Origin of the sequence: Nocardioides marmoriginsengisoli (assembly GCF_003725695.1) — a bacterium.
Lineage (GTDB): Bacteria > Actinomycetota > Actinomycetes > Propionibacteriales > Nocardioidaceae > Marmoricola > Marmoricola marmoriginsengisoli.
Genome location: NZ_RJSE01000007.1, coordinates 922,691 through 979,715, shown reverse-complemented (window position 1 = coordinate 979,715; position 57,025 = coordinate 922,691). Strand labels below are relative to the sequence as shown.

General features: G+C 64.6%; 53 protein-coding genes (2 of these 53 cut by a window edge). 15 read left to right on the top strand and 38 right to left on the bottom strand.

The features are described 5' to 3' along the window. Positions 1-725, bottom strand: the 5' portion of a protein-coding gene (locus EFK50_RS13295; protein ID WP_183407808.1) for a PucR family transcriptional regulator. It extends 592 nt beyond the left edge of the window; only the first 725 of its 1,317 coding nucleotides appear in the window; its start codon is at positions 723-725; the stop codon falls past the left edge of the window. Positions 726-1,243: 518 nt separating this feature from the next. Between EFK50_RS13295 and EFK50_RS13290 the strand changes: the two genes are divergently transcribed. The 5 genes from EFK50_RS13290 (at position 1,244) to EFK50_RS22970 (ending at position 6,174) form a co-directional block, all read left to right on the top strand. Continuing rightward, positions 1,244-2,755 carry a flavin-containing monooxygenase gene (locus tag EFK50_RS13290; RefSeq protein ID WP_123228013.1) on the top strand — a complete coding sequence of 504 codons (1,512 nt, stop codon included), beginning with the start codon at positions 1,244-1,246 and terminating at the stop codon, positions 2,753-2,755. Further along, on the top strand, positions 2,752-3,651 hold the full coding sequence (locus EFK50_RS13285) for an alpha/beta fold hydrolase (protein ID WP_123228012.1): 900 nt from the start codon (positions 2,752-2,754) through the stop codon (positions 3,649-3,651). Before EFK50_RS13290 ends, EFK50_RS13285 begins: the two co-directional genes overlap by 4 nt. A gap of 19 nt (positions 3,652-3,670) precedes the next feature. Next, positions 3,671-4,705, top strand: coding sequence for a zinc-dependent alcohol dehydrogenase family protein (locus tag EFK50_RS13280; protein ID WP_123228011.1), 1,035 nt, complete (start codon positions 3,671-3,673; stop codon positions 4,703-4,705). Between the two features lie 307 nt (positions 4,706-5,012). Next, a complete protein-coding gene (locus tag EFK50_RS13275; RefSeq protein ID WP_123228010.1) occupies positions 5,013-5,843 on the top strand; it encodes an oxidoreductase in 831 nt (276 codons plus the stop codon). A 163-nt stretch (positions 5,844-6,006) separates the two neighbouring features. After that, positions 6,007-6,174 carry a TetR family transcriptional regulator gene (locus EFK50_RS22970; protein WP_123228009.1) on the top strand — a complete coding sequence of 56 codons (168 nt, stop codon included), beginning with the start codon at positions 6,007-6,009 and terminating at the stop codon, positions 6,172-6,174. Positions 6,175-6,711: 537 nt separating this feature from the next. Here the strand turns inward: EFK50_RS22970 and EFK50_RS13265 are convergent. The 5 genes from EFK50_RS13265 to EFK50_RS13245 form a co-directional block, all read right to left on the bottom strand. Beyond that, positions 6,712-7,899: an integrase core domain-containing protein gene (locus tag EFK50_RS13265; RefSeq protein ID WP_123228008.1), complete on the bottom strand. Its 1,188-nt coding sequence runs from the start codon at positions 7,897-7,899 to the stop codon at positions 6,712-6,714. A gap of 115 nt (positions 7,900-8,014) precedes the next feature. After that, positions 8,015-8,848, bottom strand: coding sequence for an alpha/beta fold hydrolase (locus tag EFK50_RS13260; protein WP_123228663.1), 834 nt, complete (start codon positions 8,846-8,848; stop codon positions 8,015-8,017). A 45-nt stretch (positions 8,849-8,893) separates the two neighbouring features. Then, positions 8,894-9,616: an SDR family oxidoreductase gene (locus EFK50_RS13255; protein ID WP_123228007.1), complete on the bottom strand. Its 723-nt coding sequence runs from the start codon at positions 9,614-9,616 to the stop codon at positions 8,894-8,896. Positions 9,617-9,618: 2 nt separating this feature from the next. Further along, positions 9,619-9,969, bottom strand: a complete 351-nt coding sequence (locus EFK50_RS13250; protein ID WP_183407807.1) for a winged helix-turn-helix transcriptional regulator — start codon at positions 9,967-9,969, stop codon at positions 9,619-9,621. Positions 9,970-9,974: 5 nt separating this feature from the next. After that, on the bottom strand, positions 9,975-10,304 hold the full coding sequence (locus EFK50_RS13245) for a hypothetical protein (protein ID WP_123228005.1): 330 nt from the start codon (positions 10,302-10,304) through the stop codon (positions 9,975-9,977). A 201-nt stretch (positions 10,305-10,505) separates the two neighbouring features. On the opposite strand from EFK50_RS13245, the gene EFK50_RS13240 reads away from it, so the two are divergent. After that, positions 10,506-11,090 carry a TetR/AcrR family transcriptional regulator gene (locus EFK50_RS13240; RefSeq protein WP_123228004.1) on the top strand — a complete coding sequence of 195 codons (585 nt, stop codon included), beginning with the start codon at positions 10,506-10,508 and terminating at the stop codon, positions 11,088-11,090. A 127-nt stretch (positions 11,091-11,217) separates the two neighbouring features. Beyond that, a complete protein-coding gene (locus EFK50_RS13235; RefSeq protein WP_123228003.1) occupies positions 11,218-12,231 on the top strand; it encodes an NADP-dependent oxidoreductase in 1,014 nt (337 codons plus the stop codon). Between the two features lie 786 nt (positions 12,232-13,017). Here the strand turns inward: EFK50_RS13235 and EFK50_RS13230 are convergent. From EFK50_RS13230 to EFK50_RS21875, 4 genes are all read right to left on the bottom strand, one after another. Further along, positions 13,018-13,950 (bottom strand): alpha/beta fold hydrolase, encoded by a 933-nt coding sequence (locus tag EFK50_RS13230; RefSeq protein WP_246004147.1) that lies wholly within the window; start codon positions 13,948-13,950, stop codon positions 13,018-13,020. 334 nt (positions 13,951-14,284) lie between these two features. Continuing rightward, on the bottom strand, positions 14,285-15,592 hold the full coding sequence (locus EFK50_RS13225) for a hypothetical protein (RefSeq protein ID WP_148046157.1): 1,308 nt from the start codon (positions 15,590-15,592) through the stop codon (positions 14,285-14,287). Then, positions 15,589-15,888: a hypothetical protein gene (locus EFK50_RS13220; RefSeq protein WP_123228001.1), complete on the bottom strand. Its 300-nt coding sequence runs from the start codon at positions 15,886-15,888 to the stop codon at positions 15,589-15,591. The genes EFK50_RS13225 and EFK50_RS13220 overlap by 4 nt, the downstream gene beginning before the upstream one ends. Then, complete coding sequence (locus tag EFK50_RS21875; protein WP_148046156.1) at positions 15,888-16,325, bottom strand: hypothetical protein; 438 nt, start codon at positions 16,323-16,325, stop codon at positions 15,888-15,890. The genes EFK50_RS13220 and EFK50_RS21875 overlap by 1 nt, the downstream gene beginning before the upstream one ends. 203 nt (positions 16,326-16,528) lie before the next feature. On the opposite strand from EFK50_RS21875, the gene mobF reads away from it, so the two are divergent. After that, positions 16,529-21,886, top strand: coding sequence for a MobF family relaxase (gene mobF, locus EFK50_RS13215; RefSeq protein ID WP_148046155.1), 5,358 nt, complete (start codon positions 16,529-16,531; stop codon positions 21,884-21,886). 186 nt (positions 21,887-22,072) lie between these two features. Beyond that, the gene (locus EFK50_RS13210; protein ID WP_123227999.1) at positions 22,073-23,275 is read left to right on the top strand and encodes a hypothetical protein; all 1,203 of its coding nucleotides are present in this window, start codon (positions 22,073-22,075) and stop codon (positions 23,273-23,275) included. A 42-nt stretch (positions 23,276-23,317) separates the two neighbouring features. On the opposite strand, the gene EFK50_RS13205 is transcribed toward EFK50_RS13210, so the two are convergent. From EFK50_RS13205 to EFK50_RS13180, 7 genes are all read right to left on the bottom strand, one after another. Continuing rightward, positions 23,318-23,941, bottom strand: coding sequence for a Cap15 family cyclic dinucleotide receptor domain-containing protein (locus EFK50_RS13205; RefSeq protein ID WP_148046154.1), 624 nt, complete (start codon positions 23,939-23,941; stop codon positions 23,318-23,320). Then, the gene (locus EFK50_RS13200; protein WP_221177376.1) at positions 23,938-24,741 is read right to left on the bottom strand and encodes a nucleotidyltransferase domain-containing protein; all 804 of its coding nucleotides are present in this window, start codon (positions 24,739-24,741) and stop codon (positions 23,938-23,940) included. Before EFK50_RS13200 ends, EFK50_RS13205 begins: the two co-directional genes overlap by 4 nt. 317 nt (positions 24,742-25,058) lie before the next feature. Beyond that, entirely contained in the window at positions 25,059-25,190 is a 132-nt protein-coding gene (locus EFK50_RS22825; RefSeq protein ID WP_281274027.1) for a hypothetical protein, read from the bottom strand. 160 nt (positions 25,191-25,350) lie between these two features. Then, entirely contained in the window at positions 25,351-26,139 is a 789-nt protein-coding gene (locus EFK50_RS13195; RefSeq protein ID WP_123227996.1) for an ImmA/IrrE family metallo-endopeptidase, read from the bottom strand. Beyond that, the gene (locus EFK50_RS13190; protein ID WP_123227995.1) at positions 26,136-27,686 is read right to left on the bottom strand and encodes a TIR domain-containing protein; all 1,551 of its coding nucleotides are present in this window, start codon (positions 27,684-27,686) and stop codon (positions 26,136-26,138) included. The genes EFK50_RS13195 and EFK50_RS13190 overlap by 4 nt, the downstream gene beginning before the upstream one ends. 72 nt (positions 27,687-27,758) lie before the next feature. Further along, the gene (locus EFK50_RS13185) at positions 27,759-28,001 is read right to left on the bottom strand and encodes a hypothetical protein (RefSeq protein WP_123227994.1); all 243 of its coding nucleotides are present in this window, start codon (positions 27,999-28,001) and stop codon (positions 27,759-27,761) included. 113 nt (positions 28,002-28,114) lie between these two features. Further along, entirely contained in the window at positions 28,115-29,128 is a 1,014-nt protein-coding gene (locus tag EFK50_RS13180; RefSeq protein WP_123227993.1) for a helix-turn-helix domain-containing protein, read from the bottom strand. A 63-nt stretch (positions 29,129-29,191) separates the two neighbouring features. On the opposite strand from EFK50_RS13180, the gene EFK50_RS13175 reads away from it, so the two are divergent. From EFK50_RS13175 to EFK50_RS13155, 5 genes are all read left to right on the top strand, one after another. Beyond that, positions 29,192-30,601 carry a carbon-nitrogen hydrolase family protein gene (locus EFK50_RS13175; RefSeq protein ID WP_123227992.1) on the top strand — a complete coding sequence of 470 codons (1,410 nt, stop codon included), beginning with the start codon at positions 29,192-29,194 and terminating at the stop codon, positions 30,599-30,601. Between the two features lie 254 nt (positions 30,602-30,855). Continuing rightward, positions 30,856-31,392, top strand: a complete 537-nt coding sequence (locus EFK50_RS13170; protein WP_123227991.1) for a hypothetical protein — start codon at positions 30,856-30,858, stop codon at positions 31,390-31,392. A 141-nt stretch (positions 31,393-31,533) separates the two neighbouring features. Then, the gene (locus tag EFK50_RS13165) at positions 31,534-32,994 is read left to right on the top strand and encodes a hypothetical protein (protein WP_123227990.1); all 1,461 of its coding nucleotides are present in this window, start codon (positions 31,534-31,536) and stop codon (positions 32,992-32,994) included. A 100-nt stretch (positions 32,995-33,094) separates the two neighbouring features. Beyond that, complete coding sequence (locus tag EFK50_RS13160) at positions 33,095-34,897, top strand: SIR2 family protein (protein WP_123227989.1); 1,803 nt, start codon at positions 33,095-33,097, stop codon at positions 34,895-34,897. Beyond that, positions 34,894-36,312 (top strand): argonaute/piwi family protein, encoded by a 1,419-nt coding sequence (locus EFK50_RS13155; RefSeq protein ID WP_123227988.1) that lies wholly within the window; start codon positions 34,894-34,896, stop codon positions 36,310-36,312. The genes EFK50_RS13160 and EFK50_RS13155 overlap by 4 nt, the downstream gene beginning before the upstream one ends. A 116-nt stretch (positions 36,313-36,428) precedes the next feature. Here EFK50_RS13155 and EFK50_RS21870 read toward each other — a convergent pair whose 3' ends face one another. From EFK50_RS21870 to EFK50_RS13100, 11 genes are all read right to left on the bottom strand, one after another. After that, positions 36,429-36,875: a hypothetical protein gene (locus tag EFK50_RS21870; protein WP_148046153.1), complete on the bottom strand. Its 447-nt coding sequence runs from the start codon at positions 36,873-36,875 to the stop codon at positions 36,429-36,431. Between the two features lie 137 nt (positions 36,876-37,012). Beyond that, on the bottom strand, positions 37,013-38,443 hold the full coding sequence (locus EFK50_RS13150; protein WP_123227987.1) for a type IV secretory system conjugative DNA transfer family protein: 1,431 nt from the start codon (positions 38,441-38,443) through the stop codon (positions 37,013-37,015). Positions 38,444-39,033: 590 nt separating this feature from the next. Beyond that, on the bottom strand, positions 39,034-40,095 hold the full coding sequence (locus EFK50_RS13140; RefSeq protein WP_123227985.1) for a M23 family metallopeptidase: 1,062 nt from the start codon (positions 40,093-40,095) through the stop codon (positions 39,034-39,036). Positions 40,096-40,098: 3 nt separating this feature from the next. Then, complete coding sequence (locus EFK50_RS13135) at positions 40,099-41,604, bottom strand: ATP-binding protein (RefSeq protein ID WP_123228661.1); 1,506 nt, start codon at positions 41,602-41,604, stop codon at positions 40,099-40,101. 5 nt (positions 41,605-41,609) lie between these two features. After that, positions 41,610-43,121 carry an SCO6880 family protein gene (locus tag EFK50_RS13130; RefSeq protein WP_123227984.1) on the bottom strand — a complete coding sequence of 504 codons (1,512 nt, stop codon included), beginning with the start codon at positions 43,119-43,121 and terminating at the stop codon, positions 41,610-41,612. Beyond that, entirely contained in the window at positions 43,118-44,560 is a 1,443-nt protein-coding gene (locus tag EFK50_RS13125) for a TrbL/VirB6 family protein (RefSeq protein ID WP_183407806.1), read from the bottom strand. Before EFK50_RS13125 ends, EFK50_RS13130 begins: the two co-directional genes overlap by 4 nt. Then, positions 44,557-45,357, bottom strand: a complete 801-nt coding sequence (locus EFK50_RS13120; RefSeq protein ID WP_246004146.1) for a hypothetical protein — start codon at positions 45,355-45,357, stop codon at positions 44,557-44,559. Before EFK50_RS13120 ends, EFK50_RS13125 begins: the two co-directional genes overlap by 4 nt. Next, a complete protein-coding gene (locus tag EFK50_RS13115) occupies positions 45,357-45,632 on the bottom strand; it encodes a hypothetical protein (RefSeq protein ID WP_123227983.1) in 276 nt (91 codons plus the stop codon). Before EFK50_RS13115 ends, EFK50_RS13120 begins: the two co-directional genes overlap by 1 nt. Then, a complete protein-coding gene (locus tag EFK50_RS13110) occupies positions 45,629-46,486 on the bottom strand; it encodes a hypothetical protein (RefSeq protein WP_221177375.1) in 858 nt (285 codons plus the stop codon). Before EFK50_RS13110 ends, EFK50_RS13115 begins: the two co-directional genes overlap by 4 nt. Continuing rightward, positions 46,483-46,767, bottom strand: coding sequence for a hypothetical protein (locus tag EFK50_RS13105; RefSeq protein ID WP_123227981.1), 285 nt, complete (start codon positions 46,765-46,767; stop codon positions 46,483-46,485). The genes EFK50_RS13110 and EFK50_RS13105 overlap by 4 nt, the downstream gene beginning before the upstream one ends. Beyond that, positions 46,767-47,570 carry a hypothetical protein gene (locus EFK50_RS13100; RefSeq protein WP_123227980.1) on the bottom strand — a complete coding sequence of 268 codons (804 nt, stop codon included), beginning with the start codon at positions 47,568-47,570 and terminating at the stop codon, positions 46,767-46,769. The genes EFK50_RS13105 and EFK50_RS13100 overlap by 1 nt, the downstream gene beginning before the upstream one ends. A 193-nt stretch (positions 47,571-47,763) precedes the next feature. On the opposite strand from EFK50_RS13100, the gene EFK50_RS13095 reads away from it, so the two are divergent. Further along, positions 47,764-48,177: a helix-turn-helix transcriptional regulator gene (locus EFK50_RS13095; protein WP_123227979.1), complete on the top strand. Its 414-nt coding sequence runs from the start codon at positions 47,764-47,766 to the stop codon at positions 48,175-48,177. A gap of 4 nt (positions 48,178-48,181) precedes the next feature. On the opposite strand, the gene EFK50_RS13090 is transcribed toward EFK50_RS13095, so the two are convergent. The 10 genes in view from EFK50_RS13090 to EFK50_RS21865 are tightly spaced (at most 56 nt apart) and all read right to left on the bottom strand, a layout consistent with a single transcriptional unit that may run on beyond the window. Continuing rightward, positions 48,182-48,685, bottom strand: coding sequence for a hypothetical protein (locus tag EFK50_RS13090; RefSeq protein ID WP_221177374.1), 504 nt, complete (start codon positions 48,683-48,685; stop codon positions 48,182-48,184). Between the two features lie 12 nt (positions 48,686-48,697). Next, positions 48,698-51,910, bottom strand: a complete 3,213-nt coding sequence (locus EFK50_RS13085; protein WP_123227978.1) for a LysM peptidoglycan-binding domain-containing protein — start codon at positions 51,908-51,910, stop codon at positions 48,698-48,700. Then, positions 51,907-52,269, bottom strand: a complete 363-nt coding sequence (locus EFK50_RS13080; protein WP_148046151.1) for a hypothetical protein — start codon at positions 52,267-52,269, stop codon at positions 51,907-51,909. Before EFK50_RS13080 ends, EFK50_RS13085 begins: the two co-directional genes overlap by 4 nt. 50 nt (positions 52,270-52,319) lie before the next feature. Beyond that, entirely contained in the window at positions 52,320-52,706 is a 387-nt protein-coding gene (locus EFK50_RS13075) for a TadE/TadG family type IV pilus assembly protein (RefSeq protein WP_183407805.1), read from the bottom strand. A gap of 56 nt (positions 52,707-52,762) precedes the next feature. After that, positions 52,763-53,164, bottom strand: coding sequence for a TadE/TadG family type IV pilus assembly protein (locus EFK50_RS13070; protein WP_123227975.1), 402 nt, complete (start codon positions 53,162-53,164; stop codon positions 52,763-52,765). An 18-nt stretch (positions 53,165-53,182) separates the two neighbouring features. Continuing rightward, positions 53,183-53,371 (bottom strand): hypothetical protein, encoded by a 189-nt coding sequence (locus tag EFK50_RS13065; protein WP_123227974.1) that lies wholly within the window; start codon positions 53,369-53,371, stop codon positions 53,183-53,185. A 52-nt stretch (positions 53,372-53,423) separates the two neighbouring features. Then, positions 53,424-54,326 carry a type II secretion system F family protein gene (locus tag EFK50_RS13060; protein ID WP_123227973.1) on the bottom strand — a complete coding sequence of 301 codons (903 nt, stop codon included), beginning with the start codon at positions 54,324-54,326 and terminating at the stop codon, positions 53,424-53,426. Beyond that, on the bottom strand, positions 54,323-55,210 hold the full coding sequence (locus EFK50_RS13055) for a type II secretion system F family protein (protein WP_148046150.1): 888 nt from the start codon (positions 55,208-55,210) through the stop codon (positions 54,323-54,325). Before EFK50_RS13055 ends, EFK50_RS13060 begins: the two co-directional genes overlap by 4 nt. Before the next feature lie 20 nt (positions 55,211-55,230). Then, the gene (locus EFK50_RS13050) at positions 55,231-56,538 is read right to left on the bottom strand and encodes a TadA family conjugal transfer-associated ATPase (RefSeq protein WP_183407804.1); all 1,308 of its coding nucleotides are present in this window, start codon (positions 56,536-56,538) and stop codon (positions 55,231-55,233) included. Then, positions 56,535-57,025 carry the 3' portion of a hypothetical protein gene (locus EFK50_RS21865; RefSeq protein ID WP_148046149.1) on the bottom strand. The gene runs 322 nt beyond the window's last position, so only the last 491 of its 813 coding nucleotides appear in the window; its start codon lies beyond the right edge, outside the window; it ends in the stop codon at positions 56,535-56,537. Before EFK50_RS21865 ends, EFK50_RS13050 begins: the two co-directional genes overlap by 4 nt.

Sequence of the window (57,025 nt, the reverse complement as noted above, 5' to 3'; positions counted from 1 at the left end):
CGAGCAATTTCTGCGACCGCGTCGCTGAGTGCCAAAAGCGATCCTGGCGCACTTGAGCCGTTCAACCACACGATGATCCCGACGTGGTGTCGGTTCAGGTCATACCTAAGTCTGGCTGACAAGGCCCGCGCATCGTTGTCGCGGCCGGCCAGGACGTCGTCGACAGCGGCTGCGCGCGAAGCTGCGGCGCCTTGCAACCACGTATCTCTCTCGACCTCGTAAGCGTCGTCAGCGCGCGTCATCGCCCGATCCACAAATTGCAGGAGCATCGTCGTTGCGAGATCCACGGCCAGCGCTCGCTCGGGCCCGTCCAACGTCTCCTCAAGAATATGTTTGTGTAGCCAGCGCCATACATGCTCGTGCGCGAGTCGATAGAATCGCGAGTGCCACGACAGCGGAATCTGTCTCCAGACTGCCGAGCGCATGATGGCAAGCGTCGACGGCGGCAGGTCGCTGTGGGCTGGATTGCCGCCAACCTCGAGAAGTTGAGCGAAGAGTCGCACACTTTCCTCCGTGCTCGACGTCGCCTCATCGACGGTCTGGGCGTCAACGAATAGCTCGGGGACTTCATCGCGCACCAAAGACACGGTGTCAGCCGCCACTGCTGCGGCAGCTTGCCGAAGGGTCCCGGCGATCGGTTGGAGAACGTTGCGCCACACACGTTCGGCCATGACCTCCCGCAGAGGTGGCCATTCAGGTTCCGCGCCTTCGATTGCCCTCTTCATTCTCGCCACCCTCATAGTTCGCTCTGCAACTTCGCGAGCGCTCTTTAAGTCAGCGACAATCACTGAACGCACGTGCGAGCCAGTTGAGTACATCGTTCATCCACTGCGGATCGGTCGCCATCCCAAACTGCGGACGTTGAATCCAGGCGGAATCTCTCGAGACTGTTGGCCGAGAGATGCACTCTCCCTTCGGAATCTCGGGTCATGGCGCAACTGGGTCTCGCACACCCATTGTCGCCAGACGACAATCGTCCGCCAGAGATCTGGCATGCCGTGACGAGCGCTACCCCCAAAAGAGTCATACGTTGCTGCATAGATCGAAACCGCAGAATTTCCGGATCAGAAGCGTGACGTCTTACCCCGCGAGGGCACGGAGACCGTCGGGAGAGATGGCGACGGACACGAAGTGAGCCAAGAAGAACCGCGGAAGAGCGTCCAGCTCGTTCGCTCCTGATGCCGCACTGGTCCTTGGATCCTTCCCCAACCTTTACACGCACTCTCTCGAAAGAAGCACGACGATGAACGAATACCTTTCAACCGCCGCAATCCCCTCACACGTCGATGTCCTCGTAGTGGGTGCTGGGTTGACCGGCATTGGCATGGGCCATCACCTCCGCAAGCTACAGCCGGGCAAGACGTTCGCCATCATCGAGGCCCGCGACGCGATCGGCGGCACTTGGGACCTGTTCCGCTACCCGGGTATCCGATCGGACGCGGACCTCTACGCCTTCGGCTTCAGCTTCAAGACCTGGAACAGGGACAACGCGATTGCCGATGGCCACGAGATCCTGGACTATCTGCAGGAGACGATCGACGAGAACGACCTCGCGTCTCGTATCCACCTCGGCCACAAGGTTGTGAACGCCGACTTCTCTACTGCCAACGCGACCTGGACCGTCACGATCGAACGAACAAGCGACCGCGAACGCTTTGACGTTACCTGCAGCTTCTTGACATCAGCTGCTGGCTACTACGACGGCGACGAAGGTTATTCACCTCATTTCGAGGGTCGCGAGAACTTCCGCGGCGAGATCATCCATCCACAGCACTGGCCAGTGGACCTGGACTACGCCGGGAAGAGGGTCGTCATCATTGGCAGCGGCGCAACCGCAGTAACGGTTGTCCCCGTCATGGCGGAGACGGCGGAGCACGTCACGATGTTGCAACGCTCGCCGTCATATGTGTTGCCTCTTCCACGAAGGGACCCCCTTCCAATTTTTCTGCGTCAGGTGCTGCCCGACGCGCTCGTCTACAAGATCACTCGTTACATCAACATCAACAAGGCGACGCTGCTCTACAACGCGAGCCGCAGGTTCCCAAAGCAAATGCGCGCGTTGGTTCGGAAGGTCAACGTCAAGGCCTTGCCCGTGGGATACGACGTGGACAAACACTTCAATCCTGACTACGCACCTTGGGATCAGCGCATGTGCATTGTCACAGACGGCGACATGTTCGAGGCTATCGCGGACGGAAGGGCATCGGTCGTGACCGATCGCATCGTCAGATTCACCGAGTCCGGCATCCTGCTTGAATCCGGCAACGAACTTGAAGCTGATGTGATCGTGACTGCCACAGGCCTGAACATGGTTCCGTTTGGCAAGATCCCACTACACGTCGATGGCAAGGAGTCGATCCTTCCTGACCACCTGATCTACAAAACGCTGATGGTCAGCGACATCCCGAACTTCACGTTCACGATCGGCTACGTGAATCACGCGTGGACATTGAAGGCTGACCTCGTCGCACAATGGACCTGCCGGCTGCTCGCCCATATGGACCGGCACGGCTACTCGACGGCGACTCCCACGATTGACGACGATCCCTCGATGACTCGCAGCCCTTTCATCGATATGGGCACCGGCTACGTAAACCGCGCGATGCACTTGTTCCCGCAACAGGGGTCGAGGGGTCCTTGGGTCGTCGCACAGGACTACAAAGGCGACCGGCAAATGCTGGGCACGGAGCCGATCGAGGATTCAGCTCTGTCCTTTAAGTCGGCGGCGGCCCCGGTACTCGCTGAAGCTCGATGACCAGTTCAACTGCTTTCATCCGCGTCGACGGGCGGCGAACGCGGGTGCGCGTAGACGGGGACCCGGCCAACCCCCCAGTGTTGCTCCTTCACGGCATCGGCCGCAGCCTTGAGGACTGGGCTCCACAGTTCCCGAGGCTGTCAGGGAGTTACCGACTGATCTCGATCGATCTGCCAGGCTCAGGATTTTCTGAACGATCAACATCGCGGGCATCGCTCTCCGTGCTGGCAAACGGTGCCCTGGCAACACTCGATGCGATAGGTCAGCACGAACCGGTCCACGTGATCGGCGTTTCGCTCGGCGGCGCGGTTGCACAACAGTTGTTTACCCTTGCCCCCGATCGTGTGGCAAGCCTGGTGCTCGTCACCAGCGCGGGCTTCGGCAAGGAAGTTGCGCTACCTCTACGGCTCCTGTCAACCTTGTCGGTCGGTCGATTCTTGGCATCGCGCACTACCCCATTCAGCGCTCGACTTGCCGAGCGCATGCTGTTCGTAAATCCCGAACTCGTGACGGAGGCCCGCATCGATCACGCGCTGGCCATAGCCCGCCAGCCGGATACGGGCGAGGTTACCTGGGAAACCGCTAATGCGCTGGCTACACTGCGCGGATTGCGCCCCGAGTGGCAAGAAGCGCTTTCGAATCGCATTGCTGCAGAACGCAAACCGACCTTGGTCATCTGGGGTGACCGCGACCGCATCCTGCCTGCGCGGCATCTTGACGAGGCCCAGCGGAGACTCCCCCACGCATCAAGCCACCTTTTCACGGGGGTGGGCCACATGCCCCAGATCGAGTGTCCCGATGAATTCGCCTCGGTAGTCATGACGTTTCTCGACAACGTCGAGCCCACAAGCCTGCCGCGAAAGCGACGCCTGTGCGTCGAACCAGCAGAACTCTAACTTCAACCGAAAGGCCTTCATGCGCGCCACAGTCCTACATGGTGCCGGTGACGTTCGCGTCGACGACGTTCCCGACCCCCGCATCACCGCACCAACCGACGCGATTGTGCGGGTTACAGCTGCCTGCATTTGCGGCACTGATCTACACCCATATGGAAACATGAACCCTGCCGAGCAACCCGTTCGCATTGGGCATGAGTTCATGGGCACGGTGGAGGAGATTGGATCGCAGGTTACGACGATCAAGCGTGGAGACCTCGTCGTGGCACCATTCGTCTACTCCGACGGCACCTGCGAGTTCTGCCAAATGGGTCTACAGACATCGTGCGATCACGGCGGGTTCTGGGGTGCCCAAGGCGTCGATGGAGGCCAGGGCGAAGCGGTACGTGTTCCATGGGCTGATGGAACTCTCGTCACGCTTCCGCGCACTGAGGATCCCAGACTGATCCAATCACTGCTGACACTGTCCGACGTCATGGGAACCGGGCACCACGCCGCGACCACTGCGGGCGTGCGCCGCGGTGACACCGTCACCGTCATCGGCGACGGCGCAGTGGGCCTCCTCTCGGTCCTGGCAGCTCGTCGACTGGGTGCCGACCGCATCATCCTCATGGGGCGCCACGGGTCGCGCACCTCTCTGGGTCAGGAGTTCGGCGCTACAGACGTCGTGGCAGAACGAGGCGAACAAGGCATCGAACAGGTGAGAGACCTGACGGCCGGCCAAGGTACTCGCGTCGTCATCGACGCCGTTGGCTTCATGAGCGCCTACGAACAGGCTATTGGCGTTGTGCGTGCGGGTGGCGTCATTAGCCGCGTTGGCCTCCCGCAGTACGAACAGGCGCCCCTTGGCGTACCCACGTGGTTCCACAACGTCACGATTACCGGCGGGATCGCACCAACGCGCGCGTACATCGACGAGCTGCTCCCGGAGGTGCTCGACGGCACGATCGAGCCCGGCAAGGTCTTCGACCGCACTGTGGGCCTGGATGGAATACCCGACGGCTACCGCGCTATGGCTCAGCGCGAAGCACTCAAGGTGCTGGTCACGCCGTGAGCCGAGCGGGTCGTCGTCCTCAGCGTACCGGCCTTGCGCGGCGCGCTGCGCCATATACAGGTCTAACTGCCTACGCCGATCCCGCCCCGTCCCAGCAGCCCGATCCCGACTGACCCTCCGTTTTGCGGGGACTTTCCCAACCCAGCGGCTCGCGACTCGACGGGGCGACCCGGCTATGCCCTCTCCCGGCGTAGCGCGGACGGACGATGGCGGCCCAACAAGAGGTTCGCGGACTTGCGGGATGCGGCGTTCCGCACTATTGTCGGTCATTCATAATACTAAACGATCAGTTGGGAGTGCTTGTCTGATGGCTGAGAGCCGCTTAGAAACTGCGCCCGTAGCTGTAGTGACCGGTGCATCCACGGGCATAGGCCGCGCAGCCGCGCGAGCTCTGGCTCATGCCGGCTTCCAGGTCATCGGCACGAGCCGAAAGGCCGCCAAGTCGAATGCCCTCGACGGAGTCACGTTCCTCGATCTTGACGTCACCCAAGACGAGTCGGTCGGGGCGCTGGTAAAGCAGGTAATCGACCGATTCGGTCGAATCGACGTCTTGGTGAACAACGCTGGGACGGGCATGACTGGCGCGGCCGAAGAAAGCACGATCAGCCAGACTCGAGACATTTTCGACACGAACGTTTTTGGCACGATCCGCATGACGAACGAAGTGCTGCCACACATGCGCGCTCAGCGTTCCGGCCGCATCGTCAACATTTCTTCAATAGTCGGACTGATTCCGGCGCCATACATGGCGGTCTACGCATCGACTAAGCATGCCGTCGAGGGATACTCCGAATCCCTCGATCACGAAGTCCGAGAGCATGGCATTCGAGTAATACTCGTCGAACCGGGATACACCAGCACGACGTTCGATGCGAATTCGTTGCGGCCAGACAAGCCGCTCAGCGTGTACGAGAACCAGCGGGAAGTCGTCCGCGAAGTCTTAAGCGCGACGATCCGGCGCGACGGCGACGATCCTGCGACGGTCGCGCAGGTAATCGTTTCGGCCGTTGTTGACGCCAGGCCCCGGCCACGATATCCGGCCGGGCCAATGGCCACTCGCGTGAGCGCGCTGCGACGCTACGCCCCGAGGGGCGCCTTCGAGAAGCAGATCCGGAAGAAGAACCGGTTGGCGGGATGAAACACTAAAGCTGCGGGGCACCCGCGCCGGAAGTCTAGCGACCCGTTGAACGCGGGTGTATCGCCAACTTGGCAGGAGGGCCTGGATCTCGCCGCACAGCGACGCACCCTCGCCGCGGAAACAGTTACCAGCACCCCCATCTTTCTGAACCTCTCGGACCACAATGGCCAGCCGTAGCCGTTCCAGCCATCGAGCTAGGCCGACGGACAACGCACTGCTCGACGGCGCCCGCGACGCATTCGCCACCCACGGCTTTTACGGGGCGAGCATGGAGACGATCGCAGATGCACCGGCTGCACCAAACCCCACTCTCTACAGCCACTTCGCCTGAAAACACGCGATATACCTCGCCGCAGCCGAGCGCGAGGCGACCCGGCTCCAGCAACGGTTGTTCAAGACCTACGAGCTGCATTCGACCTACTCCGCACACCGCCAGGTCGAAGCCGGCGTCCTAACGCTCCTTGACGATGCCCGAGAGTCTCCGGACGGCTTCGGTCTCCTGTTCGGCGCTGAAGCCGAAAACCACCACGCAATCTTGGGCCGTCTGACAAATCAGCGTGACGGCGCGAGTAGGAAAGACCATTGGGCACAACCTGCAACGCCACGCGGTCCGCGAACCCGAAGACCCCGAAGCGCTTGCTGCCATGGTCACCGGCACGACTGTCTTCGCTGTGCGATACGCATACCGGACTCATCCGGCCGCGCCTGAGCGGATGCCTCCCATCGTTACCAAGTACGTCGAAGGCGCTCTTCAACACATCGCGGATGCTCCACATCAAGTCGCACGTTCGGTTGGGCGCCAGGTGCGCAGTGTGATGTCTCAGGACATCGGAAACCGCCGGACCTGCAACTGTGGGTCCGGCGGTGGTCATTTTCGGGCGGGTCCTTTGGGTGCTCCGGTCGGCTGGTAGTCGATGTGGGGGTTCAGGGTCAGTTCGCGGAGGAGTTCTCCGGTGACTGTTTTCACGACGCGGATGTCGAGGTCCTGGACGAGCAGGATGACGAAGGTTCCCTCGTAGGTTCGGCCGATCCCGATGTGGTGGAGCCGGCCGTTGTGGCGAAGGGTCACGGATCCGGTTTTGTTGACGCGGTCGTGTCGGATCCGGTCGTGGGTCTCGGGGTCGCGGGACTCTCCTGGGAGTGCTTTGGGCATGGTGTTGTAGCGGGCTGCCGGGGTTGCTCGGTGCGGTAGCGACTTGTGTCCTCGGCGGTGGTTGTAGTCCTCGACGAAGGCGTCGATCAGGCTCTGGAGTTCAGCGATCGTGGCCGGTTGGTCGGGTTGTCTGCGGAGCCACTTCTTCATCGTCTGCTGGAATCGTTCGACCTTCCCGCAGGTGGTCGGATGGCTGGGCCGGGAGTTCTTCTGGATCACGTGCAGGCGTCGGAGTTCGGTCTCGAAGCGGTTGCGTCCGCCTTGGCCGCCGGCGAAGCGTGCGGTGTAGACCATGCCGTTGTCGGTCCGGGTGGAGGCCGGGATCCCGTGCTGGGTCAGGGTTTGCCGGAACGTCGTGGTCACGATGGGTCCGGTGATCCGCTGGTGGGCGGTGACGTGGAGGGCGTAGCGGGTGCAGTCGTCGAGCCAGCTGATGATCTCGACGTCGGACCCGTCAGCGAGGCGGTAGTGGGTGAAGTCGGATTGCCAGGTTTCGTTGGGCATGGCTGCTTCGAACCGGATGTAGGAGGACTTCGGGCGCTTCTTTGGCTCGGGGATCACGAGTCCGGCGCGGGTCAGGTAGCGGCTGATGCTCGACCTGGAGACAACGTTGCCGTGATGGTGCTCGAGGTGCCAGGCGATGGTCCCCGAGCCTGCGTCGAGACCTGCCGCGCTCAGCTCGGTGCGGAGCACGCTGATCAACTCCACGATGCTCGGGGCCAAGGCGCCAGGTGAGGTCTTGGGTCGTTTGGATCGAGGCTCGAAAGCTGCCTCGCCCTCAGCCCGGTAGCGAGCGATGAGTTTGGAGACCCAGCCCTTCGAAACGCCGTAGGACTTCGCGACCTCGGCCTGGGTTCGGCCTTCGATGACGACGGCAGTGATGACCAGCCTGGCTTTCGACATGCCCGAGCATCGAACCCACGACCGGGTTTCCTATGTCTTGAGACATGGGTTTCCTATGTCCTGAACCAGGACAGGCGCCAGGTGCGCAGCGCCAGGTCCCACTGACGACGATCGCTCAGCCGGCGAGGAACCGCAGCACCTCGGGAACGAATTCCCTGTGGTGCTGGAAAACACCCCCGTGGCCCGAGTTGGGGTAGATCCTCAACGTTGCGTTGGGGAGTCGCCGTGCCATGTCCTTCGAGTGCTCGCTCGCCACCATGATGTCGTTGTCGCCGTTCGCGACCAGAACCGGGACCTTGATGGCCGACAGGTCGTCTGGAGCGTGCAGGCCGCCCGCTGTGATTGCTCGCAGCTGAGCGTTGCGCGCCTGCCTAGAGATGGACCTGTCGCGGTCCTGCGTCCGCTCGGCCAACCGTTCGAAGTACTCGGCGGCCGCCTTCCGTCCTTCAGGGTTGGACGGGAAGAAGAGGTAGTGGCGAGGATCCTTGCGGGTGACGAACGCCTTGAAGTAAGCGCTGCCGACAATGAATGGCATCTTCCAGATCCCGCCGCCTCCGCGAGGACCGCTGCCTGCGACGACCATCCGCCTCACCAGGTCTGGGGCCTCCAGGGCGACCATCTGAGCCACGGCTCCCCCGACGGAGAACCCGAAGAGATCGACCCTGTCGTGGCCGAGAGCCCGGATAAACGCGATAGCATCCGCCGCCATCGCCTCCAGGTCGCCAGGAACATCGGATCCAGTGGCACCGACACCTCGGTTGTCGAACGTGATGACTCGATGCGACGCTGCGATCCCGTCAATGACACGCGGATCCCAGTCATCGAGAACAGCAGCGAAGTGGTGGAGAAAGACGACAGGGACCTCTGATTTCGCCCCAAGTTCACGATAGGCAAACGGGACTCCGTCCACGTCGACCGTGTGTGTAGGAACGTTGTTCCAAGTGATCATGAGCATGCCTTTCGGTGGATTGAAACTGTGGATTGGAAGGGCGATTCAGCCCGCTGCAGGGCCTCGACGACCAAGCTGCGGATAGAGAGCTTCGACGGGGCCGCTCAACGCCGCCTTCACCTGGGCACTGACGTCATCGGCGACAACCTCATACTCGCCGGCCTCAACTGCGTCCAAGATCTTGGTAGCCAGCGCACCAGGATCCATCTTCGGACCCTCAGCCTGGGCCGCCATCGCAGTGTCGACGTATCCCACATGCACACCAACGACGTGCACACCGAGCGGGTCCAGCTCAAGACGAAGGGAGTTCGTCGCTGACCAGAGCGCCGCCTTCGAGGCGCTGTAGATGCCGCCGAACGCGTACCAGCTCGCAACCGAGTGCACGTTCACCAGAGCGGACGTGTCATGCGCCGTGAGCATCGGTGCGAATGACCTGGCGAGCAGCACCGGAGCAAAGAAGTTTGTCTCCATTCCGTCCCTGAGCTGCTCGGGCGTCAGCTCGAGCAGGCTGGCCGACGCCGGAAGTGCTCCTGCGTTATTGATCAGGACGGTGACGTCAGATGCAACCTCGACCGCAGCGACAACGGAAGCCCGGTCGTTCACATCCAGGCTGAGAGGAACGACTCGGTCGTCGTCCCAGTCCCGAGGTGTGCGAGCGGACGCGTAAACCTTGGAGGCGCCGCGGGCTAGCGCGGCTCTCACGAGCTCGGAACCGATTCCGCCGTTGGCTCCGGTGACGAGCACGACTGCTTCGTTCAGCGATGGCATGCTCACTCCTCGATAGGTCTGGCTTGATATGTGGTCGCGGCGCGTTGGGTAGATACATCTGCCATGTGCCAGTCGGTGCTCCACTCGGTGATCGCGCGCAAGATCGGCAGTAGCGCGAGGCCCTTCGCAGTCAGTTGGTACTCGAAACGAGGCGGCCCGACCTGGTACTGGCGACGCTCCATGATTTCGTCGCCGACGAGGACCACCAGGCGCGCGGCAAGAATGCGCCTCGAGATCCCGAGCGCCTGCTGAAGCTGCTCAAAGCGCCGCGCCCCCCGACCACATTCGTAGACCAGCGCGGCACTCCACCGAGTGCTGAACAGGTCCGGTATCGCATGACGGTCCGAAATCACGTGACTCAGATGCCCCGTTTGCGCCGAACGGACGTACGCCCGTACTTCCGAATCATGGAGATCGTCGCTGCCAGCGTTCCCCGGTTCAGGTCCGGTTCGAGGCCCTGCCCGAGCCGGTTTAACTGGTAGTTGTGCCGATCCGGGCCGATCCCGCCGTCGATCATCTTCAGGTCAGCGACCCTGCCGAGCACACTGCGCATCCCGGCGCCGATCTGGTGCGCGGCGATCACTTCGGACTCGCCGGCGAGGATCTTGCTCGCAGCAGCTGGAGTTGTGATCGTCGGACGGCCGATGCCTACGACATTGCAGTCCCCCGAACCCACGCCCTGTTCCATGCCGACGCGTGACCGGAAGCCTCCAGTCACGGCCAACGGGACGTTGCCTAGGGGAAAGGCGCCCAGAGCAACAGGTGTGTGCCGGATCATGACAGCCCTCGGAGTTTTTGGCATACGCTCATACTATTACAGTTAAAAGGCAATAGGCTAGGATTTGATTCCCGGCAAGCGCCAAAACTCTTGGGAAGGCGGGAACGACCAGTGGTTCGGTATGCCAAGGAACACAAGGAAGAAACGCGGAAGCGGATCCTCGAATCGGCCGGCCACCGATTCAAGCAGGACGGATTGGACGGCTCCGGCATTGCGACACTGATGAGCGATGCCGGCCTGACCAACGGCGCCTTCTACGCGCACTTCAAGTCCAAGGACGACCTGGTGGCCGCCGTCCTTGTCGAACAACAGGCCACGCAGGTCGCCAGCTTCGATCAGTTGTCCCCCGGGCACGCCGGGATTGCCGAGCTGATTGGGATGTATCTCTCCCCGACCCATCGCGACCAGCCCCAGTTCGGCTGTCCGTCAGCGGCCTTGCTCGACGAGGTCGCGCGCAGTTCCTCCGATACCAGGCAGGCGTACACCTCCGGCGCTTCAGCGATCTTCGACGCGATCGCACTGCGGCTTGCGCCTGAAGATCCGAACTCCATCCGCACCCAGGCCGCGAGCGCGTTCGCGATGATGATCGGGACGATCCAGCTTTCCCGCGCTCTGACTGATGCCACGCTGGCGGACGCGCTTCTCGAGACCACCGCAACGAACGTTCTCGACCTTCTCGGCCTCGACCCAGCCTGAGTCCTCCACCGACCAGCTGTGGCTTAAGAGACGCCAGACCAAGCAGGCTGTGGGGAATGCAAAAACAAAGTTACACCGTGGTTCACGCATCCGCCTGAACCGAAAGGCCTCGAGAAAGCAGACCGACATGAAGGCATTCGTCGTCACGACGTACGGTCCGGACGGCCTCCGCGCCGCAGACCTCCCCGATCCGAAGGTCGGTCCGAACGACGTCCTGGTGAAGATCAGTGCGGCGAGCATCAACCCGCTCGACAAGATGGTCCGCAACGGCGAGTTCAAGCAGCTAATCAAGTACAAGCGCCCGTTCGTACTCGGCCACGACCTCTCTGGTGTCGTCACCGGCGTCGGCCCTGCCGTGCGAGGCTTCGCAGTCGGCGACGAGATCTACGCCCGCCCCCGAGACCTACGGATCGGCACCTTCGCCGAGTACATCGCGATCAATCAGGACGACGTCGCCCACAAGCCTGCCTCGCTGTCACTCGAGGAAGCCGCTGCCGTCCCGCTCGTCGCACTCGCCGCCTGGCAGTCGCTCGTCGAGCTGGCCAAGGTCCAGCCGGGCCAGCGGGTTCTGGTGCACGCCGGCGCCGGCGGACTCGGATCGACAGTCATCCAGGTGGCCAAGTACCTAGGCGCCTACGTCGCGACGACCGCCCACACCGACGACGTCGCCCGCGCCCAGGAACTCGGTGCTGACGAGGTCATCGACTTCACCCAAACCGACTTCGCGACCGTGCTGTCCGGGTTCGACGTCGTGCTCGACTCGCTGGGCAGTGCCAGCCTGGAGAAGTCCCTCACCGTCCTCAAGCCGCACGGCCTCGCTATCAGCGTCGTCGGCCCGCCCGATCCGTCCTTCGCCGAGCAGCTCGGTCAGCCGGTGCTTCGCCCGGTGATGAAGCTGCTCAGCAGGAAGATCCGCAAGCAGGCACGCAAGCTGGGAGTGCGGTACTCGTTCTTCTTCATGCGCGCCGACGGCGCGCATCTCCGCAAACTCGCCGAGCTGTACGACGGCGGACACCTCCGACCTGTTCTCGACTCGCGCACGTTCCCCTTCGACCAGACACCCGAGGCACTCGCCTACGTGGAGCAGGGCAAGGCCCGCGGGAAGGTCGTCATCACCATGAGCGGAGCTGAGCAGCGATGAGCGCGGACCTCGCAACGAGGACGGCGAACACCTCCCCGAGAGTGCACATCGACGTAAACGGAACCTTGTTCGCCTGACCCGAGTTCGGTCCGACAGGCGGTTCCAGTCGCGCTCCTCCACCACTTCACGGCGCCATACACGAATGAGATCCGCGCGCGATCGACGGCATCGCCTCCAGGCGACGGGTCATTACCTTCGACGACCGCGACACCGGGGAAGTAAGGCACGGGAGTCGGCGACGGTCGAAGCTGTGGCGGACGACACCGTCGCATTCTTCAAGGGCCTTGGCCGATCCAAGTGGGACTGCTTGGATTCTCCCTCGAACCTTCATCGCTCAGGCGATCGCGCTTAAGGTGCCGGGCCTGGAGCGCTGCAAGATCCTCGCTGGAACCGGCAGAGCTTGGGGCGAAGGCGTGGGCACGTTCTTTCGGCGTCTGGTGACTGACCCTCCGGGGAGTGCTGACCCACCAGCGATCCGAAGCCCTCGATCGGCTTGGTTCACGCGGTCGCCATGACACAAACGAGGACGTCTCGACGGCCGGGAACCGGCTCAGGCACATCGGCGGCGCGGAGACCGCCCCTTTCGCACCGACCGACGGCGAACGCCTGCAGTGCACGAAGCCTTCTGCCATCCGAAGCTGCGAATAGAGCGTGATGTAACAACGTTGTTGGATCGGTCGCCAACAGTCAACCGAGTGTAACGCGGGCGACTTTGGTCCGAGCCTTTGGATTGACTGGGTTCGGCGAGGTCCGAGGAGTTCGGGCCGTCTGTCGGCAAGCGCGAAATCATTCAGCTCCTGACGCCGACGCAAGGAAAGAGCGCAAGATCTCTGTCGTTTCCTCCGGGAATTGGTCAACGAAGAAGTGCCCACTTGGCAGCGACGCCGTCTGCATGCGCGAGAACCGCGTAGCCCAAAGCTGCTCCATGTCGAACAGGCGGGCGATTCCGCGTTCACCCCAGATCACCAACGCCGGGCAGTCCACGGTGCGGTGAAGGTCGGCCTCATCCAGAGCCACGTCGACCTCGGCGGCGGCTCGATAGTCGGCACAGCCTCCGAAGATCGCATCGCGCGTGCGCCAACTTCGCCGGTATGCCGCAAGCTGCTCGGGATCGAACTCCGAAATATCCATCGCACCCCAGCCGGTGAGGCAACCCTCGAAGAAGTGGTCCGGGTTCGCGGCTATGACCTCCTCGGGGAAGGGTGCCGGCTGCTGAAGGAAGTACCAATGCCAATAGGCGCGAGCTGTCAAAGCATCCACTGTCTTGAACATGTCGTAGGTCGGCACGATGTCCAGCACGGCAATCGATCGCACAGCATCTTCGTGGTCCAGTGCCATCCGATGAGCTGTCCGTGCGCCGCGGTCGTGGCCCACGACATGGAAGCGATCGAAGCCAAGCGAGCGCATCACGTCCACCTGGTCTTGCGCCATCTGACGGAAGCTGTAGTTGGCCAGGTCACCGTCCTGTGCGGGCTTGTCCGAGTCGCCGTAGCCGCGAAGATCGGCGCAAACCACGGTGTACTCGCTCGCGAGCACCGGAGCAACGTGCGCCCACATCGCCAAGGTCTGTGGATAGCCATGCAGTAGCAGCACCGGAGCACCGCTACCGCCTACGACCGCGTTGATCCCGATATCGACGTTAACCATCAGCCGGTCGAATCTGTCAAACATCTTTGCCTCACCTCGGTCAATCTTGCGCGTGCCGTCCAAAAACGTCATTGCCCTTACAAACGCACCCGCGGCGCGCGGACCATGCGGCCAAGAGAAATAACGCGTTCAACTCGACCTTCATATTACATCCATACTTTCTCCAAGTCTGAGTGTGCGGCTCGCGTAGGCTCAATCCCGGCACTGGACTGCATTAGAGCCGCAGTCGCCTTTGGACTGTGACTGCTGAATCCATTCTCCGCCAACCAGAAAAGTTGAACGGATCTCGCTGCTGGCCCCTCAGAGCGTCACTGGCTTCGCGCCCGTGCCGCTCGGCAGCAGACTCCTCACCCAGGTTAAGGGCCGAGCGACTGCGGCGGATCTCCGCCGGAATTGGATCCGAGTCCTACCGCCTAGGAGCGCGCTCTGAGTCGCACCCAGGCTGTTGCGCCAAGACAGTCTCGTACGAGAGACGACTCTCGAGGTTCTCGGATGAAATCGCACCTACAAGCGCGACCGACCGCAGCCGTTCTCGGACGAGCGGGATCAGGTCGGTTTGGACGGGTGAGGTTACAGGAACCCAACGCTGGCGCTGCTGGACAACACCAGCCAACGTTTGGTCACCGAGGCGGGGATATTTGACTGATACGAAGTACAAGTTTTCCGCGAACCCGCGTTCGAGGGTCGATGCGACTCGTGCGTCAGTTCTGGCGAAGTGTCTGGCGAGTTGGTGGAGCGAGGGCGCATCCTTGGGCTCGCTCATCGGGAGGCTTTTCAGTCGCGCGTGTGCGTTCTCACTTTCGGAGCAGGCCAGTCCCCCATCGCCGACGAGGCCGCCGAGATTGCGACTGGATCGCTGCAACAGCTTGTAGGTGTATTCACGATCGCGGAACCGGTCGACGAGACCCGGCGCTGCCGATTCGGCGTGACCGGCAGCCTCATGAGTCATCCCGATTTGGGAGTGGAGGATCCGGCGCAGGTTGAGCGCGTTGGGGAATCTCGACAGGTCTATGAGCATGTTGTGTTGCGCCTGGAGGACTCCGGCCATCCCCGGCAGCGCCGGCCCCTCGATGGCGGCCGGCTGTGGGTGCCATCCACGAGCGTCAACAGAGAAGTTGGGGGGCTGCTCAGCTGCGAACTGTGAGCAGGCTTCAGCCGCGCGTTCGAGCCGGCCCGGGTTCTTGAAGTGCACCCAGCCAGGCACATTGCTGTAACGCCGGTCGAGGATCACGAGTCCCCTCGCGATGTCGGCGGCGTCTTTGAGAACTGCTCTGCTTTCGTCGCCATCGAGGCGTGTGTGGTCGATGTCTGCACCGAAGTCGTGTTCCCCCAGCGCGGATGCGGCCGCCGCCTGACGCCAAGTCTCGACCAGGGCGTTGGGGTGGCGGCTTGCGATTTCGTTGATGGTCGGAAGAGGCACGGCGATGGAGCGGACCGTCTCCCCGAGTTGATAGCGCAAGTTGCGGGCCGGGCCTCGGTCCTCGAGCGTGGCGATGAACTTGGGAGCTGACGCCTCCGTGGCCTGGTGACACCACAACAAGGTGGCGTGACGAAAGCGTTGAATCTGCTCCCCCATCACCCGTCGTTCCTCAACAGTCGTCGACTCCGGAACGGTGTGCATCCCCGGACCGCCCAGAGGTTGAAGGATTCGGTGCCGACGCAATAGTTCAATCATCGCAGTTCGCAACTCCGTGGTGGTCTCGCCGTAGGTCATGACCGTGTGTCCGTCTCGCGAGCAGCGATCAACATGGCGAGACAGAGTTCGAGCCCAAGTGGGTCGATCTCGTGTGACTCCAGTTCGGCGATGGCCTGGTGGGCGATCGTGTAGAGGGCTGTCGGATCGGTGATCGGGAGTCCGGTGGTTGGTGAGAACACCCCGCCGTGGAGTTCATCGAGTTCGAGGAGCACGCGCTCGTACTCCATTGACCCGTCGAAGGTCAGGGCCCTGTCGGCGAGGGCGGTCACATACGACCTGGCCTCGGCGAGCAGGACTGCGTGAGGCAGCAACATCAGAGATTCCCTTTCGTTGTGGCGTCGCTTGGTGCGCCGGTTTCACCGTCGGCGCGATTGGCTCCCGGCGTCGGATCGGTCGAGGTACTTGTGGACAGACCGGCCGGAGCACGCCGTGTAGAGACGGACAGGTTGATGAGCCGTCGTCCAACTGCCCGGCTGATGCCGAGCGATTCGAATGCCTCGTTGTTCGAGAGTCCGTCCTCGGTGATCCGGATCAGGGCAGCACCAGCCCGCGCCTCAGCGTCGGCGACAGCACGCTCGGCCGAGCCGAGCGCAGTTATCGCTCGGCGGCCCTCGCGGACCGCCGAGTTGATCCGAGTCCGCCGGGCGGAGCCGATCGGGCTGCCCGCGTCGGCTTCTGCGATCAGCCGCGTGACTCGCGTCGACGCTTCGCGTTGTCGGGCCCTGAGCGCTTTCGTCGTTTCGCTACCCATCAGTTCCTCCGATCAGCGACTTGTCATTCGTGACAAGCACCCCACGGACCCGCCACTGGACAGCGATCGCGAGGAAGCTGCCTCACTGCGCTCGAAAGGAGAACTGCCACACACCTCATGCACTGCGTGAGCGGAGCAGGCTCCGTCCAACCCAAACGCGGCGTGTCCACTGACCCGGACGTGAGGCGCTTGGTGCGGGTGTGATGGGGCTGAAGAAGTTGACTGCCGGCGACGGGTACACCTACCTGACCCGACAGGTCGCGGCGCACGACGCGACCGAGAAGGGTCACGGCAGCCTCGGGGAGTACTACGACGCGAAGGGCGAATCGCCCGGGCAATGGCTCGGTAGCGGCCTCACCGGGCTGGGCATGGAGCCGGGCGCGACCGTGACTGCCGAACAGATGAAGGAACTGTTCGGCCTTGGCAGGCACCCCGACGCCGGGTCGCTCCAGGCCGCTGTCGCGGCACGCGGTGGGAGCAAGTCACAGGTCGAGGCGGCAGCTACCTTGGGGCGCCGGTTCCCGGTGTTCTTGGCTGCCTCTTCGTTCAACGTGCAGGTAGCTAGGGCCTTCACTGCCTTCAACATCGATCGCGGTACTAAGTGGAATGCCGTGATCCCGCTTGCAGAGCGGGCCCGGATCCGCACGGACATCGGGACAGCGATGTTCACCGAGCGGCACGGCCGCACACCCACGGATTCTCGCGAGCTGGCCGGGTCAATCTCCCGTGCGTCCCGACAGGCCACCAGCGCCGTTGCCGGCTATGACCTCACGTTCTCCCCTGTGAAGTCGATCTCGACGCTCTGGGCTCTGGCACCGGTCGAGGTGGCAGAGCAGATCCGGGCGGCTCACGATGCCGCGGTCGCCGACACGATTGGGTGGATTGAACGCGAGGTCGCGTTCACCCGGGTTGGCCGGGCCGGTGCCCGGCAGGTGCGAGTTCGCGGGCTGATCGCTGCGGCGTTCACGCACCGCGACAGTAGGGCCGGCGATCCGGACCTCCATACGCACGTTGCGCTGAGCAACAAGGTCCAGGCCGAGGACGGGCGCTGGCTGGCCCTGGACGGTCGGCTGCTCTACAAGGCCAACGTTGCCGCGTCCGAGCGCTACAACACCCGCATCGAAGCCGAGCTGACCGCGCGCCTGGGCCTGGAGTTCGTCGAGGCTTCGGGCCCGGTCGACAAGCGACCGATTCGTGAGATCGCGGGGGTTAGCTTGGCGCTGGCAGCTTGGTGGTCGCGTCGGCGCCGCGACGTCGAGATCCGTCGCTCGGCGTTGGCTGCTGAGTTTCAGGATCGACATGGTCGTCCCCCGACCGCAGTCGAGGCGATCTCCCTGGCAGATCAGGCAGCCCTGGAAACCCGGGACGCCAAGCACGCACCACGCAGTGAGGCCGAACAGCGCGCGAACTGGCGTCACGAGGCCGAAGCCGTGATGGGCGGGCCCGCAGAAGTCGCCGAGATGCTCAAACGAGCATCCGGACGCAGATCACGCGGCGAACGGCTGACGAAGTCCTGGATTGAGGAAGCTGCAGCCGCGACAATCAGTGCTGTCGAAGGGTCCCGCGCGACCTGGCAGGTGTGGCACCTTCAGGCCGAAGCCGAGAGGCAGGCCCGGGCTGGCGGTATCGCCCGAAGCCAACTCGACGAAGCCGTCGCGAGCGTCGTCAATACGGCTATCGCCACGTCCCTGCGGCTTGGCGCCCCTGACCCGATCACCGAACCCGCGGCTCTCACCCGATCAAACGGCGAGAGCGTCTACGCGATCCACGGCGAAACCCGCTACACATCGCCGGGCGTAATGGCAGCCGAGCAACAACTGCTCGCGGCTGCGCACCTGACGGGGTATCGCGCCCTCAGCGACGTCCGCGGCGAGATCGCCGTCGCGGGAGCAGGCGCCGACGGGTTCGACCTCAACGATGCCCAGGCCGCGATGGTTCGCGACCTCGCCACTTCAGGTGCCGCGGTCCAGCTTGCCCTGGCTCCGGCGGGAACAGGAAAGACCACCACGATGAGTGTCCTGGCCCAGGCGTGGGCAGCCTCAGGGGGCCAGGTGATCGGGCTCGCGCCGTCAGCCCAAGCCGCCCACGAGCTCGGCAACGCGATTGGCGGGCACACCGACACCCTCGCCAAGCTCACCTGGACCCTCGCTAACGCTCCCGCTGAGCAGTGGCCGGCCTGGGTCACCGGGATCGGCCCGACAACGATGGTGATCCTCGACGAGGCCGGTCAGGCATCAACCACCGAGTTGGCCGCCGCGGTCAGCTACATCACCGGTCGCGGGGGCGTCGTGCGCCTAGTCGGCGACGACCAGCAACTCGCATCCGTCGGAGCCGGCGGAGTCCTTCGCGACATCCAGCACGAACTCGGCGCGTCAACGCTTTCGGAGGTGCGTCGGTTCCGCGACCCGGCCGAGGCAGCCGCCACCCTGGCCGTACGCGAAGGCGACGCAGGCGCAGTCGGCTTCTACGCCGACAACACCCGAATCCACGTCGGCGACATCGGCGCAGTCACCGACCAGGCCTACGACGCCTGGGCCACCGATCGCCACGCTGGACTCGACACCATCCTGCTCGCCCCAACCCGTGACCTGGTGACCCGACTCAACACGCGAGCCCGTGCCGACCGGATCCAATCCATCCCTGCAGCAGATCGCGGGCAAGAGGTTCGACTCGCGGATGGGAACCGGGCATCGGCCGGCGACGTAATCGTCACCCGACGAAACGAACGCAGGATCACGGTGTCGAACAGCAACTGGGTCAAGAACGGCGACCGCTGGAGCATCACCGCGGTCAATCCTGATCGCAGCCTCGTAGCCAGACACCTAGAACTTGGCCGAACAGTGACCCTCCCCGCCTCCTACGTGGCTGAGCACGTCCGACTGGGCTACGCGACCACCGTGCACGGTGCCCAAGGCATGACCACCGACACCGCCCACGTCGTCGCCACCGGGGAGGAATCACGACAGACCCTCTACGTCGGACTCTCCCGCGGCCGCGACGCCAACCACGTCTATCTCGCCAACGCCCACGACGGCGACCCGCACAGCCTCATCGGACCCGAAGCCCTGAGGCCGCCGACCGCGATCGACGTCCTGACCAACGTCCTAGAACGAGATGGCTCCCAACGCTCCGCGACCACCACCCGCCGCGAAGCCGACGCTCCTGCCGTTCAGTTCCACGAAGCGGTGATGAGGTATCACGACGCACTCGGATTCGCGGCCGAGCAGACTCTCAGCCCCGATATCCTGAGGTCCACCGACGCAGAACTGGAGGCCATCTGGCCCGGGCTCACCTCCGAACCGGCATACCCAAACCTCCGCGGACACCTCGCTCTGATCGCCCTCGACGGCACCGACCCGGTCGCAGCAGTCCTCGACGCCGCCGGCTCCCAAGAACTCGCCACGTCTGAGGACCGAGCAGCCGTACTCGACTGGCGCATCGACGACAGTTCGACTGAGGGGCCACTCCCCTGGCTCGACGGCATTCCACGTGGCTTGTCGGACCACACCACCTGGGGTCCCTACCTCGAAGCACGCTCAACCCGAGTCGCATGCCTGGCCGCAATCGTTCGTGACCGGGCGTGTGCCTGGACGCCTAGCGGCACCCCGACGTGGGCTGCCGCACTAACCGCAGCTGAGCACACCGATCTGCGGGGCGACCTCGCCGTGTGGCGGGCTGCCATGGCAGTACCCGACGACGATTCCCGCGCCACCGGACCCCGCCAGTCCGGAACCACCGCCGCCGGTCATCAAAGGGAACTCAAGCGTCGCCTCAGTGCTTCCACCGTTGGTGGCGGAGCTGACCTGACTGTGCTCGACCTTCTACCCGACGACGTTCGTCGCGATCCGCAGTTCGAGCGTCTCGCCGAACGCATCGCAGATCTTGAGGCCGCGGGCGTTGACGTAGTCGCGCTCCTCGATCAAGCCTTGAGCCAGCCGCATCCATTGCCTGACGAGCGCAGCGCCGATGCACTTTGGTGGAGGATCGTCCGGCACCTCGGACCAGCCGCCCTCCGCGCCACCACCGACTCGGCCGCAAACCTTCGCCCCGCTTGGTCGGCACACCTGACTGAGCGACTCGGCAACGAAACCGCCACCCGAGTCATGGTCGACGGCATGTGGCCTGCGCTCGTCGCTGCCCTTCACGCTCGCCCGACGGAGTGGACCGCAGAGCAGCTCATCGACGCCGCGCTTGCCGGAGACCGGAGTGAAGTTGCCCCCGAAGCTCTGTGCGCAGCACTGGTCTGGCGAGTGGCCACAATGATTGATGAACCCCCCGAAGACGGATTGGAACCACCGGAAGGCGTCTACACCCCGGCGCTCGCGGAGGAACGCGCCACCGAACTTCTCTCCCCCACCGCACCGTCTCCAGAGTCGGCCACCAGCGTGGACCGGATCATCGCCCTGAACCAGATGGCGCTCGACCACTTCACCCAGATGTACCCGCGCTCCTGGGCGCCTGACTATCTGCGCGAGCGGCTCAGCACCGACCTGTCCGACGAACCACGATTCGCAGTCGGATACGCACCACCGGGGCCGACAAGCCTCATCCAGCACCTCACAGCCATCGGCGCCAGCCCAGAAGAACTCGTAGAAGCCGGCCTGGCCCGTCGCACTGATCGCGGACGCCTGGTCGACGCATTCCGCGACCGCCTCGTCTTCCCGATCTACTCCGGTCTGCAACTCGTCGGGTTCATCGGACGCCGAAACCCGACCAAGAACGACGCCGAGTACGCCGGACCGAAGTACCTCAACACCCGAACAACCGCCGCCTTCACCAAGGGTGAGCAACTCTTCGGGCTCGCCGAAGGAACCCGAGAGCTCGAGGCCGGAGCCAGACCGGTCCTCGTTGAGGGTCCGTTCGACGCCATCGCAGTGACCATCGCGGCAGGTAGGTCAGCAGTCGGAATCGCACCGCTCGGAACCGCGTTCACCGAGTCTCAGGCCGCACAGTTCAAGCCCTACTTCGCCGCCGACCATTCGCGGATTGTCGTTGCAACAGACCCCGACTCCGCCGGCTGGCTCTCAGCCCAACGAGCCTTTTGGCGACTTGCCGCCCTCGGCGCCGACCCCCGACACCTTGCAATGCCTGACGGCGTTGATCCGGCCGATCTCCTTCGCACAGAGGGACCGACTTCACTGGCCGATCGACTCGGGAATACCGACATCCTCGGAGCCAGCATCCTCGACCGAATGCTCGACGATCACGCCACCGGCCTCAGCGACGCAGCGGCTCGAATATGGCTCGCCCGAGATACCGCCCGCGTCATAAGCGCACTCCCACCCGGCCGCTGGATCGACCAGATCGAACGAGTCAACGAGTCCCTCACACTTCCGCCAGGAATGCTCCACATGGAAGTCATCGACGCCAGCAATCAGTGGGCAGAGAACCCCGAACGATTTGCGCTACGGGAACTCGCCACGCTCCGACGCCGCACCGAAGCCGCGGTCAGCGCCACGCACTCGAACGCACCGCGACTGTTGGTGAAAGCCGGCCAGCGATCGCCGGACGGGATACCGCCCACTCCACCGCGGGCCGAGTCTCGAGCGGTCCGCCGATGACCAGTTGCAATAGCCGCTGAGCCAGGCCCACGCCAGCCCCGCATGCATCCTCGATGCAAACGGCGGACTCCACCGATCCCGCTCCCCGAACTTTTCAGCGCCGACGAAATAGAGCACGAAACTGTGACTTTCAGGGTTGGCCACCTACGTTCTTCGGCACTCACAGGAGCGGGAGACAATCTCCGTATGGCAAAGGAGACTGAGGCACCGGTAAACGCGTACGGCAGGGCGTGCTTCCTATGCCACCGAGAGCTAGTGCCGCGAGGGCGCGGCGACGACGACACGATCGAGTCGACTGACAGGGTCCGAGCGGCGGATGAAGACGTCATCCCGAAGTGGCTCATGCGTATGTTCTCCCTCGGCGGCGCGTCCGCCCAACTGCCGAACGGCCAGCTCTTTGGCTACGGGCAGCGCAAGGTGCCGTGTTGCTTCGAGTGCAACCAGAGGATGTCCGCACACCTCGAACAGCCAGTTCGGGCCGCGATCGCTGACGGCGTCGAGGCCGTCCGGGCCCTGGATGCGCTCACCCTGACTCTGTGGATGGCCAAGCTCTACTACGGGAGCAGGTTCTTCGAGACCCGGTTCCGAACCGATGTCGCCAATTTGAACTCACCCCAGATGCTCGACCACGCCGACTTGCTAGGTCGCAACGACTACCTCCGGCGCCTTCTCCTCGCCACGCCCGCGACACTCACCGTCGTGACACCGCCCGGGACCGTATTCGTATTCCGCGCCGGCGTGCCCAGCACCGAGGACACTCGCTTCGACTTCTTCGTGTCCGCGTTCGCAGGAGTCGACCTCGTCACCGTCCGTGCTGGTCAGACTTTTATCGTCGCGGTGTTTGGCGACAACGGCTATTGGGCCCAAGCCTTCGGCGGGATTCAGATCGTCGAGCACCTACTCGCAGCGACGACCCTCCATCCAGACCAGTGCACCGAGATCTCGCTCTGGCTCGCCAGCACTGCCGCTGGCTACGAAACGACCGGCTCGTGGGACGTCGTCACCATCGCCGAACCTGTCGGCGATAAGCCAGAGATAGCGTCTGCCACCCCTAGCCCGGGTGGGGAAACCGCAACGATCTTCAGTTCCAACTTTCGGGTCGCCCCCAATGGCGCATCCCCCGGTGACGTTCAAGCACTGCGAGTCAACACGTTTCTGACCCGACTCGGATACGCGCCTACCCCAGAAGAGCTGGAGCGCGCGACATCCGGGGAATTTGCCCCGACGCTGCTCATCAACGCCCGAACCGACGAACCCGTCCATGCGACCTGCTTCGAGCTCAGATGCCCCGGCCTGTACCGAATGGCCGGCTGGACCACCAACCTGCCGACTTGCTCGTACTGTGGCGCACAGAGCGAGCACGAACAGCACCCGGGCACCAGCAAATGAGCCGATCGGCCTCGCAAACCTGTCAGATACATGTTCGAGGACTCAGCTCGCGGTGAACAGCTCCCGCGCCTCCTCAAAGTCGTCTGCGATGCGTCGCGACCGTTTCGTGAAGACCAGTTCCCCGCGACTATCCCGGTCAGTCCAATACCGGCCCTCGAGCCGCCGAGCGGGACAGCCACTGATGTCCAACACCGTAGACCCGTGATGCATGCGGCTGCGATGCTCAACGCTCGACTTCGGACGGTTCAGGTAGAGGTAGTCCAGAACCGCACTGCCGTCGGGAACCGACACCGAAGCAAGCGACGACCTCGACTGCGACTCATCGGTGATCAACCGCACCGAGACCGACGATGCTGTCTGCCGCACCACCAGGAACGCCGCCTTTTCCAGCACCTTCACGCCGGTCCCAGGATCAACCCAGAAGGACGTCAGCACACCCTCCCAGGTCCCGCGCACCGAACGCGGAACTCCAGGAATCCGTTGAAACCACGGCAGCCGCCACAGCCACAAGTCCCATGCACTCAAGACAACCGTGGCAATGAAGACGCCGGCCGAGAAGAACCGCAGCCACCCAATCTCTAGTCGACCGCTGGTCACCCATGTCCCAGCGAGCAGCACGCCGAGCATCGCAGCAGCAACGACACGAACCACCACGTTCCGGCTCATGACAGCCCCAGGTACGACCACGCGTCCGCGGCAAACTGACGAGCCCCACCGCGTGTCCACTTCTGCTCGTCATGGAACAAGAACTTGCACCCGTTCACCTCGTACCACCTGTCGCCCTCATCCGTCGGCTCGGGCCCGTCAAGCTCGTTGTACACGTGGCCCAAGATGCCACGCACGACATCGGTCCAAGTGCCCCGCGTCAGATAGGCATTCGGGGTGTTGTAAACCAGGCACTCCATCAGGAACGACGGCACCTCGATGCCACCGGCCGTGACCATCGCGTTCTCCAGCCGCTTCACAACCCGGACGGCCTTCTTATACCGAAGATTCGTCGATGTGTTCTTCGTCTTGCCGTTCGACAACTGCTGCTCCGGGTAGTTCACCAAGCTCCGACCGTCTGTTTTGATGACCTTCGCCCCGTCCCGATAACGACCACTCGACATGTAGTAGCGGTAGTCGAAACACGGCACAACGTCGGCTTCCACCCGAGCTGACCCAGAGTCGATGCGGAAGGCCGTCGACCCGCTCGAGTCCACTTGGCCGGGAAACTTGGCCTCTAGCGCAGTCTTCAACTCCGAACGCAAGAGCGCAGGTGTCCATCTCCCTGTATACGGTCCCGCAGACGAAGTCCGAGTATCAGGAACAGCCTCCTGCCAGTAAATGACGTCCGTGCACTGCACCGCGATATCCACGTCGCTATCGGCGCGCACGTTGGTGTTGTTCGCGTAGGACCCCTTAGCGTAAATCCGTAGGCTGCAGTCGCTGAACCCCGGATGGGCCCGCACGGCCTCCTTGATCATCCGCTCAGTTCGATCTTGCTTGTCTTGCTCCGTCGTGCTCGACGGACCAGTCCAACCGGACAACTTCGATTCAAGGGCACTCATCGCACACGCTCCTTCAGCCCAAACCCGCAGTACAAATGGACTACCCGAGCGCGCCCAAGTTGGCCCGCACGCTGTCCGAACCTAGACCCACCCTCCGACACAGCGCGGGCTGTGTCATATCCCCGCTTCTCGATAGACAACTCTCGTTGCAGTCCGAGATCACTGCTGAAGGTGCACTCCAGGGCTTGGGCGGTGCGGATGTGGCGCTCAATGAGGGTGGAGATTCGTTTGTGTCAGGTCGGTGCGGCGATCCGGTCCAAGGCGACGCCGGCGACGGCCGCGGTTGTGGCGCGTCCGGCGCGCAGCGAGTGGGCAGTGCCCCGCTCGGCGGCCAGCCCTGCGGTCCTGGCGCGTTTGCCGAGCACGATCGAGACCGCCTCACCGGAGATCGGCTATCGAGTGGCGACGCAGCGGGGCATGGCGGCGAAGAGCCGGCCCGGGTCGCGTCCTCGTTCTCTTCTCATGTCGGAGTTCGATCGAACATCCCATCGACTGGGCCCGGCATGGTCGCTTCAGCAGACTGGGTCAGCGTTCGCTCGCTAAAGGCCGACGTGGTTCGCGCTGCGGCCGGACGTGGTCAACAAGCATCAGGGTGAGGTTCGTTCGCCGGTTCCCCGTCCCTTGCAGCTGCACGGTGAGGTCGCCGATCTGGGTGAGGATCTGGAGCGGGACATCGCGTTCGGGAACCTTATCGAGGAGCGGGTGCTCGGTGTCCGCGACTCGCATCTTGTCGCTGAGGCCGCGGATGCGTCCGGTTACTCGCCAGAAATGCCATCCACCGCGATCGGTACGCTTGAGATTGATCAGCAGCCAATGGTGGGTGCTGTCTGCATCGGCGAGCTGGCGGACCACAACGGCTTGGGAGACGCCAAGTCGGACGGCAGCCTCGCGGATATCGGCGATATTTGGGGTGAGGTCCCGAAGTCTACGGATCTCGGCGCTAGGAACGAGTAGGTGCCCGGCGATCGCGTCTGCCAGCCGTTCCTCTGGCCTGGCATCCCGGTACGGCTGGCCGTGAGGGTGGGCGCCGTCTCGACCGTGGCCGAGGTAGATGTGTGCGAGTTCGTGGGCGAGCGTGAACCGCTGCCGTGTTGCCTTCTGGTTGGCCTGGAGTGCGATCTCGGGCCCGGCAGTAGTCCAAGTGGTGTGCCCAAGTCTGTCGAGGGTCGGATCGACGCGGATGGACGAGACGCCAAGGACGCTGGCGATTTCCTCCAGGTCCGGGTTGCTGCGGCAGCGCGCGAGGTTCCGGAGTCGTTCGGCAATGGCTGCGGCGTCAGGTGCAGGGCCGGCGGGGAGCGGATTGTTGATCATGGGCGCCCCAGGTTGACTTTCCAGAACGTGAGCCACGCCCGGGCATCGCCGAAGTGGGCACGGCTGACACCGGCTCCGGCGAGCGACTCGCGATACCGCACGACCCGGGCTTCGTGAACCATCCGCCGGAACTCGCGCTGGTTCAGCTCGAGGAACTCGTTTGAAATCTCCGCGAAGTTCAGTTCGCGCTCGGTCAGCGGATTGACCTTGCGCCAGCCGGGCGGAAGTTCGCCGGTTGCGGCCTCGGTGTGGCGGGTGAAGTCCTGGAACAGGGACGGCTGGTCCCACTCTTCGACGAACTCGTCGTCCTGGTCGTCCTCTACGACGTCGCCCTTGCCGTCGACCGACGGCTTGTCCGCGATCGATGTGTCCTCGGCGCCGGGCTCGGACTCCTGTGCGGCTTCGGCAGGCTTCTCGAACTGGTCGGGACCGTAGAGCAGGTCGTTCAGGGCCGTGCAGATGTCCTCAAGCTCGGTCTGGGTGGCCGCGCGGAAGGATGTCATGCTTGTGCAGATGAGCCGGACTCGGTAGTCGGGGTGGTCGGGCACCTCGAGGGTGAGACCGCTGTCGAGCGCGAACCGGTAGGCCTGGGAGTACTCGTCGTATGTCTCCATCGAGTTCGTCGCCTTGAGCCGGCGTCGCGCGGCTCGGGCGCGGAGGGCGTCGCGGCGACGGATGAGGGCCCGTTCGACTTCGGTCGCCATGCTGGCATCGGTGATGTAGGTGACCCGGGTGGGGTCGGGGTCCCCCACGATGGCGGCAAGCGGCGTGATGTCGGTGCAAGCTTCGGCGACGAAGATCACCGCGGGGTGGCTGCGTGCGGCTTCGCCGAGGAGGATACCGACGCCGTGGGCGGCCGGGTCGAGGAGCGCGATGACGATGTCGGCGCGCGCGATCTTGTCTACATCATCCTGGACGACGACGGCGGGATCGCGGCCGCTGGGCGGGCCGGTGCACGGGGCGTGGACGGCATAGCCGTGACGCTCGAGGACGAGCTTGACGGCGGTGGCGCGGCTGCGGACGGCCTTGATTTTCATCTCCTCGCCGTCGGTCATCGCGCCGATGATGACGGCGAACAGTTGAATCGCGGGTTGTGGTTCGAGGTGATCCTCGTACCAGTCGAGGAGCGGTCCTTGGCTCCCACTGTTCCGAGCTTGGTCGAGGGCAGGCGGGAATGTCTGGTCGTCGTCCCACTCGATGAAGTGCTGGTTGCGGCCAGCGAGGCTGTCGCTGACAACTGAGGCGTAGAGCCGGCGGAGCTCGGGGTCGTCAAGAAGGTCAGCGAACGCGATGTGGGTGGCGAGTGCAGCCATGACCGACGCGAGCGACTCGAGGCTCGACTCGGCCACTTCGGCACAGGTCCTTCGGTGGGCGTGAGCGATGTTGGTGACCTGGGCTCGGTCGAGGTCGGCGGCCTCGGTCTCGAAGGTGACGTCAGCGCCGACGGGCGCCTCTCGTCCGGCGTGCAGCTTGAGCGCCACGAGGAGGAGCGCGAAGAGCTCGTGCTCCTCAAGATGCTGGACGGTGTGTGCGGTGTTGTCGGCCATGGTCGCCTCGGTGATTCTGCCCGTACGGGCGGTCGGTGTCTGAGACTGGTCGCGGCGACCTCGTTGAGCTGGTTAGGACTGGCGCACGCCCTCCTCGGACCCGGCGGGTCCCAGGATGCGCACGGTCCCGCCGTGCTCAATGAGGTCTGTCAGAACGTTCACGGTGCTGTTGCCTTCTTCTTGGTTGTGGTTTTTCGGGGTGATGCGGAAGGTGACGTTAGCGTCGCCTGCATCCACCACGGCGAGGCTGATGGCGGTTGCCTCGTCGCGGAGCTCGTTCCAGGACCTGGTGGTCCTCGGGTTGTTGTCGGTCACTCGGTAGTCGCCCTTTCGGTTGACGTCCTTGGTCTGCGCCGGGGTGCTGTTAGCTGCGATCAAGGGCGCCGTGACGGGGGGTGTGGTTGGGGAGTGGGTGCGTGAGCGCATCATCAGGCTCGCTCAGCATCTTCGAGTTCGGCGCCGGGCTCTTCGACGCTGGTTCTGTGGACGAATGAACCCGCGATGGTCAGTCCTCCGGGTTCGGCTCCAGGGAGCCGGTGTGTGTGGGACGCGAGGCGGTAGAACCGAACCAGGGCCTTGGCCAGGTCGCTGCGGATGTAGGCAGCGTCCTGCAGTGAGCTTGGGAAGAGAACCGACGGCAGTTCTGTGGTGCCGAAGACGTCTATTCCGCTCATCCGGCCGAGGGTCGCTCGGACATACCAGGCATCTTCTGCGTTCGGGGTGTCGATTTCGAGCGCGTCAACAGATCTGTGTACTGCATCCTCCAACTCTGCTGGCGTAGTTACGGTGACGGCGTCGTCCGGCATGGTCGACCCGTCACGTTCCTTAATCTGCTCTGCAGCGAGTTCGCCGGTGGCGGTCAGCGACCAACTGGCTCGTCGGCCGTACTTAGTCCGCTGAAGGAGCCCCTGACTGGTCAACTTGTTGGTGATGTGGCTGAGCTGAGTTGGGTGCAGCCCGAACTGCTCTGCGATTACGTCGTTGAACACTTCGCTCTTGCTCTCGTCGAGCAGGACGAGAAGGTTCGCTGCGTGAGTGTTCGGCTCGATGCTTCGCGCTGCTTCCCGAGGGATGAGGGCTTGTGCTCCGAGCTGGGCGATGCGTCGCAAGACCTCCAGCTTGGCGCTGGCGACGTCGTCGCCCTGGCGGGCCCGGAGTTCGGCATCGAACGTGGCAAGCGCGCTCTCAAGTTCAGAAACGCCGTCGGAGCCGGTCGTCATCAACGTGTCGACCACTACCGCAGAGAGGCCGTCTATCCAGACGGCATCGACCGTTCCGGTGGTATCGAGCAGCGTGCGTCCTTCCCTGAGGACTTGGACGATGGCTGCACCAACCCTGGCGCTGCCTGTCGGCCTCGCCGTGTCGACGGGACGATTGATCTGGCTGGCCTTGTCGGTTGTGTCTGTGTGCATGATGCTGGAGCGGGCGGGCTTGATGGTCATGAAATTCACCTCCTGTGATGAACTGTCCTGGCATATCAACTATATGTCAAGTATGGTTACGGCATGGAACCAGGTGACGCCTTCGCCGAGGCGTACGACCGTCTGTCCGCGGAGAGCCCGGTATCAGGTGAGCTCCAGAAGTGGAGCTCCGATCCGGGTCGGGACGCGGCTTTCGCTGACGCTCGGGACCAAATCAAGAACACCGGCATGGTCGACGCCGCCACCATCGCCGCGGCCGCCCCGGTCCAGCTGCTCGGCATCCTCTCCGCCCTCGACAAGGCTCTGCAGCGCGGTACACCGATGTCCTTCGCGACCGACCCGCTCTCGATGACCCTGCGGGGCCAGTTCCTGCGTACCGGCAGGTTCAATTCCACGACCGAAGGCGCCGTCCTCCCCCGCTACGTCGAGGCCGGGCGGCCCCGCGCGACTTCAGCGGCCCTGGACGAGGTTTTCCACACCATCAGGGTGTCCACCAGCACCTGGCGACGCTGCACCCAGATCAATCTCCACGCCACCACCCTTCAGCGCTTCGACATCACCGTCGCCGCCGGCGGTCTGGTCCCAGTCGCGCAAATTCCCTTCGCCGCGCCCGGCGAGATCAAACTGGCGCACGAGACGACCGCGGCTGGCGTCGACATCTACACGTGCACGCCGGACCCGACCCTGGAACGTCGGGTCAAGAAGGCGATGGAGGCGTTCCGTGATTCTGGCGCCCAGATCGCGCTCGTCCCAGAGGCAACGCTAGACGATGCCATCCTCGCCTCGTGGCAAGCCACGTGCGCGCCCGGCGGGCCAGACTGGGTCCTGGTCGGCACCGGCAACGTGACCGGCACGCACCCGGGTGTGTCCGCACCGACGCCAGGGGTAGTGACCGCGTCCGGCGTCACCCTGGGTCCCAACCGGGCCGTGCTGCTCGACGGTCGCTCGGGCACTGTCATCGCCGTCCAGGACAAGCGACACGGGTTTACGATCCTGCCCGACTACCGTGCGTCATACGGGCTAGGCACAGCACCGGAGGTCATCCTGGACGAGGGCATGATCCAGGGGAAAAAGTTGACCGTCATCGAGAGCCGCGCTGGCCGGGTCGCCATCCTCGTCTGCGAGGACCTTGACCACCTGACTCAGGACGGTGCAATGCTCCGCGAACTGGGTGTCTCATTGGTTCTAGCGCCGATCGTGGCGCCGCCGATCATCGCCTACCGGTGGCAGCATCAGGCGTCGAACTCGCTGGCCAAGGACATTGGCAGCACCGTCATCACGATCAACAGTCTCGCGCTGGGCCGCGACGAGGAACAGGAAGACCCGAAGACCGGCGACAAGGTGAAGGTGCCCGCGACCACTCTGATGGTTGTGACGCCGATCGCGAACGAGTACACGACCGATCTCGATGCAGTCTCCAACCCGCTCCGCAGGTCCCAGGGGCCGGTGACGGATGCTCTGAGCGTTAGGACGAGCAACCTCCGGACCCCGTGACTTTGACCGCGCCTCGTAGGTAAGGCCTGGCGCAGAACGCCGCAAGAACACGCAGCGCCATGGCACCTTGCCACCACCCCTACGTCTCATTTTGCGGCGTCGTCTGCGAACGCCAGCAGTACGCGCAGTCCGTGCCGCCCTTCAGCCAGCCCACGGACTGACCCGTGGACCAGCCCCGCGCACCGCCAGATCGGAACTGTCGGAGGCTCGTTCTACCGTCGGATTCTCAACAGCCCTTTCCCGGAGGAACCGCCGTGAACCTGTTCACCATTCAGAACGATCTCATCGCCGACCGCACGGCCGATGCCTGGTACCGCGTCCCTAGCGACGGCCCGAACTTTCACTACCGGTGGCAGTGGGGCACCGGACGCGACGGCGGGTTCAGCTATGTGATGGGCGAGCATCGGGAGCAGGCCGTGTGCCGCGATGAGCCCAGCCTCACCATCTCCTGGGGTCTTGATGTCGATGACGCAACCGACCCCAATGACCGCCGACACTTCGACTGGGCCGACAAGTTCCCAGACCCCAGCATCCGACTGTTCTGGGCTGACATCTTTTGGAACGGCGCCCTCATCGACCGCGTCGTTCTCGCCCGCGTCGACGGCGCGCGCGGAACCATCCCACTGCCTAACTACAACATGCAGGTCACGCACTTCGAGGCCGCAATCGCCGACCTCATCGACGGCCTCGAGGGCCCAACCCGCGAGTACGGCCCGTTCGCCATCCTCGAGCGCATCGGCGCCACCATCGTCGGTGACCATGACCGCGAAGGCGCAGGTTCGCCCAGGTAGTTCGACGGTCAGCCTGCCTTGATGAGAGCTGCCACTGGAGCCTGAACGAATTGCACCCAGCTCAGCCAGCTTTCTTCACGGGAGTCGATCGGAGCGCAAACTCGGTACCGACCAGGGTGGGCCGAAGACTAGATTTCCCCGATGGACTTCGATGCCCTCGAACCTAGCGCCGAGACAGCAGCCCTTCTCAGCCGCATCATGGCTGACTTCGCACCCGATGACCCGGAACAGCCGTGGACCGACGGTGAGATGCGCATCGCTGTACCTGTCGACTACTTCCCGCTTCCGGAACTCGCGCGCGCCGCGCTGCGATGGGCCGGCTACGTCCCTCAACGTTGGGATGACAAGACCTCGTGGCGACTCGGGGGCCGTTTCCGCGACCGGAACGTCTCACTTTCATCGACCAAGTTCGGACTCCGCTTCATGGTCGAGGCCGACGTCACCGGCTTCACTCACAATCTGCTCGACATCAGCAATGACGATTCCGAGGATGATCTCGATCCGGAGGCCAACCTGATAGCCGCCGCAGAAAACGTTGAGTCCGGCCTCGTCGAGGGCGATATTGCGAGTTCCGGTCTGACGGGCTCTGGCCCGACCCGGCCGACAGCAACGACCAAGCAGTCCGAGAACTGGCTCGACGAGATTGACGACCTCCTCAAGATGGCCAGCAGGACGAGGGTCCCCAAGGCGATGTCGTCAACGCGGCACGATCTGTCTGAGGACCCAGATCTGGACACGTTCTTCCACGACTTCCTGACTCGACTCGGACGAGCGGTGCAGGTCTTCGACCAGCACGTGTTCGCGAAGGTGGTCAAGGAGCAGGTCAGCGCTGGCAACATCACCTTGCTCAACCAGCACGCACGGCTCCGAGGTGCCTACGACTACTTCCGCTGGCAGGCGCAAGCATTCATCGACGGTCACGGCGACGATGAGCTTCGCCAGGAGATGGCCGGCATGGGGTTCCTCGCTGCCGGCGGGAAGCCAGGCGAGCACTTCCTAATGCCGCTTGTAGTCCGCAACCAGCTGGGTTACTGCCTGACGGCGATGGCGTCGGCGTACTTCTCCTGGCTCGAGCACGTGCTGGTGCTGGCACTACCGTTCACAGGCTGGGAACCGCAGGAGCGAAGCGTCACCGAGGTCATTGGCGACACGTGGTCCCTGAAGTGGAAGCGTGTCATCCCGGCGTGTCCGGAAGCCGACGAAGTTTTCATCAGGCTGAAAGTCGCCGTCGAAGAGTTCCGCAACCTCGATGCTCACGGCGGGTTCGGGAAGAAGGAACGCGCCCTGCTCATCCACACGCCCGTCGGCGCGATACCAGCACGCCTGACCGAAGGCGCTGGCGCCGTCAAGGCGACCGTCATCCCCGATACGCCGACTGGGTTCCCACAAGCTTGCGATGTCTTCGATGCAACCGACGCGTTCCTCCAGACCGGCCCGATGGCGTCGGCCATGCAGTGGATCGAGGCCGGTATCCAGGTTCCGTTCAACGCTGACCACCGACAGATGCTGAAGAAGGCGATGAGCGAGGTCCACGAACCATTCGAAGCGACCGTGAATCGGTACTCCGAGCTCGAGGACCGGGTCAACAACTTCGAGATGTGAGAAACCGACATCCTGACGGTTCGTTTTGGTCAGCTGGCTGGAATCTACGTCGGCGCGTGTCGAACACAGGTTCGGTTACGACCCCGTGTGAACATCGAGGGTGGATTTTGTCGATCAGGGCACCTTCGTGCGGGCCTGGGCTGTTCAGCCCCAGCGGTTCGCATGGCTCCTTGGTGCCGGCGCGAGCGCGTCGGCAGGCTTGCGGACGGCGAATCAAGTCCGTGACGACCTGCTCCTGCGTGTCTACGCAGAACGGCACGGCCTTGTCCGCCAGAACCTGAACGCGAACGACCCGAACGTCCGCTCCGCACTGACCTCGTACTTCGACGGCCGAAACAGTATGGTGCTGTTCGGCTCCGCGGACGATTACTCCTGCGCGTTCAAGCTGGCACTGCCTGACGAGTCGGCTCGCCATTCGTACCTGCAAGGCATCTTGAAGGGCTGTAGCCCGAGCTACGGTCAGAGGATCTTCGGGGCGTTGATGACCGCTGGCTTCATCGACATCGCCACCACGACCAACTTCGACGATCTGATCGAACAAGCCGCCGCCGAGTCCTACTCCGCTGTCAATGACGTAGGAGATCCGCGGCGCCTGAACGTCGCCGCGCTGAACAGCGTCGACCGTGCGCGCCACATCCTGTCCTCCGAGAATCATCCGCTCCTGGTCAAGCTCCACGGAGATTTCCGGGAGTCGTCGCTGAAGAACCTGACCGACGAGTTGGTTGCGCAAGACCAGGTGCTGCGCCAGTCCGTTCAGGACGTCAGCCGGAACGTGGGACTGGCCGTCGTGGGCTACAGTGGCCGCGATGAGAGCGTCATGGAGATGCTGGAGAGCGCGACGCTGCCCGACAGCGCCTGGCCTGCTGGCCTGTGGTGGTTCGCACGGGAGCCAGACCGTGTACCCGATCGGGTGCGCCGTCTCCTAGAGGCCGCCACCGAGCGGGGTGTGTCCTCCTACCTGGTGGCGTTGGAGACCTTCGACGAGCTGATGGCCAGCCTCGTCCTGCAAGCCGAGCTCACCGAAGGCGCCCGCACGTACATCAATGGTCTACAACCAGCGTCCCGGGTCGCGGCCGCCTCTCCACCCGAGGAGGGCAAACGCAGCTACCCGATCATCCGCTACAACGCGCTCCCGCTCCTGGCCGCTCCCACATCGGTCCTGCACGCTCCGCTGTCCGGCGTCGACAACGAGGAGTTCCGTCGGCGAGCTAAGGAAGCCGAGTGGCGCGGAGTTGCTGTCCACGCTGGCGGAAGCGCATGGGGTTGGGGTGACTCAGAGCAGTTCGAACGAATCGTTGGCACCGCTCCCGAGGTCGTCGACATCGACCTGACCGGCGGCATCCCGGAGCCGGGCCTGCAAGGGCTGCTCGTCCAGGGTCTGGCTAAGTCGATCGCATCGTGGCTGCCGGCCCGAGCCAGGATGACGCGTCACGACGCCTTGGTTTTGCTGCACGAGTGGGAGGACCTCAGCGAACCTCGGAAACACGCGCTTCGCCGCTTCAAGAAAGCCTACGACGGCCAGGTCACCGGGCACTTGGGAGAAGGTCGCGGGCTGAACCGGCGTGGAGAACAGCGCGCCTGGGCGGAGGCGGCGCGTGTCCACGTCGAGTGGCGATGGGGGGTTCCGTGGATGATCTTCGTCCCGTTCACCTGGGTCGAGCGACTCGAACGCGACGAGGACCACGAAATGATGGTCGTCGACCCGGCAGCGGACTGGCGTCGGGAACGCTGGGTGCAGCGCAAGCAGAATGAGACGTGGGCCGGCATCATCGATGTGTGGGCGACTTCGATCGCACCTCACCGCAAGGACGTCTCGCTTCGCCTTCCCCGCGCCTGCGTGCCCGACACATTCGGCGGCTTTACCCTCGGCGCGTTCTCAGCACATAGCTGGAGGTCAGCATGAGCCACGACGTCGACCCCCGCCAACCGTGGGCGCCGCACACGATCCTTCAGGAACCGATGCTGAAGTTCGACAGCACTCCGAACCCGGCAACATCGGGTCATCCGCTCGTCGGCCTACTCGACCACGGTCCGTACGCAGGCCCGCCGACCGACAGCGTGCGGTTGGCCACGATCACGCTAGATGGTCAGAAGCAGAAGCTCTACGGCTTTCTCCGCGGCGCCACCCAGGTGCACGAACCCGGCGACCGTCGTGCGTACGTACCGCGGTACCCGGGGTTCGGGGCACTGTTCAAAGCCGACCTGGTTCCCCAGTCCGACGCCCACGTCGACATCAGGAGCAGCGAGATCGGCACCGGAGCTGACGCGCACGAGCGGCTCAGCGACGCGCTGGCCCGTGCCGTCCGGCACCTGCACACCATCCGCGACTCCTGGGATGTCATCGTCGTCCTCCTGCCTGAAGCCTGGGAGCCTCTCAGACTCAGCTCAGACGGTGCGCTGGACCTGCACGATCGCCTGAAGGCGATGGCCGCGCCACTTGGGTGCCCCATCCAGATGGTCCGCGAGGCCTCTGCCCTGCGATTCAAGTACCAGTGCTCGATGTACTGGCGCCTATCGATCGCGCTGCTTACCAAGTCCGGCGGTGTGCCGTTCCGAATGGTGCAGCCGACCCAGACCGACACTGCGTACCTCGGGTTGGCCTACGCGATCCGCGGCGGAACCGCCGACGAGTTCGTCACCTGCTGCTCGCAGGTCTTCGACGCCGAAGGCGGCGGCTTCGAGTTCATTGCCTACAACGTCGGCGCCGACCGGGACCTGGAGAACCCGCACCTGACACGCGACGAGATGCGCACTGTGATGGCACGCAGCGCCCGCCTCTACCAGCGCCGCCGAGCAGGGGCGCTGCCACAGCGTCTTGTCATCCACAAGACGACGCCCTGGCGTGAGGAAGAGGTCGCCGGGGTCTTCGACGCGTGGAGCCCGGCCGTGGCTGACATCGAGTGCCTCCAGGTGCGTGCAGACACACCCTGGACTGGCGTCACCCTGCGTCGCGGCACTGGCAGCGCGGCGGTCCCCAACAGCTGGCCCGTGGACCGCGGATCTCTCCAATACCTCTCTGAACGGGAGGCTCTGTTGTGGGTCGCCGGCACGGCGAAGGGTGTCGCGTTGCAGGGCGACAACTACAACCAGGCGGCCAAGGCGCTGCCGACCCCGATTGCGTTCAAGCGCTACGCCGGCGCCGGCCCCCTGGAGATTCCTGCCAGCGAGATCCTTGCGCTGTCGAAGCTCGACTGGAACAACGACGCCCTGTACGGGCTGACCCCGGTGACCATCTCCTACAGTCAGCGGCTCGCACGAATGATCAGCCGGGTACCGCACTTGCCGGACGACAGCTACCAGTTCCGGCTGTTCATGTAGTCACGAGCGGCCCTCCAACCGCCCTGCGCCGGTGCGCTGGGAGTTCCTGGTACATCGTCAAGGATGACGACCTGAGTTCGTCGGCTCTGGCTAGGAGACACGCCCACCGGATGCGGTCAAAGTCTCCAAGCGTCGTGAGGCTGCAACGATTCTATCTGCCGCGATGGGTGCGTCATATCTGCCGCGATCGATCCGTCAGGGTCCGCGCCATCGCGCGGATCGGAAGTGTCTTGCCAACGATGCTCACGCCGTCGAGTCGACTCATCGCCTTCGCGATAGATGGCGTTGCGCGCATCGCCTGGATGCGCCTGGTGGCGCCCCGGCGGGCAGCCGGTCGAGCCGATGCGCTGAGAGATCCGATCGAGGAAGGTGGGCAGCGCGTAGCGGTGCCATTCCTCCAGTGCGGTCGAGGTCACGGCGTACGCCGCCTCCCAACGCAGGCAGGCGATCGTGGCGAGTTCGTGAACGATGTGGGGGTGTTCTTGCCAGCACATCGGGATCACGTGATCGGTGCGCCAGGTGTGCTCTTCGTTGATCCAAGCGACAACCTCATCGAGCCACACGTAGATCAGGCACCGGAGTTCATCAGGGCAGGTCGGCGGATCCCAGGGACGCGGGAGTGTCGATAGCCGACGGAGCTCGTGCTCCGATTCAGGCGGGATCGCTGCTGCGAGTCGCAGCTCGTCCAAGTTGGCGACTACTACCGGCGACGGTGACGGAAAAGGAACAGCGAGAAGACGTGTAGGTTGGTCCGCCATCGGCGACCTCCTCGCGTTCGATTGGCACGTGACCGGGCTTCCGTCTGGGCGCTCAGCAAGGCGCGACCGGCCTTACCGTCGATGCACCTGGACAGCCGAGCGATGAACGGCTTGGCATTCTCCGCCACCACCAAGGCGTGGCGCTCTGGGAGTCGGCGGATCTCTTCTGGTCGGAGGACCGGCACGTCGTCGCCGTAGAAGCTGCTGCCCCAGGCGCCGTGGCTCAGGTTGAAGCTGCGCCGAGCGACCCGCGTCGTACCGAGGAGGTCGGAGATCTCCTTGTAGAACTCGATGTCCTTGCCACCACCGAAGACCACGATGTTGTTGGTCAGTCCGAACATGGTGCGGGCTTCGTCTTCCCCGTAGCAGATGACGAGTTGGCGCCAGGTCTGGGCGGCGTAGATGAATGACAGTCCGAGCGCGCGTTCGTTTGCGATCCGTGTCCGGAGCGTGGGTAGTGGTGTGGTCGATGGCAACTCGTCCAGACAGGCCAAGAATGACGGGCACAATCGACCGTAGGGCGAAGCCATGGCCATGCCCAGCGCCGTGTCGAGCACGTGTTCAGCGATCGCGGTCATCAGCGGGGAGGCAGAGGCATAGGGATCGTCACGGCCAAGCAGGTAGATCGTGCCGCCGGCCTCGATCGCAGCCTTGAGGTCGATCGCTGGGCGACCGGGACCGGGCGCGCAGCGTCGCCGGATCGATTCTTGAAAGAACAACGCCATTGCTTGCTGAACAGTTGTGATCGTGTTCCCTGCTGTGCGGTCGTCGCCGTGGATTGCGCCGCGCAACAGGCCGTCCCAGAAAGGCGCGGCGCCCGGGTGCGTCCGCAGGATCTCCTCTGGCTGTCCCGCGTTGTGAGGGTCCGAGAGCCAGGTGAGTACGTCGTCGAGGGAGGCCCCGGCTAGCGCCGCCGAGTGGAAGTACGCCTGGAGGACCTTGGCTCCTTCGGCCGCGTAGAAGCGGGCGGCATCGTCGCCGGTTCCTCGCGTGACGGCGCCGCCGACAGTTCCCGCGGTGAATGCCTTAGCGCGCCGCTCGGCTGTCATGGAGTCCTCACAGCCGTCGATCGGGTCCCAGATCAGCTGCGGAACGCCTGGTGCCAGATCGAAGGGGTCGAGGACGTGTACCGGGCGTTCGTCTTGGGCGCGAGCGTCGAGGGTCAGGAATAGGTCCTCTGGCTTGGTCAGGGTCACCAGGGCGGCACCGGGCGCCGACAGCAGAGCAGGCGTCAGAAGATCGAGCGTCTTTCCGGAGCCTTGGGGTCCGTAGACGCCGACGGTGCGGTCGAAGGGCACCCACAGGTCCACACCCCGTGGAATCGTCGACTTGCCCAAGGGCCATCCGATCTCGGCGAGCTGCTCTCGAGTCACGGCTGACCCCGCCGGAAGAACCAGCTCGACGTTGGCGCGACGGTGTCCGGGCGAATCGTCTTGCGCCGCTTGCGGAGCACACGCGGCCCGAGTACGGCCTGGACCTCGTGGCGACTCGCGAGCCCGAACTGCGCAGCGGGCCCGACCGTCCTCCACCACCATCCCAACGCCCAGACAGCGACAATTGCGACCAGCACCTCAACCAGTGCGATGCATCCGTACACCAGGCCCGCCTGCGGGCAGTTGCTTGCGACCGCGACGGGAAAACCTCGCCCGGGCTCGCCCGCGAGCAGACCCAGCAGACTCTGGCCCAACGCCTGGTCGGGCCACGCGAACGGCTCGCCGACAAGAAGGTAGGCCAATCCCTGGCCGACTGGAAGTGCGAGGACTGCTGCCAGGCACCAGGTCAGTCCTAGGCCTGCCGGCAGTTCCCAGGTGAGCGGGAGAACATCGGTCCGTTGACTCTGGACACGCATCAGCGGTCGCGACCTTGGATTGCTTCCATGCTTCACCAAGTGCAGTAGAGGAGGGCGAATGGACATCAGGTTGTTGGTTCACCCTGCGTCAGAGCCTGAATCGAGCGAAGGCCCCTACCCAGGCCCTGCAGCGCGCCCCGCATGAGCAGCCAGCCAGGGTGTCGGATCGGTGTTGTCGGGTCCATAGATGCTGCCGTTGTGTAGGTGGACCTCGAAGTGCAGGTGGCACCCGGTGGCGTTGCCGAGCGCCCCGACCTTGCCGATTTGTTGTCCGGCTGTGACGACTTGGCCTGGTGAGACCAGGACCTGTTGCATGTGCGCGTACCAGGTGGCTAGCGAGCTGGGTCCGGTGACGACCGTGACGAGCCAGGGCCCTGCCCAGCTTTGGGATCTGTCGATGCCGATGGTGCCGCTGGTCGCGGCGAGGACTGGGGTGCCGCATTGGACCGAGAAGTCGGTGCCGGTGTGCCAGCTACTCCAGTGGCCTCCGCTGTGGCCCCAGTTGTTCTGGTTGGTTGCGGTGAACGTGGCCGGGACCGGATAGACGATGGTGCCGGCTGCTGCCAGGACGATCGGGTTACAAGACTGCGTGTTCGTTGCTGCAGCCAGGGCGAGGATGGCGCCGGGCCAGAGCTGTTTGGTTAGGTCGTTTGCGAGGGGAACCCATTGTTCGTAGAGGCCACTGTATTCCTCGGCTGGCCGTTGCACGGTCGCTGCCGCGTCGGTCACCCGCATGGTCTCCCATCCGGGGACCCGTACGAGGTGTTGAAGGAATGTCGTGGTCGCGTGGGAGACGTTTCGGATCTGATCGATTGTCCCCCAGCCTTGTGAGGGTCGTTGCTGGAACGCGCCGAGGGAGTCGCGGTCGCCGTAGCCGAGGTTGCGGATGCCTGATTCCTGTCGTGCGGTTGCCAGGGCGATGACAGCGGCATGGGGCTTGTTCGAGGTGGGCCCGAAGGCGCGTGCGGCCGCGACGATCTGCGTGGCGACCGACATCTGTTCGGCGTCGATCTTCTGGTTCGCGACAGTTGTGGCGGGATCTGCGACGACGCCGTGGCCGCAGGGGTCGGGAGGTTGGGAGGCCTGGCTGCCGATCAGGGCGAGGAACAGGATCGGAAGAGCAACACCGCCGAGGAGTAGCGGTGCTCCGTACTTGGCTGCGCTGTGGTTGCCCACGGGTCAGCCTGCGATGGCTTCGTTGGTGTAGGTGAGCCGGCGTTCGAGGGGGGTGAGCACTGTCTGGACCTTGTAGCGCTGGTCGCCGACCATCCAAAGGGCGCGGCCCTTGTCGCCCATCGCCCACCCCGTGACGAGCTCTTGTTGCATGCGGCTCAGGCCGAGTAGGTGGCCGAGTTCGGCGGCGACTTCGTCGTCTTGGCCCAGAAGGATCCGCACGTCGGCCAGGTGCAGCAGGTCTTTGGCGATCTGCGCAGCCTGGCTGCCTTGGTCTCCAGCGGAGAGCGGGTCAGAGGGCTTGTGATAGGTGACGAGTTGGATGTCGCCGTCGTTGCGCGACATCCGCAGGTTGGAGTCAAGGGTCTTGACGGCCTCGACGCCGAGGCGTGTTTGCATCCAGGCTTCGTCGCGCAGGACGATGCGCCGGTCGCCCGGTTCGGCCATCTCACGCATCCCCTGTCCCCAGGAGTTGAGGCACATCAGGGCGATCCCGACGGCGGCCTCGTTGCCGTTCGCGTGCAGGGTGTTCAGTGAGAGCGTCTGGATGGGTGCGCGCCAGTTCGGCTGGAAGGTGGAGGCGGTGTCGAAGAGGCCTTCGAGTTCGCCTTCGCATAGAGAGCCGAGGGCGTCGCGCAGTCCGCGGGTGCCGTCGAAGAAGTCTTGGCGGGTCTCGTAGCGGCATTCGGTTACGAGGGCGTCGGTGGGTGTGTCCAGTGCTGCCCAGACCATAGGGATGGTGATCTGCGTGAGTTTGGACTGTCCGCGGGACCAGCCGGTGAGGTCGCGTAGGACGCGGTTCATGACCCGGCTCTCGGTGGGAGTGAAGGGCACGTTCTGCGACCCGACCAGGCCGCGGATCAGTGCCAGCCAGCGGTTGAAGAGGATGGCGCCGCGTCGGGCGCACTCGACCCGGTCTTGGGCCTCCCAGTCCTGGGCGAGGGGACCGAAGTCGAGTGGGTTGATCCGCCCAGACAGGCCGGGGCCGATCCGGTAAGGCTCGACGCCGAGTGCTCGTGAGATGTCCTCGTACTCGTCCTTGACGTCACCCAGGACCAGGGAACGGTAACCGAAGCGAATCATCCGGAGCATGAATGCCTTGACCAACGCAGACTTTCCGCGGCCGGGCTTGCCGAAGATGAATACGTTCGGGTTGGTGACCCCGATGTTGTCGTCGTTGACCCAGCCCATGGGGTCGCAGTAGAACGACCCGCCCGAGAGCACGTTGAACCCCATTGGCGCACCGGTCGGTGGTAGCCCGTCGCCGGCGATCAGGGGCCATGTGACCGGGGTTTGTTCGGAGGTCATCTGGTAGCCAGCCAACGGTGGCAGAGTCGGCGCCCAGCCGTGGCCTCGGTGACGGGTGCCGCGGGCGCGGACGACCTTGGGAAACAACTTGTCTGCTGGCGGCTCGACGGCTGCTGTCTCCTTGCGGGGCATCTGTCCGCCGAAGTCAGTGAGAAGCTCATCCAGCGATCGCGCTGAGGATGTGGTGTTTCTTCGCGGGCTCATCAGCGTCACCTTGCTCCGCGACGGTTCGGGAGCCCTGTTCCCAGCGGGATGGTCGCTGCTGCGAAGGCTGCATCGTGGGCACCGTCGAGGGGCAATGGAGTGAAGCCACAGAGCCGGACCGAGGCGTCCAGGCGCCGACCGAAGTCTTGGGCATTCCAAACGGCTGGGACGGTGATGGAAATGGCCGAGGACACCTTGACCAAGGAGCGGCCACGTTCGAGCTTCTCGTCGGTGACGTGGAGCTCTTCAACGGCTCGTCGGTCCCGTGCCCGTTCGACACGACCAACCTTGCGGCGCATCTCGGCAGCCATCGCAGCCGACATCTCGGCGCGGCTGGTGCTGCGGTCGGCGACCCCTTGGCCGACGGGTCGGTAGAAGACGGTGAGCGCTCGACGTTCCCCGATCTGGGAGGGGACCAGCGCGCGTGCGAGCGCACCCATCACTGCGCCCTTGCGGGGTAGGAGGATCGTCGTGGAGATCGACTCCCAGTCGCCGTGGCGGTAGGACCGTAAGGCGGTGGAGGTGTTGGTGGGGCCCGCGGCACCGACAGGGATCCCCGCAGGGATCGTCTCGTCGTGGGCGTGATGGATGGCCGCGTCGGCGAGCGCCGGGGCGTCTCCGGGTTCGAAGCCAGTACGGATCGCGGCAGCAAGTGCAGCGGTATCGAGCCACGTTGCGTGGGTGCAACCGATGGCCCCGGTGAGCCTGGCTTCGACCTCGGCGAGGATTCCGTAGAGGATTCGCGCTCGACCGGTGACTCCTCGTCCGGCTCGGCGGGCGTCCTTGGCGATGACCTCATCGCGGACGACGACGGTCACGAAGGCTTCGGTGCGCACAGCGGCGCCGTTGATGGCGATCTCAAGTTGGGTGTGGATCTGAGCACTCAGCGCGGGCTCGTTCTCACGGGCGTGCTGTCGGACCCATTCAGCTCGTTCGGTGCCGTCGTCGGGAATGGTTCGGACCTGGAGTGCGAGGAGGTGGAGTTGGCCCGCTGCTGAGGCTGCTTCGAAGAGCTCGGCTAGGCCGGCGCCCATCCGGGACCGTTCGTCCTCATCGCTCATCCCGATACCGGGGTGGACGATCCGTGCGGTGGCTGCCCAGGTCCGGGCGCTGTGGTCTTGGATGATCGCCGGGCGGGAGGTCCTTCCGGACATTGGTGGTCCGTCGTGGATCTCAATGCCGGTCAGTACGCCGGGTAGGTCTGCCTCGCCGTGATCGTCCAGGTCGCCGGCTGCTGCTTTGGATTGCCAACGTGTCCAGCCGGTGAGGTGTCCGACAAGGTGTCGGGCGAGGATGCCGATCCATTGGGCGGCTGACCAGCCTCGGACGGGTACGCAGATCAGGGCGACCGCGGCGAGCCAGAGCGGGATGAGCCCCAGGAGCGCGGCCCACGCCCCTACGGCCATGGCGAGCCAGCAAGGCAGGGCGGTGCCGAGCACCAGGAACACTTGTGGTCCGGTCAGGCCGAAGAACCAGCCTTGTCGGTCGCGGGTCGCGGTTGCGCCGTAGGTGATCATGCGAGGAACGCAGCTTCGCCACCAAGATCTTCGCCAAGATCGCCAACGAGTTCGTTGCCCGGAACGCCGCCAGCACCCCCGCCGTCTGCGCTGCCGAGGTGGGCAGGGTCATTGGCGGCACCGTGGTGCGGGTCCCAGCCGTGCCCGGCGCGGGTGCGGGGCTGTGGACCCTTCCCACCTCGAGGAGGCGGTGTCGTGTCGTAGTAGCCCTGGTTGCCAATGCCGGCTTGTCCCATCACGTCAACGGTCATGGACGCCCCGGTGGCGGCGACCGTCCCGACGGCGCCCATGGCGACGCCGGCTGCCTTGCCCGCCGCACCGAACGCGTGCGCGAACTTCGACTGGAACCGGTTCGCGGTCGCGGAATCGGCCGAGCTTTCGCTGGCGGCCCGGCCGTCAGAGCTGACGTCGGTGGCAGCACCGGAGCCCTGGTCTTGGGCGCCGCGCCTTCCGGAGACGAGCCCGGAGACGCCACCGTTGGCGGCCATGGTCGTACGAAATGACGCGCCCGAGGACGTGCCTGGGTCGACAAACGCGAGGAGCCGGAAGAGCACCATCGGGCAGAAGCAGGCGATGAAGAAGATCACGCAGCCGACGACGGCCATGCCGACATTCGTTGCGCTGTCGGCGACCTGATGCTGGGCGACAGTGGTCAGCCCCTGGCCAAGGTCCGAACCAGGCGTGGCCGGTCCGTCGGGGAATGCGGCACGTGAGATCTGTACGCCGATGCCAACCACCAGGGCGAGCAGCGGGGCAGTCAAGCTCGCGGCTGCGAACCAACGGATCGACTTCCACATCCAGGCCTTGGTTCCCTCCCCCAGTGCGCCAGCTGCTGCGATGGGCATGGTCGCGGTGAGGATCATCAGTCCGGCCTCGCGGACCAACATGATCAGCAGGTAGCCGAAGGCTGCCGGGATGAGCAGGAACAGCGAGCACACGCCGAGCACGGCTGACTGGACGGTGCCGGTCACGTGGTTGGTCATTCCGGCCGATGCTGAGTAGCCCGCAAAGCTATCGATGTTGAGCATCTCGTGGAGCAGCCCGCGGGTCAGTCCAGCGCAGCCGAGGATCAGTCCCGCGCAGATCGCGACCCAGCCGGACACGACCGCGCCATACTGGGCCACCCCAACTGCCAACGAACCGAGCGACCGGCCGTCACGCCGGATTGCTGCCACCCCGATTTGGCCGAAGCCGATGAACAGGGCGACGAGGAATGACAGCCACAAGGTGATGCCGTAGAGGTGGCCAAGGCCCGGGTCGGCGACATTGGGGGTGGTGAACTTGTCGATGACGCCGAAGACCATGTCGATCAGCCAGAGGCCGGCTGACCACAGCGACATCATCATCGAGGTGAAGGCGTCAGAGAGGCCCTCCTTGACCTTGTCGCCCATCCAGTGGAACGGGTTCAGGTCGATCAACGGCACGAGCAGCGCGTTCATGGGCTGACCTCCAGCCATTGGTAGCCGGAGTCGTAGGAAGCTTGCGTGCCCGGCCACAACGATGGTGACGGCACAGGCTCGGTTCCTGGACCGATCATCCAGCGGCCTTCGTTCCAGACCATCCGCTGGCAATCGGCCACGGCGATCCGGTTCGCGGGACTGCGGCCAGCGGTGATGGTGACGACGAAGTCGACGCACCCGATGACGCTCGCGGTCGCTGGGTCTGTCTTGACCGTTCCCATAGCCGGGTCCAGGGCGATCTGAAGCTCGGTGCTGCCGTTTGCTGGCAGCCCGGCCGAGGACAGCAACACGGTGACTGCTTCGACACCGGACCAAGTCTGGGCGGTGGGTCCGCCGCGCATCGCCCACGTCGCGATGACGTCTTGTGCCGTCACCACCGATGCAGAGCCGATGGCGCGTTGGTCGATCGCGATCAACTGTGCCAACGCGCCCGCTGAGGTTCTTGGGAAGCCGGTGGCCACCTGCGATTCGCCAAGCTTGGCTGCTTGTGGGAGCGCGATGGTGCCGGTCGAGCCGGTAGACAGAGGTCCCGGTTGGGCTTCTGCGAGTGTCGTGCCCGCCTGTGCGGAGCCTGTAACCTGTTGTTCGCTGGACCTCGAGGCCGCCGTGTCGCTGGCGCTAGCGTCGCTGCCGGTGATCAGGGCTTGGACGGACCACACTATGCCGGCTGCGACCGCGATGACGACGAGCACGGCAATGGCGAGCAGCACTTGCAGTCTGCGTCGGTCCCACTCTTGGGGTCCAGTGACCAGTTTGGCCAAGGCGAGCTTGGACATCAGCAGCCCTTCCCGACGATCGCCCACAGGATCCCGTAGATGGTTACGTAAGCGACTGCGGCGAAGACGACGTAGACGAGACCCGAGGCGCCGGCTTGGGCGGCTCGGGACATGCTGCCAATGCGTCCGATGACCATGGCGCCGACGGAGATGAACCCGGCGATGATGATGACCGCCGCGACGCCGTACTTGACCCAGCTCATGAGTAGGTCGGTGTATTGCGCGATGCCTGTTGGCGCCTGGGCGCAGACGTTGTTGATGTCGAGCATGATCATCGGCGTAGGCCCTTCTTGTTCCGATGCGTGGTCTGGTTCACGGAAGCCCCAGTGATGTCGGGCCAGATGAGTTCGATCAGTTCGGTGGCTGCGCTAGCCAGGGGCTTGGAGAAGGGCTCGGTATCGATTCCGTTGAGTTCGAGGTGGCGATCGGCTGGGAACAGAGCGACCCGGTCCTTGCTCTGGGCGCTGCCCAGTCGGGGGCCGAAGGCCGCGGCCACGGGGGTCGGCCAGCGCTTCGAGCCAACGCCCACCACGTGCGGATTGTCCGGAAGCGCAGCCAGCGCCCCTTCGACCTGGCGTACGCCTGGGACTGTCGCCCGAAAGACCACCACCAGCTCGACACCCTCCTGGGGTGGCCACAACGGGTTCGGAGTGGAGGTCAGGGTCCTCCAGTCCGTGCCCGAATCGGTGACCACAAGGGCGGACCCGCACGGCGGCAGGGGTGGTAGGTCGGACGGCGACATGGAGTGCACCGGACGAAAGACCCTGACCGCCTTGCGGCGACCCATTCGCCATGAACTTCCGGCGTTGGCCATGTCGCGGTCTGTCGCGGCGAGCATCCCGGACCGCTCCGTGGGCGCGCCATCGATCAGGTGTACTTCTCGCGCGGACCGCCCTGTCGCGTCGCTCAACGCGGCAGCCAGGGCATCGGCCAGAGCGACGCTGACGGTGGTCGCACCGGCACCGGCGTGAGCTGCGACAACGAGCAACGACGGGCTCGCGGTGCGGGGCGGGGTCTCTGAGGTCACTGAGGTCGCGGGAGTGGCATGGGCTGCTCCCCCATCCTGTTGCGCTCGGACCGCAGCAATCAGTTCAGAGACGGTCGTCACTCGAGGAGCTGTGATGGTCACGACTGGCCCTCTCGCCTTGTCGCTCGGACGCGCATTCCTTCGCGCAATAGCCCCGGGTTGATCCCGGCGAGGATCTGCCGGGCCTTTGCTGCCTGACGCAGCGATGCCAGGAGCGCTCCGAGCTGCTCGACGAGGACATCGAGATCCCCGTCGCGGAAGGTATCGAGCAGGTCAGCGACCCATTCGGCATCGCCTGCCTGGAACGGCAACGCGGCTGATGCGGCTTCGTCGATGTACATGTCGATGTCAAGCACATGCAACGTGGCCGAGTGGACACTCATCAGGCAACTTCGCTCAAGTAGCGTCCAGCGGTCGCACGCAGACTGGCCAGCGCCTGATCGCGTCGGCGAAACACGGTCTTCGTGCAGAGTCCGCGATGCTGAGCAACCTTGGCCACCGCAGCGACCGAGCACGCTCCTCGCGCCCACTGACGGCCTTGGGTGTCGAGGGCACCACGATCGGCAGCCACAAGCTCCACCAGAAGGCGAGCATCCTCAGGTGTGATGGCGTTGGTCGCAACTGCCCAGCTGAGAAGGTCAGCCAACTGGTCCCTGGCATCGCAGAGATCCTCGTCGGTACCGGGTTCTCTGGACCCGGCGACGACGTCCAGCAGTCCCGATTGCGGGTCAATGAGGACGACCGGCTTCGGGCCGCGCCGAGTTGTGTCGGGCAGTAGCAGCGCGATGACCGCCGCCCTGGTGTCGTAGATCAGGTTTGCGGCGTACGACTGGGTGCGGCGCTGCCACGGGAAGGTACGGATCTGTTCCCACAGCGCCTCGACGACTACCGTTTCGACGTCGTCAGTGAGATTGCGGAACTGACGAATCAGTTGCCGAACCCCGCCTTCAAGCTGGTGGACCACCGCGATTCCGGCCACCTCGTCGTCACCACCGTCGCAGGCCGCCAGACGTACCAAAGCGCCGAGAGGACCGTCAGTGGCAGAGCCGCGCAAAGCATCGAGTTCAGCCAACGAGTTGACGCCAGCCAGAGCCGGTTCGGCTCCGAGCCAGCGATCCCAGATCTCGCCTTCAACGATCTCCGCCAGGTTTGATGGCTCAATGCCTACATGAATGATCGACGACATGGCAGATGCCTTCCGAGAGTGCGAATGGGCACTCACGGTCGAACTCGACCCTCACCAGTTGGCTTACCAACGGCCTCACCGCGGCTGGATCAGGCGGGGGTAGATCCGTGGAAAGGTCCTAGGTGTGCTTGACCCAGGCCCCCATTTCGTAACATTTATGCTACGCTGCATATCGGTTGAGAGGAGCAGTGCAATGGCTGAACACAGCGCGTTCTGGGATGACCTTGCTCGCGATTTGGAGGACCCGGCATTTCTCCGCGAGTACGTCGTGGAGTCGATGCGGATCGCAACGATCGACGCCGTCGTGAACGAGCTCGACGAGGCACGCACTGCTGCTGGGCTCTCCAAGGCCGAGCTTGCCCGCGCGATCCAGGTCGAACCTGCGACGATCCGGCGGTTGTTCGCTTCGGACAACCCTAATCCGACGCTCGGCACGCTCGCTGAGGTGGCGGCAGCACTCGGGATGAGGATCACCCTCGAGCCGCTTCCCGAAGTCGAGCGTCGTCAGGTCACCAAGCCCCTGCTCGAAGGACACAGCGCCGACGCGAATGGCCTAGCCCGGCATCTGAACGGTATGCGCACTCGCAAACCAAAGGTGCCCGCGTAGGCCGTCAGCTCACTGATCTTGGATTGCGGGCGAGGTACTCCTGGCCCATTCGCCTCACAGCCACGTAGTCCGAGGCGGAGAGGGTCGTGCGGAAGGGCTTGTCGCGCCCGTCGACCACGACGAGCAACGGTTTCTCCCGGCCTTGCGCGGCATAGTCAAGAAGACAAAATAGTCGGCAGTGGTGGCGCCCAGGACCGTCGGCACGAATCTCGAACCACCCGCTCATCTCGCCCTTCATTGCCTCCCAGTAGCCACCACCCGCGAACCGTTTGGGTGGTGCAGCTGCCACTGCGATCAGAACGGCACGGATTTTTGCTCGGACCGAAGTCGGATACGAGTTCAAGGCCCCGCGCCCAGGCTCGGTCTGGCTGGGGTCGTCGGAGGCGTGGCGGCGGAAGTAGACGATCTCGTGGGCATCATCAGGTGATGGTCCCGTGCGAACCTGGGGCAGCTTGGTCGCTTTCGACTTGCGCCCGCGTTGGGACTTGTCCCGCGGATCAGGCGCCATAGCGGCGGCTGATCATAGTGTCCCGAGTCCCAACACCTGGCTGGTTCGCGGCGAAGGCTCGAGTGGCGCGTCGCCGTCGTCGCTTCGGTTGAAGATCTCGCTTGCGACGTACTCCTTGGCCTCGTCGGGGCGACCGAGTGTGGTTTGGGCTCGGGCCAGGTCGAGACGTGGCTTGTCTTCGCAGGGTGCTGCGGCGATCGCGCGCTCAGCGGCCCAGGCGGCGAGTTCGGGATCGTTCTCGGCGAGCGCGTGGGTCGCGATGATGTGGGCGACGTCCACGATGGCAGCGGTCAGGTAATGGTCCACCGGGTTCTCAGCCAGCCAGCCGTAGCCTCCGGGGCGCAGTTGGTCGAAGGGCTTGCCTGCGACGAGTCGGAGCGCGGAGACGAGGTCCTCGATCCCTGCGGGTCCGCGCGCCTGACCGCGGGCCCGGAGTCGTGTGAAGAGGTCGGCATCGCTGAGGACGCCGTCGAGTTGGTAGACGGGGATGCCGCGGGCCTTACTTGCTGCTGTGAGCGTCGATTCGGGTAGGTACAACTCCTCCGTCAGGGGGTCGGCGCCGAGCCACTTGCGCAGCGTGGCGATTCTGCTGTGCAGGCTGTTGGTCTGCATCGAGAATGCCTCGGCCATCTGTTGGGGTGTGACTCCGTCCGGCCTGGTGGCGAGGTAGGCGATGAGTTCGGCGTAGTAGGCGGTGCGGCGCTCCACGTCATGAGGGCTGTCGCCGGCTACGTGGACCTCGACTGGCCCGAGCAGATGTAGCTTCGGCCTCGTCTCGGCGACGTCGGTCCAGCCTGCGTGGTCGGCCTCCAGCGTCGCGTCGTCGCTCAGGACACGGTCCCGAATCCCCGGTGTGACTGCCGGCGCGAGAATTGCAAGATCCTCACCCGTCGTCGCAGCCGCCGCCAGGTACTCGACGTCGGGACGTGGAAGGAGCGAGGTCGGCCCGCCTACTCCGTTGCGCGTGTCTGTGACGTCGTCGGTCAGGGCCCCGGCCACGTCCACATCGTTCGTGGTGCCGTCGACGCGGGACGCGATGGGCATGGGTTCGTCGGCAGCATCGGCCTCAGATGCGGCGAAGAGGTCAGCCAGCGCGGTTGCCTCATCGTGTCCGAGGCGGTTGGCCTCCAGGGTGGCCCACGGCGTCACGAGTCGTCCGGCGCTATCGACCGTCAACCGTATCGCACCCTCCGCGACCTCGTCCGGACCGATAGCCACGAGCGCGATGGCGTTCCGGCCGCGGAGTCGGGAGAGTTCCTCAAGGACTCCGTCGACCTCGCCGCTGTAGATGTGTTTGGTCCCGACGTCGGCGAGAAGGACTGACGGCATCCAACTGTCGGCACCCAGTCCGCTGAGGCGTCCTTCTAGGACGCCCAGGCCCGTTGCTTCGGCGGCCTCGCGGATTCGTCGTGCGGACTTGGTCAGCTTTCCGATGTCGAGTTCGGCTGCCTCCGCCAAACGGGTCGGGTTGAGCGGGATCAACTCAGCGGCAACACCGCACAGTGCAACGTCGACGGTGTTCGCCCACGGGTTCGTCGCTAGTTCGGCTGCCATGAACCTGACCAGGCCGGCTGCGGCTGGCTGGTCACCGACAACGTGGAGCACGCAGGCGGCTTCGAGGTCGATCAGCCAGGTTCCGCCGTCATCGTCGGCGCCGACGGAGACCAGGGTCGGATAGGGAGCCGCGATATCAGCGTCGACCGGGCGATGGTCACGCGCCAGTTTCCAGCAGGTTCCCCGGTCGGCGACCATCCAGGGCGCTGGCGGGTCAGTGGCCGAGCCCCCGATCATCAGGTCCAGGTGCGCCTCGGTGAGCCGTGCTGCCTGTACCTCCGGCATATCTCCTCCGGAGGACCGGAGTCGAGTTGCCAGGTCTCGGAGAGCAAGGTCAAGAAATTCAGCGGCTTCGCCTCCCGCTGAGCCGGCAGTGCGCACCGTTCGTTCAGTTTCGATCAATGCGTCTGGCGTCCGGGCGATAGTTCGTCCGGATCGCCGTGTTCGGAACTGGTTGCGTCTGCGGGCGATCAGCGCCAGGAAGAGTCCTCCCGCGAGGAAGACGCCGCTGCCGATCAGCGAGCGTGCAAGCGCGCCCGATCCATCCGCGTCGGCGGTGACATTCGGATGCGTCGCGTCAGTGGGCTTGTCGAAACGCGATACAGGCGGCTGTTCCCCGGACAGCGCTGGCGGTGCCGGCGTCGGCACCGTCGTCGGCGGAGCTTGATGAGCCGGTGGCTCCTGCGTCCCGGTGGATGGCTGTTGGGGGTGGTTGTGGTGCGCAGGCTTGGGCGGTCTCGTCGCCGGGGCGTTGTAGTGGGTGCCTGGTGTCCGAAGTTGCTGGCCGGGGAAGATCAGATCGGGGTCCTCGATCGTGGCGCGGTTGGCTTCGAAGATCTTGGGCCAGTCTTTGCCGTCCCCGTAAGCCTCCTCGGACAGGCCCCAAAGGGTGTCCCCGCGTTCGACCGTGATCAGGTCGCTAACTGTCGTCTCGGATGCTGTGGTCCCCGAGACGACTGCTGGGGCGGGGACCATCAGCTTCCAGCCAGGGAGGATGGAGGTCGCGCTTCGGAAGTGGACACCGTCGGGCATCTGACGCCCCTCGTTGAGGGCGGCGATTTCGCGCCAACGCTCACCACTCCCGAGGTGCTGTGCTGCGATCGACCACAGAGAGTCACCTTTGGTGACCTCGACCATCGTTGCGTGGGTTGATCGCTGTTGAACGGGCGGATGCGCGAGCTGCGTCGGGGGTCGTGGCAGGGTGGCAGAGGTCGATGTAGGGGTGGTGACGTCGTGGGCTGGCTGCAGTGAGGTCCCGGACGTCGCTCCTGCCGGCATCGTCCAGGGTCCTGGTGTGGCGGTCGCGACAGCAGAGGTGAGTCCGACAGCGACGACGGCCTGGACTAGTGCGCGGGCGAGGGCTTGCTGACCTCCCGTGGTTCCGGGGACTCGGCTGAGCCAATCTGCGGGTCGGCCCGCGGCGATCCTGACCTCAGCGATCACCTCCACCGCGAGGCAGAGGGTCATTTGTGCCCAGAAGATCCATGCGAGGCAGGCGATGAGGCCGAGCACTGCGTGGTCTGTCAACGGAGAGTTCAGAGTCCAGCCTTCCGGGACCGGGTTGCCGATCATTGCAATGAGCAGGATGGGGACGCCGGCGACAAACGCCAGGACGAAGGCCACGGCTGCAGCGGCCCTGGTCACGGTCGCAGTTCGCTGGATCGTGGTCATGGCTGTGCTCCCTGGTTGATGGCCTCGGCGCTCTGCGTTTCCTCGATGGGAAAGGATTTGATGCCGATCACGCTGAGGATCACGGTGGTCGACCTGCCCGTGACCGTGACCGTGACGGTGGGCCCGACTACGCGAGCGAATCCGGTCACTCCAGCGTCGCGGAGGTACTTCTCGGCGCGGTTGATCGCGGTGGCGACGGCGATCTCGTCCTTGCCGTTGCGGACGCTTGCCGCGGACAGTGCATCGGCTCCGCTTCGGGCTGCTTGTGCGGCCGTGCGGGTGGAGGCGAGTCTTGAGTCGATGACTCGGCCGCCGTCCACGACGAGTCCCAAGAGCAGGGTGAAGGCGCCAGCGGTCACGAGCACCGCCCAGACCGAAGCGCTCCCCCGCTCGCTGCGCGCACGGGTTCTCACGGTAGGTCTCGGTGTTGTTCGAGCGGAACTGTCGCGGTCGAGGTGAAGGTTTTGTGGCCGGGGAATCCGAAGCCTGCGAGGTCGGAGAGATCGGCGATGCAGGTCACCGATGCGCGGATGTTGCCGCCGCGGCGGAAGTCGTGGGCGTCGATGTGCACTTCCAGCGTCGAACAGGCGCGACCTCGTTCGGCCAGCGACCGAGCGGCAGCGGATCGTCCGGCGGCGACTGCCGCCTCTTGGTTGCTGGTCAGTGAGGCCGCGCGAGCAGCAGCGAAAGCTGCACTGTCGGTTTGGCCGCGAGCCTCGACGTAGCGGGCACCGCCAGCGATGACCACGATGCAGGCGACGAGCACGGGGGCCAGCAGCACAAGCTCGATGGCCATGGAACCGTCCTCACCGCGATCTCGGCGACCCGGGTGGTGTGCCTGGTCTGGGCGGTTCATGGTGTGTCCGCAGCGGTCGGGACGAACCGTTCGATCGGGCCTTCGACGTGGACGCTCACCGTCACTGGCAGGAACGGGATCAACTGGTCCACCTCGCCGGTCACGGTCACCGTGGCGGTGTTCGCGGTGCGGGTGACCTTGACGGTGGAGTTGCCCAGGCCAGGGCCGAGGTTGATCAGGTAGGTCTTGGCAGCGTTCTCGCCGTCGGCGGTCGTGGCGCCGTAGCTGGAGGTTGCAGCTAGTGCTTCCTCGGCTGCGGCCGTGGCGATCTGCTGAGCGTGGGCTTTGACGGCGTACTGCAACATCACCATGAACACGACAATGAGCATGACGATGGTGAGTAGGAACTCCACCGCGATCGCCCCTGCCTCGTCGCGGTGCTGGTTCAGTCGCCTCATGCCCACTCCCCCGAACGCTTACGGGTTCCCGAGCTTGGTGGTCTGGCCTGTGACATAAGTCTTGACTGCGGCCACAGCAATGCCGGCAATCGTGATGACACCCAGCGCGACGAAGAGCCATTCGACAGCTGTGAAGCCGCCCTCGTCGCGGTGAGCCTGAGCCATGCGGGTGCGGAACCAGGTGATCCAGAATCTGATGTCGTCCATCTGCGTTCTCCGAGTCGCTAGTTGGATTGGGCTTGGTCGAGTTGTTGGCAGGTCAGCCGGCGAAGAGCCTGGCCACGGACGGGTAGAGCTCGTAGCTGAGGAAAACGAAGACCATGACGATCGGGGCGAACTTCATTGATTCGGTCGCCTGGGCTGCAGCCGCGTCTGCGTCTGCGATCCGCTGGGCTCGCAGCGTTTCGGCACGCGCGATGAGAGTGGCTCGTACCTTTGCGCCGTCGTCGTTGGCCAGGCGTAGCGCCCCTTCGAGGTCCGTCAACTCACGCAGCCCGAGTCGCTCGCCCAGTTGACCCAGCGCAGTCCACGGCGTTACGCCGCTGAACCGGGCGCCTTCGATTGCGTCCTGTAGTTGAGTGAACGCCCATCCGCTGCCGATGGCGGCTGAGGCTGGCAGCGCTTCACTGTGCCCACGTCCGGCTTGCATCGACATCGCGACAAGGTCGAGATAGATCGACAGGGTTCTACGGAACTCCGCGCGACTCTTGCGAGCGCTCTCCTGGAGTTCATGGTGGACCACGACCAGCATCGCCCCTGCTAGCCCGATGCCGAGAATCGGCCCGAAGATCAGTGGAAGGCCGAGGCCGAGGGCGTCGAGGAAGCTGACGATGGCGATCGGTCCGACGAAGCCGACGCCGGCGAGTGCCAGTGACTTCGACATGTGCTCTTCGAGGGTTGCGCCCGAGATCGCCAAGTCCTGCGTAAGCGATCCCAGGTTCCGCGCTCGCCGCATCAGCTGCTCTGCCACTAACGATCCGAGTCGCCCGGTCAGCGTGTCGCTCGAGGTGGCCCGGATGCTCTGGACGCGGCTCGGACGTGCTCGCGACTCGTCCCAACGACCGACGGCGGTGACGAGATCGACACGGGGCGGGAACGCAAGCCGGTAGACACGCAAGGTGGCTACTGCGACGAGCCCGGAGGCGAGCATGAAGGCGATCATGGGCGATCGCCGGTCCGGGAGAAGCGCGGCTTGTAGGACGCGATCTCGGTGACCTGGTCCGGCGAAGTCAGGAACCGTGGCTCCGGTTCGCTTGCAGCCAGAGACTTCATCCGGGCGAAGGCGCCAACGAAGCAGGCGAAGAACACTGCAAGCACCAGCTGCCCTGTCGGGTTCGAGTAGGGGGCGACCCAACCGCGCGCAAATATCGCCTGAGCGATAGCGAACCCAGCCACGGCCAGAGCGATCCGCTGCGCTTGACGTCGCAGCGACCGGCGCTCAAGTTCGACCTTGCGCCGCATCTCCAGCTCCGCGCGAGACGACAACGCCAGTGATGTCAGGATCCGGTCGAGACCGCCGGCACGTTGGCGGGCGTTGAGAGACAAAGCCGCCACGACCATGTCCGCTGCCGGATCGTCGACGTCGTCGGCGAAGCGCGCCAATGCCTCTGGGAGTGGCACCCGGCCATCAAGACGAGCGGCCAGCTCACGCACCGGTGCGCGCAGTAACGGTTGGACCGCCGGAAGAGTGGCTGGGATGGCCTGTTCAAGTCCGGCAGCAGCAGTTGCCGTGTCCCGCAATGATTCGGTCCAGGCTGCGATGGCCTCGATCATCGCGAGCTGACGGCGTCCGACTGCGGCCCCACCGAAGAGCCGAGGCCACCCGAAGACTAGGACGCCCGCAGCGGCCCCGGCCAGCGGCCAACGAGTCAGCACGAGTACGAGGATCCCGGCACCAACCGAGATGCCCAGATGGCGCACCCGATCGCTCCCCAGCTTGGCGCGCTGAAACAGGAATGTCGGCGCTATTGAACGGCCGCGGGCCAGTTGCACCAATGCCATCAGGCCCAGCGCGATGCAGGCGGCGACTGCGATGAACGCGATCATCGATGGGAAGGACGTCACGGCTATGCACCGCCTTCGGGTCGCCAGCCCGCAGCGATCAGGTCGTCTTGGCATCGGACCTGGACGCCGTGACTGCGTAGCGTCTGACCGAACCCGTCAGGTCCCCAGAGTTCATTGGTGGCGAGTTGTCCGTCTTCGGTGATGCCAGCAATCTCCCGGACCGATTCGACGATCCGTCGTTGCCCATCCTCGGTGCGGACACGGCGGATGAACACGATGAAATCGAGCGCGGACGCGACCAGGCGCACCGACGCTTCCCACGGAAGCCTCTCGGGGGCCTGGATGGCGTAAGTCGCGATCTTGTGGACCACGTCCGCGGACGAATTCGCGTGGATCGTGGACAGGGACCCGTCGTTTCCCTGAGTCATGGCGTTGAGCATGGTGACGACCTCATCGCCCAGGACCTCCCCCACGATCACCCGGGACGGATTCATCCGGAGCGTGTCGCGCACGAGTTCTGCCATCGTGACCGCCCCGGCACTCTCGGCGTTCGCGAGCCGCTCCTCGAACGCTATCGCATTCGGGTGGGCATCGGTGTCTTCGTCCAGTCCAAGTTCGAGTGACCGCTCTACGGTCAGGAGGCGCTCCTCGGGACCGATCTCGGCAGCCAAGGCACGCAGCAACGTTGTCTTGCCTGCACTTGTCCCTCCAGCGACCATGACGTTCTTCCGGGCCTTCACCACAGCAGTCAGGAAGTCACCAAGATCCTCATCAAGGGTGCCGAGCCCGATCAGGTCCTTGAGGCCGACGCGGGAGTGCCGGTGCCGACGGATGGAAACCACTGGCGTCCGGGTGACCGACTGGACCGCGTACAACCGTGACCCATCGGGGAGCCGGAGATTAACCCTGACGTTTGCCACATCGAAGGCCCTGGCGGAAAGTCCTTCGTGGGCAGCGAGGGTCTGGATGGTTTCAACGAGCTCCTCGTTGGACCCGGCGACAGGACGCACTTTGGCCGTGGTCCCGTCGGCGTACTCCACGAAGACATGCTGGAAGCCGTTGATGTCGATGTTCTCCACACGCTCGTCGTCGAGCAGCAACTGCAAGTTCCCGGCCCCAAACAGGCGCGCTTCGAGTGCCTCGACCAGGTCCTGTCGTTCCTCCCACGCGAGGGCCTCTGCTCCGGATTCCGCCAGCTGTGACTCGTGGTTGCCCACGACGCGTTGAACCAGTGCTTTGCCGTGCTGATGCGCGTCTTGTCCGGCAAGCGCTGGGAGGCCGCCGGATCGACGCCCGGCGATCTCGTCTTGACGGATTCGGCCCAGCTCGGCCTGGAGCCGCTTGACGAGGTTGTAGTCCAGGTCGCTCACGGCGCACCCACGGTGGCTGCACCCGATGTGGGTACCCGATGAGTGCTGTCGAGAACTCGTGCGAGTTCCTGCGCGACCGTACGGCCCGATCGCATCAGGGCGGTCCTGGTCAACCGGCCTGTCGGCTCCTCGCCCGATTCCAACCGGCGAACTGCCGCGGGATCCAACGCGAGAAAGCCCGAGCCCACCAGAAATGGTTTGGAGGGTGTGGGGGCGAGAACCGCTTGAAGATCCGCCATGTCGCCAGGTCCGTGCCTGGTCGAGGTAACCAGAATCGGGAACAGTCGAGAAGAGTTGCCGCGCAATGCCCCCAGGTCAGGGGCAAGGCGTGAAAGCCGTTCCCGGAGCCGGATCACCGAGCCGGGATCGGGCCGTCCAACGACGACGACCACGTCGGCCCGAGCTGCAATCGGCAACAGCCGCGAACCTGCGTGCAGCTGACCGAGGTCGGCGAAGACGGGCACCTCAGAGACGGCGAGTGCATCCG

Excerpts from the sequence above, each read along its gene's own strand:
- EFK50_RS13055 (WP_148046150.1), bottom strand. The coding sequence starts at position 55,210 with ATGATCGCGTTCATCGCAGTCGCCGCCTGCATCGCGCTGGGCCTGATG.
- EFK50_RS13280 (WP_123228011.1), top strand. The coding sequence starts at position 3,671 with ATGCGCGCCACAGTCCTACATGGTGCCGGTGACGTTCGCGTCGACGAC.
- EFK50_RS13180 (WP_123227993.1), bottom strand. The coding sequence starts at position 29,128 with ATGACCATCAAGCCCGCCCGCTCCAGCATCATGCACACAGACACAACC.
- EFK50_RS13195 (WP_123227996.1), bottom strand. The coding sequence starts at position 26,139 with ATGATCAACAATCCGCTCCCCGCCGGCCCTGCACCTGACGCCGCAGCC.
- EFK50_RS21875 (WP_148046156.1), bottom strand. The coding sequence starts at position 16,325 with ATGGGTAGCGAAACGACGAAAGCGCTCAGGGCCCGACAACGCGAAGCG.
- EFK50_RS13225 (WP_148046157.1), bottom strand. The coding sequence starts at position 15,592 with ATGACCTACGGCGAGACCACCACGGAGTTGCGAACTGCGATGATTGAA.
- EFK50_RS13190 (WP_123227995.1), bottom strand. The coding sequence starts at position 27,686 with ATGGCCGACAACACCGCACACACCGTCCAGCATCTTGAGGAGCACGAG.
- EFK50_RS13105 (WP_123227981.1), bottom strand. The coding sequence starts at position 46,767 with ATGAGTGTCCACTCGGCCACGTTGCATGTGCTTGACATCGACATGTAC.
- EFK50_RS13275 (WP_123228010.1), top strand. The coding sequence starts at position 5,013 with ATGGCTGAGAGCCGCTTAGAAACTGCGCCCGTAGCTGTAGTGACCGGT.
- EFK50_RS13165 (WP_123227990.1), top strand. The coding sequence starts at position 31,534 with ATGGACTTCGATGCCCTCGAACCTAGCGCCGAGACAGCAGCCCTTCTC.
- EFK50_RS13065 (WP_123227974.1), bottom strand. The coding sequence starts at position 53,371 with ATGGACGACATCAGATTCTGGATCACCTGGTTCCGCACCCGCATGGCT.
- EFK50_RS13130 (WP_123227984.1), bottom strand. The coding sequence starts at position 43,121 with ATGATCACCTACGGCGCAACCGCGACCCGCGACCGACAAGGCTGGTTC.
- EFK50_RS13210 (WP_123227999.1), top strand. The coding sequence starts at position 22,073 with ATGGCAAAGGAGACTGAGGCACCGGTAAACGCGTACGGCAGGGCGTGC.
- EFK50_RS13155 (WP_123227988.1), top strand. The coding sequence starts at position 34,894 with ATGAGCCACGACGTCGACCCCCGCCAACCGTGGGCGCCGCACACGATC.
- mobF (WP_148046155.1), top strand. The coding sequence starts at position 16,529 with ATGGGGCTGAAGAAGTTGACTGCCGGCGACGGGTACACCTACCTGACC.
- EFK50_RS13090 (WP_221177374.1), bottom strand. The coding sequence starts at position 48,685 with ATGGCGCCTGATCCGCGGGACAAGTCCCAACGCGGGCGCAAGTCGAAA.
- EFK50_RS13235 (WP_123228003.1), top strand. The coding sequence starts at position 11,218 with ATGAAGGCATTCGTCGTCACGACGTACGGTCCGGACGGCCTCCGCGCC.
- EFK50_RS13095 (WP_123227979.1), top strand. The coding sequence starts at position 47,764 with ATGGCTGAACACAGCGCGTTCTGGGATGACCTTGCTCGCGATTTGGAG.
- EFK50_RS13205 (WP_148046154.1), bottom strand. The coding sequence starts at position 23,941 with ATGAGCCGGAACGTGGTGGTTCGTGTCGTTGCTGCTGCGATGCTCGGC.
- EFK50_RS13070 (WP_123227975.1), bottom strand. The coding sequence starts at position 53,164 with ATGAGGCGACTGAACCAGCACCGCGACGAGGCAGGGGCGATCGCGGTG.
- EFK50_RS13255 (WP_123228007.1), bottom strand. The coding sequence starts at position 9,616 with ATGCCATCGCTGAACGAAGCAGTCGTGCTCGTCACCGGAGCCAACGGC.
- EFK50_RS13285 (WP_123228012.1), top strand. The coding sequence starts at position 2,752 with ATGACCAGTTCAACTGCTTTCATCCGCGTCGACGGGCGGCGAACGCGG.
- EFK50_RS13260 (WP_123228663.1), bottom strand. The coding sequence starts at position 8,848 with ATGATCACTTGGAACAACGTTCCTACACACACGGTCGACGTGGACGGA.
- EFK50_RS13220 (WP_123228001.1), bottom strand. The coding sequence starts at position 15,888 with ATGTTGCTGCCTCACGCAGTCCTGCTCGCCGAGGCCAGGTCGTATGTG.
- EFK50_RS13290 (WP_123228013.1), top strand. The coding sequence starts at position 1,244 with ATGAACGAATACCTTTCAACCGCCGCAATCCCCTCACACGTCGATGTC.
- EFK50_RS13100 (WP_123227980.1), bottom strand. The coding sequence starts at position 47,570 with ATGTCGTCGATCATTCATGTAGGCATTGAGCCATCAAACCTGGCGGAG.
- EFK50_RS13120 (WP_246004146.1), bottom strand. The coding sequence starts at position 45,357 with ATGTCCAAGCTCGCCTTGGCCAAACTGGTCACTGGACCCCAAGAGTGG.
- EFK50_RS13125 (WP_183407806.1), bottom strand. The coding sequence starts at position 44,560 with ATGAACGCGCTGCTCGTGCCGTTGATCGACCTGAACCCGTTCCACTGG.
- EFK50_RS13245 (WP_123228005.1), bottom strand. The coding sequence starts at position 10,304 with ATGGAACAGGGCGTGGGTTCGGGGGACTGCAATGTCGTAGGCATCGGC.
- EFK50_RS13060 (WP_123227973.1), bottom strand. The coding sequence starts at position 54,326 with ATGATCGCCTTCATGCTCGCCTCCGGGCTCGTCGCAGTAGCCACCTTG.
- EFK50_RS13230 (WP_246004147.1), bottom strand. The coding sequence starts at position 13,950 with ATGACGTTTTTGGACGGCACGCGCAAGATTGACCGAGGTGAGGCAAAG.
- EFK50_RS22970 (WP_123228009.1), top strand. The coding sequence starts at position 6,007 with ATGGCCAGCCGTAGCCGTTCCAGCCATCGAGCTAGGCCGACGGACAAC.
- EFK50_RS13115 (WP_123227983.1), bottom strand. The coding sequence starts at position 45,632 with ATGATCATGCTCGACATCAACAACGTCTGCGCCCAGGCGCCAACAGGC.
- EFK50_RS13175 (WP_123227992.1), top strand. The coding sequence starts at position 29,192 with ATGGAACCAGGTGACGCCTTCGCCGAGGCGTACGACCGTCTGTCCGCG.
- EFK50_RS13075 (WP_183407805.1), bottom strand. The coding sequence starts at position 52,706 with ATGGCCATCGAGCTTGTGCTGCTGGCCCCCGTGCTCGTCGCCTGCATC.
- EFK50_RS13135 (WP_123228661.1), bottom strand. The coding sequence starts at position 41,604 with ATGAGCCCGCGAAGAAACACCACATCCTCAGCGCGATCGCTGGATGAG.
- EFK50_RS13265 (WP_123228008.1), bottom strand. The coding sequence starts at position 7,899 with ATGTCGAAAGCCAGGCTGGTCATCACTGCCGTCGTCATCGAAGGCCGA.
- EFK50_RS13085 (WP_123227978.1), bottom strand. The coding sequence starts at position 51,910 with ATGACCACGATCCAGCGAACTGCGACCGTGACCAGGGCCGCTGCAGCC.
- EFK50_RS13200 (WP_221177376.1), bottom strand. The coding sequence starts at position 24,741 with ATGATCAAGGAGGCCGTGCGGGCCCATCCGGGGTTCAGCGACTGCAGC.